The sequence below is a fragment of the Thioalkalivibrio sulfidiphilus genome, assembly GCF_000377945.1.
GTDB classification, from domain to species: domain Bacteria; phylum Pseudomonadota; class Gammaproteobacteria; order Ectothiorhodospirales; family Ectothiorhodospiraceae; genus Thioalkalivibrio_A; species Thioalkalivibrio_A sulfidiphilus_A.
The window spans coordinates 1-55,510 of the sequence record NZ_KB898937.1 but is presented as its reverse complement, the minus strand read 5'-3'; the positions used below and the strand labels follow the sequence as shown (position 1 = coordinate 55,510).

Genomic DNA, 55,510 nt, shown 5'->3' with positions numbered 1-55,510 from the left:
GATCCGGCCAGGCATCTGCGTGTTCCTCCGCTGGCGGGGAGAACAGATCGATCTGCTCGTTGTCGGGAGGTTGGGGCTGACTCATGATGGACACTATACCGCTGGAGCAAGTGTATTCATCGCCACCAGCCCGGACGGGCTGGTGCAGAGCCGTTACCGGATCGCCTGAATGAGGCTTCGCCACGTCCATGCCTGGCACCTGACGCCGGCCGAGGCGCGGGCGGTGCAGGCACGCCTCGCGCCGCTGGTCGTGCGGGAGGACCGGCTGGGCCCGCTCAAACGGGTGGCCGGCGTCGACGTGGGTTTCGAGGACGGCGGCCGGATCACCCGGGCGGTGGTCTCGGTGCTCTCCTGGCCGGATCTCGTGCCCGTGGAGGATGCGGTGGCGCGCCGGCCCACGAGCTTTCCCTACGTGCCGGGCCTGCTCTCGTTTCGAGAACTGCCGGCGGTGCTGGAGGCGCTGGAGCAATTATCCGCGCTTCCCCACCTGCTGCTGTGCGATGGCCAGGGCATCGCCCATCCCCGCCGGCTCGGCATCGCCGCCCACCTGGGCGTGCTCACGGACCTGCCTGCCATCGGCGTGGGCAAGACCCGCCTGATCGGCGAGCACGACGAGGTGCCTCCAGCGCGGGGTGCCTGGTGTGCGCTGCGGGACGGGGATGATGTGATCGGCGCGGTCCTGCGCACCCGTGCGGGCGTGAAGCCGGTGTACGTCTCCATCGGCCACCGGGTGTCGCTGGAGACCGCCATCGAGCTGGTGCTGCAGGCCGCGCCCCGTTACCGGCTGCCGGAGCCGATCCGGCGCGCGGACCAGTTGGCCTCGCGTCGATAGTTCCCTGCCGCAGAGACGCAGGGGCGCAGAAAGAACATTGGACAGGATTTCAGGATTAACAGGAGTGATCAAAGGCATTCAATCTGTTCGAATCCTGTAAATCCTGTCCAGTCCTTTGAGATCGCCTTGCCCCGGCGTCTTCGCGTAGATGGAATCATTCCTGGTCCTGATCGATCCCCGCCAGGCGCAACGCGCGCAGCCGCGAGGTCTTCTTGCGCTGGTGTTCCTGCATGCGGCGCAGGATGCCGTCCAGGGTGTGCACGGCATCCACGATGTAGGGTCCCTTGTTGAGCATGACGCATTCGGCGCGCCCGGACATGGCGGCGTCGGTCATCTCCGGGCGCGAGACCACGCCCTTCTTGGCCAGGGTCTCCAGCACCTGGGTGGCCCAGATCACCGGCACGTGGGCCGCCTCGCACAGCCACAGGAGTTCCTCCTGGATCTCCGCCATGCGTTCGCCGCCGATCTCCACGGCCAGGTCGCCCCGGGCGATCATGATGCCCAGGGGGTGGTAGCCGATGGTGCTGAGGATGATGTCGGGCAGGTGGGCCAGGGCGCGCTGGGTCTCGATCTTGGCCACGATGCCGAGCCGGGAGGCGCCCCGCTCCGAGAGGGCCTGGATCAGCGCCAGCATGTCCTCGCGGGTCTCGACGAAGGAGTAGCCCACCAGGTCGGCATGGGCCGCGACGAAGTCCAGGTCTTCCAGATCCTTGGCGGTGAGCGGCGGCAGGCCGAGATCGGCGCCGGGGAAGTTGAGCCCCTTGTCCGCCTGCAGTCGCACACCCTGGGGCCGGCAGTGGGTGATGCTGAGGTGCACGCCTTCGGCATTGATCGCCTCCACCACGCCGCCCAGCTTGCCGTCGTCGATCCACACGGCCTGACCCGTGGTCAGGCGATCCAGGGCCTGGGGCGTGGTGCAGCTCACGTGGGCCGGCGCGAGTGTATGACCCTCTGTATCCAGGCGCGCCGGTTCGCCGGGGATGGCCTCGCGGGTCAGGATCAGGCGATCACCGCGATGCAGGCGTATCTCCACCGGGCGAAGCAGGAAACCGCCGGGGCGGATGTCCCGGGCCAGTGCGTGCCAGAGACCGTCCTCCGCCATGCGCTCGGCGCTCAGGCGGGTTTCGGGGCTCAGGTAACTGCTCGCCTCGCATTGGGCCAGCAGGCCCTCGGCCGTACTCTGCGTTACCTGCAGGCTGCGTCTCTTGCCTCGGGTGTCCCGGAAACGCAGGCGGTCGCCGGGCTGCAGCCGGGCGAGTACCGCGGCGGGCAGGGCGAGGTGGGGCAGGGCGGTGTCACTCGCCGGGCCGCCGGTATCGGCCACCAGCAACAGGGTGGCCGGGGCGAGGACCCGGCCCTGGGCATCCCTGACCGGACGCAGGTGCAGTACCGGCGGCGCCGGTGCCAGCGGTCCGGTGCGCAGTTTGTGCCCGGCCAGGTCCATCTGGATGCGACAGGGCCGACCGCTGGCCTCGGAGGCCTCGCGCACATGACGGATCATGCGGCTCCAGGCCTCGGGGTCGTCATGGGCGCAGTTGATCCGTGCGACATCCATGCCCGTGGCCACCAGCCGCTGCACCAGGCCGGGTTCACGGGCGGCCTCCGTGGGCAGGGTCACCATGATGCGCACATCCCGACCGGCGGGCGGCGGCCCGAACAGGCTTCGCGCGTGTTCGGCCAGGCGCTTCGGCCCGGCCTCGAAGTCGGGCTCCGGATGATCGGCGTCGTCATCGCCGCGGGCCGTGAGCGCTTGCAGCACACGGATCACCTGGTCCAGGGCGGTCATCACATGGGACTCGCTGCGTCCCAGGGAGGACAGGCCGAGCCGGGCCAGTCCGCTCTGCAGGGGGCGCAGATCCACGGTGCGCAGGGCCAGGTAGTGGGCCAGGTTCACAGCGCTGGGTGGCGGGCCCTCGGGAAAGTCCCGGGCAAAACGGGACAGGCGTGCGGCCGCGTGCCGGGTGATCCGGGCACGTAGCGCCAGCAGGGCTTCGAGAAGTCGTCCGGCCTCCTCGGTCTGGATCGGGGTGTTCATGGCCTGAGTGGATACCACGGAGTGATGACGCTTTTGTGACAGATCGCGGCACGTTGTCATCATTTTGTTGGTTGCCAGGTCCTGGCCGTGACGTTAATGTCACGCGATGATGACCCGATCCCGAAATGCACCATGACTGCCCCCCTGGCAACCCAGCCGGTGACCCGCGCGGTCCGACACTTGGCCAGCGTCCATCTCGAGGCCGCCGCGGCCGCCTGCCGTCGGCTCGAGGATCCCGCCGACACCGAGGCCCTGCACGACTTCCGGGTCGCCCTGCGGCGCCTGCGCAGCCTGACCCGCGCCTACAAGCCCTACATCCGCGACTGCCTGCCCAAGAAGCTGCGTCGCCGGGTGAAGGACCTGGCCTCGGGCACGGGTATCGCCCGGGACACGGAGGTGCAGCTGGCCTGGCTCAACGACCAGCGCGGCCAGGCCCGTTCCCACGAGCGCCCCGGCTACATGTGGATCATCCGCCGCCTGGAGGCGCGCCTGGACGAGGAATACCAGGACATCCGCGAGCACCTGCCCGGGCGCTTCGAGCGCCTGCGCGAACGCATCGCCACCCGGCTGGCCCTGGATTACGACGACAGTTCCCCGCCTCTGGGTGAGGTGGCGGCGGACCTGCTGCTCGAGACCGGCGAGGAATTCCGCGCCCACCTGGAACAGGTGCATGGCCAGGCAGACGAGGACGAGATCCACCAGGCGCGCATCACCGCCAAGCGCCTGCGCTACCTGCTGGAGCCCCTGGCCCCGGAGCTGGACAACGGCAAGGAGCTGGTCAGGGAGCTGAAGGCCCTGCAGGACATCATGGGCGAGATCCACGACACCCAGGTGCTGGGCGCGGAGCTGTCCCAGGCGGCCGAGGAGGCCGGCGCCGCGCGCATGAAGCGGCTCATCGAACTGAGCCTGCGCCTGCCCCACGACGACCCCCAGGTGGAGGCCGCCCGGCGCAGCGATGAGCGCCCGGGCCTGGTGAGCCTCGCCCGTGACCTGCAGGAGCGGGAGCAGGACCTGATCAACCGGCTGCTGGGGCGCATGGGCGAGGGGGATCTCACCCGGTTCCTGGCGCATCTGCAGGTGGCAGCGGAGCAGCTGCGCCGCCTGGTGGCGCCGGCAGACGAGAGCGATGCCGAGGCGGATGCGGATGCCCCTCCAAACCCCGAGACCTATCCCGGCGACTGAGTGACACGTAGAGCGGATAAGCGCAGCGCATCCGCCCCGCCTGAAACTCAGATGTGCCGGATGCGGCTGCGCCGTATCCGGCCTACCTGCCCATGGGCTTGCAGTTCTCCGGCCGCGGGGCACACTGATGCCATGCCCGAAGGCGATACCCTCCACAAGCTGGCCAAGGCCCTGCAACTCCGGTTGCAGGGGCAGACCATCCGGCTGACCCACCTGCGGGGCGTGCCGCCGCGCACCCCACTGCCTGGGGGCCGTGTCGAGTCCGTGACCGCCGAGGGCAAGCACCTGCTGATCCGCTTCGCCGACGAGGAGGGCGTCGCACAGGTGCTGCGCACCCATCTTGGCCTGTGGGGCGGCTGGCACCAGTACGCGCCGGGGGAGGCCTGGCGCAAGCCCGCCCGCCAGGCCTGGGTGGTGCTTCAGACCGATGGCGCAGTGTTCGTGTGCTTCAATGCCCGGGAGGTGGAGGTGATGTCCGCCACGGGCGTGCGGCGCCAAGGGCTGATGGCCCGCCTGGGTCCCGACCTGCTCGGCGCCGAGGTGGACCTGGCGGCCCTGCCCGCCCGTGCCCGGGAGATACTGCCCGGTGAGGCGCCCCTGGTGGACGTGCTGCTGGACCAGCGCATCGCGTCCGGGATCGGCAACGTCTACAAATCCGAGCTGCTGTTCCTGCTCGGGCTCGCGCCCCTGACGCCGCTCGAGGCGGTGAGCGACGAGACCCTGGTCGCGGCCTATGCCCTGGCCCGGGATCTGCTCTCCCGCAATCTCGGCTACGGCCCGCGCACCACCCGCTTCGAGTCGGACGGACGCGGCCACCTCTGGGTCTACGGTCGCCGGGATGCGCCCTGCCTGAAGTGCGGATCTGCGATCCACTATGCCCGGCTGGGCCGGGATCAGCGCGGCACCTACTGGTGCCCGAATTGTCAGGGGAATGCGGGCATGTAACTTGCTGCGTCCCTCCATGGCGTCCGTATCCTCGCCGAGAGGCCCCATCATGGTGCATTCACACCCCAGCGCGTCCGATGACGGTGCGGGCGAGTCCCCGGACCGCCTGTTCGACCAGCTCATCGGCACCCTGGGCGAACTGTCGCGCCAGCTGGATTTCTCGGTGTTCTTCGAGCGCGCCGCCCGGGCGGCGGCGGACCTGCTGGGCGCCGACGGCGCCGCCATGATCGTGCTCGACGGCGCAGAGTACCTGCAGTACCGGTTTTTCATCGGCCTGCCGCCACAGTACGAGGCCCGATACCGCAATCACCGCTTTCCCGCGCACCTGGGCACTTCGGGTCAGGCGTTGCGCAGCGGCCGGCCGGTGTTCTGCCAGGACTATGCCGCCAGTGACCAGGCCATGCCCGAGTACGTGGCCGCGGGTCTCAAGTCCAACCTGGTGGTGCCGGTGTTCGCCGGCGATATGCCGGTGGGTGTGCTGGCCATCTCCTGGTTCAGCCATCGCGCGCCCGAATCGCTTGAACGCCGGCGCGTGGCGGTGGTGGAGGTCCTGGCCGGGCTCATCGGTACCGCCTTCCATCGCCTGCGTCTGGAGCAGGAGTTGGAGACCCGCGCCCTCTATGACGCCCTCACCGGTCTGCCCAACCGCAGCAAGCTGTTCGCGCGCCTGGAGCATGCCCTGTACCAGTCACGCCAGGCGGAGCGTCTCACGGCGGTGATGGTGATGGACCTGGACGGTTTCAAGCAGGTCAACGACCGACTCGGACACCAGGTGGGCGATCGGCTGCTGCAGGACGTGGCCCGGCGTCTGCGGGACGTGGTGCGCCGCTCCGACATGGTGGCGCGGCTGGGCGGCGACGAGTTCGTGGTGCTGGTGGAGAACTGCGCCAGCGTGGTGGAGATCGAGCACGTGGCGGCACGCCTGGTCACGGCGCTCAATTTCGGCGTCGGCATGGGCGGCAACCTGGCGCTGCGCATCACCGCCAGCGTGGGCATCACGGTCTATCCCTTCGACGATGCCGCGCCCGAGGCCCTGCTGAGTCATGCCGACGCCGCCATGTACGAGGTCAAGAAGACCGGCGGCCAGCGCTACGGTTACTTTGACGCCCGCTTGCACCGGCGCATCCACGACCGCCAGCGCATCGAGCTGGAGGTGCGCCGGGGTCTGGAGGAGGGCGAGTTCCGGCTGGTGTTCCAGCCGGTGGTGGATGCCCAGACCGGCCGGGCGGTGGGTGCCGAGGCCCTGGTGCGCTGGGCGCATCCCGAGCAGGGCCTGATGGGGCCGGGGCATTTCCTGCCCCAGATCGAGGGCACCGCGGTCAGCGCCCGCCTGGGCGCCTGGGTGCTGCGCCATGCGGTGGCGACGCTGGCGGACTGGGAGCGGCGCGGCCTGGGGCTGTGGCTGAGCGTGAACGTGGACGGCCATGAACTGGAAGGCCACGGCTTCGCCTCGCGCCTGCGGGAGATGCTGCGCGAGCATCCCGACTGCGACCCGTCACGGCTCAAGATCGAGATCGTGGAGAGCACGGTCATCAACGACTTCGACAAGGTGGGCCGGCTCATCGAGGAACTGGCGGAGCTGGGCGTGCGCTTCGTGCTGGACGACTTCGGCACCGGCTACGCCTCCATCGCCTACCTGCGCCGCCTGCACATCCAGGCCATCAAGATCGACCGGGGTTTCGTCGCCGCCATGGAGGATCCGGGCGAACGCGCCCTGGTGGGCTCCCTGATCCAGATCGCCTCCACCCTGTTCGTGGAATGCGTGGCGGAGGGCGTGGAGACTGCCGAGCAGCGCGCCACCCTGCTGGGCATGGGCTGCCGGCTGCTGCAGGGTTATTACCTGGCCAGGCCCATGCCCGCCGATGACTTCCTGGACTGGCTGGCCGGCGGGCACCGTCTGCGCCTGGTGCCGATCAGCGACGCGCCCGGTTGAAGCGCATTAGCACCAGCATGACCACCATCACCGCCAGCCACACCGCGTACCAGCCATTGAGTCCGCCGCTGATCAGCGCCATGCCCAGGGGTCCCGCCGCCAGCACGTAGTAGCCCATGGGGATCAGTGCCTTGCGGATCAGGTCCCCCTCGCGCCCGATCAGGCCCACGGTGGCCGAGGCCGCCACCACGTTGTGCACGCAGATCATGTTGCCCGCCGCGCCGCCGACGGCCTGCAGGGCCACCACCACCGCCGCGCCCCGGGCGTCCAGGCCGATGCTCTCGGCGGTGGCGAACTGGAACAGGGCGAACATCATGTTGCTGATGGTGTTGGAGCCGGCCACGAAGGCGCCGAGCGCCCCGATCAGCGGCGAGAACAGCGGCCAGAATTCCCCCGAGGCCAGGGACACCCCTTCCGCCAGCACCAGGGGCATGCTGGCATAGGGCGAGGCCTGCCCGGACTGGATGAACACCTGCACCATGGGCACGGCGAACAGCAGCGCCGCGCTGGCGGAGAGGATCGTGCGCCCCGACTGGCGCCAGGCCCGGGCATAGGCGCCCGGCTCCCGGTCCATGCGGTGCAGGGCGTAGGTCAGCAGCGAGACCACCAGCAGCACGAAGCCCGGCAAATACAGGGGCTGCGACGAGGTGCTCACGCTGGTGCCGAAGATGTTGGGCCAGGACAGGGTGAGCGCGGATGAGCGCAGCAGTTCGCTCACCGGCTCCACGGCCCGGGTGATCACCAGCAGCACCGCCACCAGCAGGTAGGGGATCCAGGCCTGGATCAGGGTCACGGGTGCGCCGTTTCGCACCGGGTCCGGCAGGTCCTGCAGCGCGCTCACCCACTCCGGCTGCCAGCGGGCACGGGGTTCGAAATCGAACACCTGCTTCGGCACCAGGAAGCCGCGTTTCGCCGCCGGCACCACGATCATGAGTCCGATCAGGCCGCCCACCAGGGAGGGAAACTCCGGCCCCAGCCAGGCGGCCACGGCGAGATACGGCAGGGTGAAGGCGGCGGCGGCGAACAGGGCGAAGGGCCAGGCGGCCAGCCCCTCGCGGAACGAGCGACTGGCGCCGAAGAAGCGGGTCAACATGCCGATCATGATCAGCGGGATGAGGAAGCCGATCAGGGTGTGCAGGAGCGCCACGTTGAAGGCGATCTCGTAGAGGTAGTCCGGGAAGAAGGGCACGTCGATGTGGCTCTCCACCATGGCCTGCCCGGACAGCCCGGTGTTCACCCCCACCAGGATGGGCGTGCCCACGGCGCCGAAGGACACCGGCGTGGACTGGATGATCAGGGCCGAGAGCACCGCCGCCATGGCGGGAAAGCCGATGGCCACCAGCAGGGGCGCGGCGATGGCCGCCGGGGTGCCGAAGCCCGAGGCCCCCTCGATCAGGGAACCGAACAGCCAGGCCACGATGATGGCCTGCACGCGCCGGTCCGGGGAGATGTCCATGAAGCCCCGGCGGATGGCGATGATGGCCCCGGACTCGCGCAAGGTGTAGAGCAGCAGGATGGCGCCGAACACGATGAACAGGATATTGAGCGCCGTCACCACCCCGTGCACCGTGGCCGCCGCCACCACGATCCAGTCCGTGCCCCAGAGCAGCAGCGCGATCAGCGCAGTGACCCCGTAGGCCAGGGGCATGGCCCGGGACGCGGGCCAGCGCAGGATCACCAGGAACAGGAACACGGTGATGACCGGGGTGAGGGCGAGGGTGAACAGGACGGGCAGGGTCATGGCAGATCCGGGGTCACGATGTCCCTTCAGGATGCCGCAGAGAGCATGACAGGTAAAACCGCGATAGAACTCAGCGAAGGCTCTTGGGCTTGGCGAGGCTGCCGAGATAGCGGGAGAACTCCATCTCCACGATCTCGCCCTTCAGCGCGCGCCCGAGCAGGGCGAGGAACGAGGCCTCCTCGTCCTCAGGGTCGTCGGGGATCACGAAGCGGGCGCCGGAGCGCAGCCGGATACGAATGCCGTTGACTAGTGTCCTGTCTGACAAATATCTTGCCATTCAGAGCCTCGCAAAAGCGCCAAGGCAAGGCGCGCACCGCAGCCAATGGCAAGCCCTTGGCAAGGTGCGCAACGCCGAATTGGCGCTTTTGCGAGGCTCCCTGCGGGCGCGGCTGTGCGGGCGTGTGGCGTTGTTACGCTTGCTTGAAATGGGGGCGGCGGCGTGCTCGATTTCCTGGAGGGGGAAGATGCGGATGAAGTACATGGAGTCAGCGGCGGTCAGTTGTTGGGATCTGTGAGCGCGGATAGATCGAGCAGACGCTCGGCGCGCATCACGTGGAGTATGAAGATGCGATCGCCGTCCTGTCGATAAAAGATCCGGCAAGGAGGCTCGATGATCTGGCGGTAACGCCATCCCTTCAGTTCCGGCGGCTTTGTGCCCAGTCTCGGGTGATCGGCCAGCAGGGCGATATGATCGAAGACCTTGCGTACGAGAGTCCTGGCCGCCTCGGGATTATCGAGGGCGATGTAGTCCGCGATCGCATCCAGGTCACTGAGGGCGGGTTCAGTCCAGATCACTTCAGCCATCGGGCCATGCGCTTCCTTGCCTGTGTCTGGGTCACGGTGCGCCCATCTTCGACCGCCATCTCGCCCCGTGCGATACCTTCCAGCAGATGCATCCTGCGCTGTAAGGCTTCGTAGCTTTGAACATCCACCAGGTATGCGCTGGGCACCCCATGTTGCGTAATGAGGATAGGCTCCTTGCTCTGCTCAAGCTCATTGAGCAGTTCGGTGGCCCTGCGTTTGAGGGTGGTGACGAGTTCGGTGCGCATGATGTGATACTAAAGTGATACTTACAGCGATTCAAGCCGGGCGGGTCACCAAAGCAAACTCACCGTACGTCGCCCCATGACCTCCCCGTCGAACACCATCTCCGCTGGCCGGGCCGCCGCCATCCCATGGCACACGTGAAGCGGCAGCAGGTGCTCCTCACGGGGATGGCAGAACCGCGCACCCGGCGCCTGTGACCAATTGACCAGGCGCTGTACACGTTCGTCGCCCGACAGGCCCGGTGCGGTGCAGGTCTCCACGAGCCAGTCGTGAAAGGCATGCTCATCGTGCTTGTCACCGAAGCCTGGATCCATCAGTGCACGCATGTTGTGGAAGGACAGCCCCGAGCCCACCACCAGCAGGTTTGAATGCAGCAGGGACGAGAGCGCCCTGCCCAGTGCGATGTGGGCGGCGGGGTCCAGGCCCTTGACCAGGGAAAGCTGGATGCAGGGGATATCCGCCTCCGGGTACATGAGCATGAGGGGGATGAACAGGCCGTGATCGAAGCCCCGTTCACCGTCCTGGCGACAATCGATGCCGTGGTCAGAAAGCAACGCGCATACGCGATCCGCCAGGACGGGATCGCCCGGAGCCGGGTACTGGATCTGGTAGGTTTCCTCCGGGAAGCCGTAGTAGTCGTAGATCAGTGCAGGATGGGCGCCAGAAGTCACGGTCGGAATATCCGCTTCCCAATGGGCGCTGATCACCAGGATGGCGTCCGGCCTGCCGAGCCGTTCCGGGATGTGGCGCAGGAACGCGGTCAGTTGCGCATGGCCGGGATCATCCATGAGTGGCAGCGGTCCACCGCCATGGGGGAGATAAAGGATAGATGCCGGCATAGTTGGGTGCGCTGTCAGTGATGTTTCAGGAGGGTTTGTAGGTCTGCTTTGACTTTAAGAAGGGCGAAAACATGTTCTCTCACGGGGGCACGGAGACACGGAGGAAAATCTTGTCTTGATTCTGTTTTCTCCCCGTGTCTCCGTGTCCCCGTGAGAGGATATAGTCTTGTCTTCAGCTGTCATCAGCGCAAGCGAGCAGCGCATGCACATCGCCCGCCATGATCTGCGCCAGATGCCGGGTGATCTTCTCCACTGGCCAGTCCCACCAGGCGATGGCCTCCAGGGATTCGATCTCCGCGTCCGTGAAACGCTGGCGGATCACCTTGGCCGGGTTGCCGCCGACGATGCTGTAGGCGGGCACGTCCTTCGTCACCACGGAGCGGGCCGAGATCACCGCGCCGTTGCCGACATGAACGCCGGGCATGATCAGCGCGTCATAGCCGATCCAGACATCGTTGCCGATCACCGTGTCACCCTTGTAGGGAAACTCATCCTCGGCGGGCGCGAATGATTCCCAGCCGTTGGCGAAGATCTGGAACGGGTAGGTGGAGATCCCGGAGAGCTTGTGATTGGCGCCGTTCATGATGAACTTCACGCCCCGTGCGATGGCGCAGAACCGCCCGATGATCAGTTTGTCGCCGACAAAGGGGAAGTGGTAAAGGACGTTGCGCTCGAAATTCTCCGAGCCGTCGGGGTCATCGTAGTAGGTGTAGTCCCCGATGATGATGTTCGGGTTGCTGACGGTGTTCTTGATGAAGCACACCTGGGGGAAGCCTTCCATGGGGTGGGTTGTCAATGGGCTGGGGCCATGCATGGGGCGCGATTTCCTCAGATGTGATGGAGCCTGATCCGCAGAGATCGGATATCCGGGGTTCAGGCGAGCGGTAAGGGTTCCTGGGATTTCGTTACCCGGTCGTGCAGTTCCTGTAATCGCCGAGTTTCCCCGCTGGGCCGGCCATTGCCGATGGTCTCGAGGTAGCGGCAGGTGGCAAAGCGTGTGGAGGCCTGCTCATAGTCGCGCAGCCAGGCTGAGAACGCGTGTTGGTCGTCACGCTCCAGACGAGGATAGTCCCAAGGCGGTCTGCTGACGCCAGCCCGCCATGGCTTGGGTGTGAGACGCGCACGAAAGCATTTCTGGGAACGGCAGAGTCGTGCAGAGGGAGGCCTTCGTAGTCATAGCTGTGAGGGACGGGCTTGTGTCTGTGGATGCGGTGCAATGCCCTGCGTAGACGCTCAGAGGCCATGGCCTGTGCGCTGATCTGATCATCACCCCATCCCCAGGCGGAGACGGGAACAGTGCGGCCGTCCCGGAGCGTCGCGCTACGTGTGTCTCTTGCCCAGACTCGTGGAACATACATGGCTTCCATTCCTCTCAAGAATCAAACATACAAAGGAGCATTCTCGGTGTCAGTGGATGTGCAATGGGAGTCATGACTCCGATGTCCCATGGGCATTGGCGTCAGAGTGGCTTCCCTTGTTATGGGGTGTATCTTTCTGCATCATTTCCTTATTACCCACCCTCGCGGAACAAAATGATGCGTACGGTCGAACTCGAGGCCCTCAAGGACGCTGCCATGACCCTCTCCGAGAGGGATCGGGCAAAATTGGCCCGAGACTTAGTGGCAAGTTTGGACGGTCCAGCGGAACATGATGCGGCCGAAGCCTGGGATATTGAAATTTGCCGTCGAATCAATGAGATAGAGTCTGGGAAAGCCGAGTTGCTTGATGTCGATGAGGTTCTTGCCCTCGCAAGAGCACGCATAAGGGACTGATTTTGGAAGTAAAAGTCAGCAGGGAAGCTGCCCGAGAGTTGGAAGAAGCCGCGGCCTGGTACGAGAAGGAAGAATCCGGGCTCGGTGAACGACTGATAGATGCCTTTGAGCACGCAACGCAGCTTCTCAAGGAGCCAAATCCACCGGTTACTCCGGTGACAGGAGAGGCGGCTGGAATGGGTGCGAAGAAGCTCATTCTCCATAGATTTCCTTTCTCTCTCATCGCCGTTCAGAACCAGCAAACGATCACGGTAGTTGCATTTGCGCACCATGCTCGTAAACCCGGCTATTGGCGAAAGCGGCTCACCCCATAACGATGAAGCTGTGCGGCGCAAACAAAGCGCAGCGTGGTTTGCGCCCGAACGAGCGACTTGTTATACGTTTTGCAGCTGCTTAAGCGGAATCCCATCCTTATTTACCCACGCTGTTAACCCGTTAGCGCTACCACCATGAATCGTGGCTGCAGCCGAACTTGGGCTTGTGAACTCGATATCCTTTGCGAAGACGTAAGCACCGTCTTTCTCAATAAGCGCGCCGTCCTCAATAAGCTTCTTACGCTGCACTAAAACGCTTGGCCATTTCTGGGCGGAGGCGCGCTCCTCCAGAACAGCCTGGGAACCTTTGAGCACAACAATCCCATTAGGCGTCAAATAGCCGGTTGCAGTTAGCCCCTTGATGTTGCAGTTAAGGAAATCCGTTCTTTGTTTTCCATGTGCTGTGGATGAGGATTTGTCCAGAAATGCCTCTACCCCAAGAACCGGAAGCACCTGTTGCATTTTTTCAAGAAATATTTCCATATCTTCACGGTCTGACTCTGGTAGCCTTGCGCCACTGCTTTGGCTGTTCATCACAATAGACCGTTCTGTAGAGCGCGCAATATCAATCAATCGACCTTCCAGATACTTAATGTGCGCCTTGGTCAGATTCTCGTCCTTGGTGACAAAGAGCGTGATGTTATTCCAGAAGTCTCTGGATAGATGAGATTTCACGCGATCCTTGATGCATTCCGCTTCGCCGATATAAATCGCGCTCTTGTTAGTCTCGGGGTCAGTGCCAGATAGGAAGTAAACACCTGATCCTTGTGACTCCTCGCGCTCCAGTACCTTATCGAATTCACTCCGAGGTCCAGAAACAGCTTTCCCGGTCCAATTTGATAGTTCGGCAGTGCGCAGCCTTTTGGGGTCGCCGTATGCAAGAAATATTTTAAGAGTTGCTGTTGGCACGCATTCTTCCTGGTAGTGGACGGTTTGGGGGCATCCACAATCCAGAATTATCGATGCCCAAAACCGTTGTCATATGTCAAGCGAGAATGACCGTATCATCGTCTTCGAGCCGGACTTTGGCGATCTTCTCGACTTACGTCGCCTTGCTATGGGCCGCTGTGTAGGCATCCAGAAGTCGGCGAATCATTTTCTGATATTGAGTATCGTGTTTGCGCGCCTCGCGTTTGAAGAATTCCACGCTTTCCCTGCTCAGGGCGATAGTCACCTTGACGGTGTCTTCCTTGAAAACAAGCTCTTCCGGTGGCGGCAGGAAGTCAGGGATGACCTTGACGGGGCCAATGGCTTCATCGGTGTATTTGGTTTTCGCGCTCATAGATCTGTTTGCCTTTGCGCCAGTAGCCTGCGCCGATGATTCGGATCAGCCCGTGGCGGTATGTGAAGCGGACAGTCAGGATGCCATCCGGGACCTTGCCGAAGCAGAAATAGCGTTTCTCCCCCTGGCTGTGTGACAGGTCCTCGGCGATCACGCGCCGAGGGTCAGAATGCGTACTGGGCTTCGGCGAACGAAACCTGATGTTTCGCCTGGTTGATCAGATCCTTCCCGGGATCCCATTCAAAGCTGTCCTTGCCCATGCTGAGAACATAGCAGAGCGCCAGTCAGTGTGCCATACATAAATATGGCGCCTAGTATGGCCTTCTTGTGGGTTAACTTCTGCGTGGTGAATTGATGAGCAGCACATGCAGGCTCCTCGGCCCATGGGCCCCCAACTGGATGGTCTGTTCCACGTCGGCGGTGCGGGAAGGGCCGGTGATCAGGTTCACCGTGCGCGGCCAGTCGGCATCCCGGGTGCGGATGCGGGCCCAGGCATCCTCGATGTGACTCACCACGTCCGCGGCATCCAGGACCACCAAGTGGTGGTCTGGCAGGAAGTTAAGCGTGGTGGGGTTTTCGGGACCGGAGAGCAGGACCAGGGTGCCGGTCTCGGCGATGGCGCAGAAGGCGCGGCTGACGCACAGCAGTTCCTCGCCGTGGCTGCGGCCGAAGCGGGGTTCAAGGCCGGTGGCGGACCAGTCGAGATCCTGCAGCGATGGGGCGACGGCGATGGGGCCCGTGACCTGTCGGCTGGCGTGGTAGGTCGCCACGGCGCCGGGGATGTAGGGCTCGCCGTGCAGGGTCTGTAGCGTGCCGGCGACGGATTCCAGGCGTTCACGGAACAGCGCGGCGAGTGGCTTGTCGGGCAGGCGCGGGCGCAGGGGTTCGTCCGGTTTGAACGCGCCGTCCAGGCGGGCGTCGAGGGCCTCTCTGGATTCGCGGGGCAAGGTGCCGCGGCCGAGGCCTGTGCGAATCCTGGCGAGGATCTTGTCTCGGGCGGCGCTCATGACTGCTTCTCCCGGCGCCGCCAGGCGTCCATGAAGGTCTCGCCCTGGGGGGCGGGCAGCACGCGGCCACCCTTGAACCAGTGACCGGCCAGGGGCACGGCCTTGAGCCGTCCGGTTCTGCCGGAAAGCCACTTGAGCGCGCGCGCCTGCCATCGGGTGATGCCGTGATAAAGCCCCGGGCGCCGGGCGAGCCAGGACCAGAGGCCCAGGGCCCAGCGGGCGCGGCGGGTGCCGATATGGTGCTGGAACTGCCGGTGGCGCAGGGTGCGCAGCAGGTCGGGCAGGGGGATGCGTACCGGGCAGACCTCGGCGCAGCGGCCGTTGAGGGTGCAGGCGTTGGGCAGGTCTTTGGCCTCGCGCAGGCCGATGGTCAGGGGGGTGAGCACCGAGCCCATGGGGCCGGGGTAGACCCAGCCGTAGGCGTGGCCGCCGATGGCGCCGTACACGGGGCAGTGGTTCATGCAGGCGCCGCAGCGGATGCAGCGCAGCATCTCGCGGAACTCGTCCCTGAGCATGGCGCTGCGACCGTTGTCCACCAGCACCACGTGATACGCCTCGGGGCCATCAAAATCGGCTTCCCGGCGCGGGCCGGTGGACAGCGTTGTGTAGCTGGTGATCTGCTGGCCGGTGGCGCTGCGGGCCAGCAGACGAAGGAGCGTGGTGGCGTCTTCCAGTGTGGGCACCACCTTCTCGATGCCGGCGGTGACAATGTGTACCCGGGGCAGGGTGTTGGTGAGATCGCCGTTGCCCTCGTTGGTGACGATGATGTTGGAGCCGGTCTCGGCGATGAGGAAGTTGGCGCCGGTGATGCCCACGTCCGCATCCAGGTACTTCTGGCGCAGTACCTGGCGGGCCTCGTTGACGATGTCGGGGATCTCGGTGAGCCGTTTCGTCAGTCCATACTTGGCGTGGTGTTCGTGGAACAGGTCAGAGATCTGGCCCTTGGTCTTGTGCACGGCCGGCGCGATGATGTGGCTGGGTGGTTCGCCGGCAAGCTGGATGATGTATTCGCCCAGATCCGTCTCCACCACCTCCATGCCCGCCGCTTCCAGGGCGGCGTTCACGCCGACCTCTTCGCCCACCATGGACTTGCCCTTGGTGACGCTCTTCGCGCCCGCCTTGCGGCAGATCTCCACCACGATGCGCTGGGCGTCCTCGGCGTTCTCCGCCCAGTGCACCTGCCCGCCCTGGCGGATGACCGCCTGCTCGTAACGTTCCAGGTAGTGGTCCAGGTGTTCCAGGGTGTGGTTCTTGATCGCCACGGACCGGTCGCGCAACTGCTCGTATTCGGGCAGGGCGTCGAAGGCCAGCCGGCGCTTGAGCACGAAACCATCTTTGGCACGGCCAAGCGCCGTGCGCAGGGTCTCGTCGTGGAGGGCCTCCACGGCGCGGGTCATGAATTCGTGACTTCGGGCGTTGTGCATGGGCTCGTTAGGGGTTAGGCGTTAGGCGATAGTCGTTTGGAGTTAGGTGGTAGTACCTCACTCCTGCCCCCTCACCCCTCACGACCTTCCGGGTCCCCAAGTCCCGGAAGGTCCGTCATCCCGGCCAGCACCTCGGCGGCGTGGCGCACCTTCACGGGGCTTCCTGTGGCCTTGAGGCGGCCGGCGATGTTGAGCAGGCAGCCGAGGTCGCCGCCCAGCACGGTGCTGGCGCCGGTGGCGGTGATGTTGTGTGACTTGTCATCCACCATGCGCCCGGAGATCTCCGGGTACTTCACGCAGAAGGTGCCGCCGAAACCGCAGCAGACCTCCGCGTCGTTCATCTCTTCGAGCTTGAGGCCATCGACGCTGGCAAGCAGTGTGCGCGGCTGCTGCTTGATGCCCAGCTGGCGCAGGCCGGAGCAGCTGTCGTGGTAGGTGACCCTCTCGGGGTAGCGGGCGGACACCGATTCGACACCGCACACGTCGGTGAGGAAGCTCATCAGCTCATGGGTCCTGTCCGCCAATGCCTGGGCGCGGGCCTTCCAGTCCGGTTCGGTGTCGAACAGGCGCGGGAAGTACTGGATCATGCCGGCGCAGGAGCCGGAGGGCAGCACGGTGTAGTCGTAGCCCTCGAAGGCCTCGATCACCTGTCGGGCGAGGGCGGCGGCGCTGGCGTTGTCGCCGCTGTTGTAGGCGGGCTGCCCGCAGCAGGTCTGGGCGTCGGGCACCGACACCTGGCAGCCGGCATCCTCCAGCAGCTTCACGGCGGCAAAGCCCACTGCGGGGCGGTACAGATCCACCAGGCAGGTGACGAACAGCGCGACGCGCGGTTTGGGGGATGGTGTCATGGGCCCATATTAGGCCTTGGGGCATACCGAATAAACATGGTTTGAAAGCATTCAACGCAAAGACGCGAAGACGCAAAGGAACGCAAAGGTTTTTTATCAAGGAGACATTTTGCGTTCCTTTGCGTCTTCGCGTCTTTGCGTTGTGCGATTTTGGCTTTACCAGTACAGCAAAGAAAAACGCCCCGCGAGGGGGCGTCAGGGTTGTGCATCGTCAGGGACTCCTCAGTGGTGTCCGTGGTGGTGATGGTGTTGTTGTTTATTGTTGTGGTTATGGGGTTCGCCACGGTTATGGTGGCATTGCTGCGGAGACTTCCCGGCACGGCTAACGTTCAGGTCTCTGTCGGCGGCATCACGCGAAGGAAACAGCGATCTTGTTAGTATGGTGCGCATGATCCGAATCGAGACCCCGACACCATGACGCGCTTCATGCAGCTCCCCGAGACCCGCACCGCCGAGGGCGAGATCCGCCGGGTGGGCGTGGAGATGGAGATGGCGCAGATCTCGCTGCCGGACATGGCCCGTGAGGTGCAGCGGGCCTTCGGCGGGCGCATCGAGTCCGACAGCCCCTTCGTGTTGCATGTGCGCGGGACCCGTCATGGTGACTTCCAGCTGGAGTTGGACAGCAACCTGCTCAAGGAGCGGGAGTACCTGAAATTCCTGCGCCGCCTGGGGGTGGAGGTGGACCCGGAGGCGGGGCTCGACCAGGTGCTCTCGGACCTGGCCGGCTTGGTGGTGCCCCACGAACTGGTGGCCCCGCCGGTGCCCTGGACGGCGCTGCCGGAACTGGACGAACTGCGCGAGGCCCTGCGCCACAAGGGTGCCCTGGGCACCCATGCCTCCCTGCTCTACGCCTTCGGCCTGCAGCTCAACGTGGAGGCGGCCTGCCTGGAGCCCGGCTATCTGCGCGACATCCTGCGCGCCTTCCTGCTGCTCCATGAATGGCTCATGGAGCGGGGCGAGGTGGACCTCTCCCGGCGCTTCACCCCCTACGTGAATCCTTTCCCCGGCCGCTACGCCCGGCGCATCCTGGCGCATGACTATGCCCCGGACATGGCCGGGCTGATCGACGACTACCTGCGCGACAATCCCACCCGCAACAGGCCCCTGGACATGCTGCCGCTGTTCGCCCACGTGGACAGGGCGCGGGTGATGGCCGCGCCGGTGGAGCGTCACCTGGTCAAGCCCCGCCCGGCCTTCCACTACCGCCTGCCCAACTGCCAGATCGACGAGCCGGACTGGAGCCTGGCCCTGCCCTGGAACGACTGGGTGGCGGTGGAGCGCCTGGCCGACGATCACGAACGTCTCGCGGCCCTGTCCGAGGAGGTCCTGGCCTCGCCGGGCCATGCCCTGGGGCGCATCGGCGACCGCTGGCGCTCGGCCCTCGTCGAGCTGTTCCAGGACTGACATGTCCCAGCGTCCCCTGATCGGCGTCACCGGCCCGGACCGGGGCGGCCTGGCCGCCTGGTACGCCACCTGGTTGGCGGTGCGCCGCGCCGGCGGTCGGGCGGTGCGCATCACCCCGCGCCGGCCGAGGGCGGAACTCAGGCTCGACGGCCTGATCATCGGCGGCGGCGCCGACGTGGACCCGGTGCTCTACGGGGCCCACCGCCACACCCTGCTGGAGGACTACGAGGCCGCCGAACCGCGCTTGGGTCAGCGCCTGCTGGGCCTGCTGGTCTATCCGCTGCTGTGGGCCCTGCGCCGCACCCTGCTCACCCATGCGCCGGAAGGGGATGCGGACCGGGATCGTCTGGAGCAGGCCCTGATCCGCGACGCCCTGGACCGGGACCTGCCCCTGCTGGGCATCTGCCGGGGCATGCAGCTCATGAACGTGGTCTGCGGCGGCTCCCTGCACCAGGGGCTGGAGGGTTTCCACGAGGAGCATCCGCAGATCCGCAGCGTGCTGCCGAGAAAGACCGTGGCCCTGGCGCCGGATTCCATGCTGCGGCAGATCCTGGGCTGCGAACGCTGCCCCGTGAATGCCCTGCACGACCAGGGCGTGGACCGGCTGGGCGAAGGCCTGCGGGTGGTGGCCCGGGAGGCCAATGGGGTGATCCAGGCGGTGGAGCACACCGGGCGGCGCTTCGCCATCGGCGTGCAGTGGCACCCGGAGTACCTGCCCCAGAAGCGCAGTCAGCAGGGGCTGTTCAGGGCGCTGGTGAACGCGGCGCATCAGAAGTGCGAAGTGTGAATTGGGAAGTGCGAAGTGTTGTTTATCCTTCCAACTTCCCAATTCACACTTCGCACTTCCCAATTCACACTTCGCACTTAAGCTTCGTAGCCCTCCTCGCTCTCCAGCCACGCCTGCTCCTCCGGGCTGCTCTCCCGGCCGAGGATGGCGTTGCGGTGGGGGAAGCGGCCGAAGCGGGCGACGATGTCCCGGTGATGGGTGGCCCACTTGAGGTTGTATTCCAGGCCCGGCTGGGAGAACAGGGTCACGGAGCGGTCCTGGTCGTCCAGGTCCTCGCTGTGCATGAAGGGCAGGTAGAGGAAGGCGCGCTGCTCCGGGGGCAACTGCTGGTCCAGGCCCCGGGCGATGGCGGCATCGGCCACGCGGCGTGCGGCGGCCTCGGTGGAGAAGGCATCGGGGTGACCCCTGAACATGTTCAGCGGCAGCTGGTCCAGCAGGATCGCCAGGGCCAGGGCGCCTTCTGCGGTCTCGCCCCAGTGGTCCAGCGCTCCCGCGCGGCCCCGCTGCCAGAGGGCCTCGAAGCGCTCGCGGATCTCAGTATCCAGTTCCGGGGTGGACCGGAACCAGCGGGGCTTGACCCGGCTTGAGAACCAGAATTCGAGGATCGCCGCCGCATCCGGCGGCAGGGCTGCCTCAGGCCCTAGCATCCGCCGGTTCCCAGCCGGGGCAGGGGATGCCGGTGCCGCCCAGGCCGCAGTAGCCGCCCGGGTTCTTGGCCAGGTACTGCTGGTGGTAGTCCTCGGCGTAGTAGAAGGGCGGCGCGTCCAGGATCTCGGTAGTGATGGGCCTGAACCCGCGCGCGGCGAGCGCCGCGCCGTAGGCGGCCCTGGAGGCCTCGGCCTCGGCCCGTTGGGCGGGATCTGAAAGGTAGATGCCGGAGCGGTACTGGGTGCCCACGTCATTGCCCTGGCGCATGCCCTGGGTGGGGTCGTGGGATTCCCAGAACACCTTCAAGAGCTCGGCGAAGCGGATCTTCGCCGGATCGTAGACCACCCGCACCACCTCGTTGTGGCCGGTGCGCCCGGTGCACACCTCCCGGTAAGTGGGATTCGGGGTGTAGCCGGCGGCATAGCCCACCGCCGTGGTGTAGACGCCGGGCAGCTTCCAGAAGGTCTTTTCCGCGCCCCAGAAACAGCCTAGGCCGAACACGGCCTCGGCCATGCCCTCGGGCCAGGGGGGTGTCAGCGGCGTGCCCAGCACGGCATGGCGCTCCGGCACCGGCATCGCCTCGGCACGACCCGGCAGGGCCTCCTCCGGGCTGGGCATTTCAACGGATTTGAGGAATCCGAACATGGTGTTGGTCCTCGTTTGGGCTCAAGGGCATGACAAGCTGCCGCAGAGACGCGGAGACGCTAAGAACGGATTCAAGGAACGACAGGATTCACAGGATTTTGAAGGATGTACAGGATGAAAGCTTGAGATCGAAAACGCAGCTTTACTCGGTTTTAATCAATCCTGAAAAATCCTGTTCATCCTGTCCATTGCCTTTGCCCTGCGGCTCCGCACCTCTGCGGCGATTCCTGATCTTACTCTGCTGGTTCCACCCGCAGCAGCCGGCCGTTGGTGTGGTCGGTGAGCAGGTACAGGTAGCCGTCCGGGCCCTGGCGCACGTCGCGGATGCGCTGGCCCATCTCCCGGAACATGGGTTCCTCTTCCACCACCCGGTCGCCGTCCATGACCAGACGCGTCACGTGGGTGTGGGCCAGGGCGCCGACGAAGACGTTGCCGCGCCAGTTGGGAAACACGTCGCCGGTGTAGAAGGCCATGCCGGACGGGGCGATGGACGGGGTCCAGTGGTGCACCGGCTGTTCCATGCCCTCCTTCTCGGTGATGCCTTCACCGATGGTGGCGCCGGAGTATTCCACGCCGTGGGTGATCACCGGCCAGCCGTAGTTCACGCCAGAGCGGATCAGGTTGAGCTCGTCGCCGCCCCGGGGGCCGTGCTCGTGCTGCCACACGGCACCGGTCTCGGGATGCAGGGCCATGCCCTGGGCGTTGCGGTTGCCGTAGGTGTAGATCTCCGGGCGGGCGTCACTTCGGCCCACGAAGGGGTTGTCCTCGGGGATGCGGCCGTCGTCGTGCAGACGGATGGTGCTACCGGCGTGGTCGTTCAGATCCTGGGCACGGGGCATGTCGCCCCGGTCGCCCACGGTGATGTACAGGTAACCGGCCCGGTCGAACAGCAGCCGGGAACCGAAGTGGCGGCCGTTATCGGAGGCGGGCTCGGCGGTGAACAGCACCTCCACGTCGTGCAGGGCGTCGTTCTCGAAGCGGCCCCGGGCGACCCGGGTGGTGATGCCGCCCTGGTGGTTAGCGGCGTAGGAGAGATACAGCAGGCGGTTGTTCTCGAAGTCCGGGTGCAGGGCGATGTCCAGCAGACCGCCCTGGCCAAAGGCGCGGATCTCGGGCAGGCCGGACACGGGTTCGGGGAGCAGCTGGCCGTCGCGGAAGATGCGCAGGCGCCCGGGGCGCTCGGTGATGAGCATATCGCCGTTGGGCAGGAAGGCCAGGGACCAGGGGTGTTCCAGGCCGTCGGTCAGGGGCACCACCTTGACCACGTGTTCCCGGGTGTCCAGGTTGGGGTTTGCGCAGGCGCCCATGGGCAGGATGAGCAGCAGGGCCAGCAGGCTGCGCCAGGTGATGAATCGGGTCATGACGAATCCTCTCATTACCTTGAATGGTAGGGCCTTTGTTTGCCGGGGCGCCCTCAAGTTCCCCGCGCCGGCCGGGCGCCTGGGTAGTCAGCGCCCGGTCGGGTCCTCGTCCAGACGCGCGCCGGGTTCGGCCAGGCTCAGTTCGGAGAGATCCACCCGCAGCGGGGGGACTTCCCGGGGATCGCCGATGGTCGCGCCGGGCTCGGCCAGGGTGATGCCGGAGAGATCCACCTGCAGCGGCGGAACTTCCCGGGGGTCGGCCAGCAGCGAGCCGGGCGGCGCGATGCTGGCCTCCAGGGGCGCGGGGCCGGCGGCACGGGAGGGTTCCGGGGCCGGCGGCGCGGCGGGTGGGGTGTCGGTGCTCTCCGCCGCCTCCCAGAGGCGCACCTCGGAGAGCCAGCCGGCCTTGTGCAGGGCCGCCTGGTATTTACGGGCGGTGGCCTCGTCGAGCCCCTTCTTGATCACCACCGGTGCCTCTTTGACCAAGGCCTCGGCCCGATCCAACGGCAGCTTGAACAGCTGCGCCAGGTTGGCCTCGGCCTGGGCGGGGTCGGCGCCGCTGGCCAGGGTGCCGGTGAGGATGACGCGATACTGGGCTTGGGACATGCGGGTCTCTTTATCGGGCAGCGCAACAGGCAAGATCGCCTGCACTAACCATAAACCATCCCGGCCGGGATGTGGGGCACCGCGCGTCCCCTGGATGGTGGCCCCTGTCCCCGTATCGGGAACAAAGCCCGCCGTGCCATGATCGGAGCTGTATGGCCCGATCCCGCCCCAATCCCTGGTTTACCGGCCTGCTGGCCCTGCTGGTGGCGGCCGTGATGGCCATCAGCCTGTACCCCGCCTTGACCACCGAGGGCCCCTCGGGCCTGCGTTTCGTGGGCGAGTCCGCCGGACGCAAGGCGGACCGGCATCTCTATTTCTACGGCGGCTACGAGACCGTGCCTGCCTGGGAACGGGCCTACCACCGCCTGCTGTTCGGCGAACGCAGCGCGGTGGAGCAGAAGTCCATCGACATCTATGCCGAGACCCTGGAGTGGTTCGAGCGCAACCCGCACCGGGTCAAGCCCTGGAACGAGCAGAACACCCGCGCCCGCTGGCTCATCGCCCTGGCCGAGACGGGTCAGCGGGAGGCCTTCATCGAAGGGCTGCAGAGCCTGGGCAGCGGCCCCGAGGAGGATGTGCTCATCGCCACCCTGGCCCATGCCTATGGGGTGGAGGGGGAGTACCTGACCCCTTCGGAGCTGCGCTACGGGGCGCGCATGGTGCCGGGCGGTTGGGGCAGGGATCACCTGCGCATGCGCCTGGCCGAGCAGGCTGGTGACCTGGAGACGGCCGAGGCCTTCCGTCTTGCCCTGAACCAGCGCGGCGCCGAGATGCGCGAGCGGCTGCGCTGGCTGGGTATCACGGTGACGGTGACCCTGGCGCTCGGCCTGATCCTGCTGGCCCGGGCGCGGGTCTTCACCCACCCTCCGGCCTGGCGCGCGGCGGTGCTGGACGATCCCTGGCCCGCCGCCCAGGGCTTCGCCGTGATGGTGCGCGCCGCCCTGTACGCCATCCTGGTGGTGGGCATCGGGCTGTTCCAGCAGCACTACTTCCGCCCCGGCATCCTGTCCCTGTGGATCACCCTGGTGGCGGGTCTGCCCATGCTCTGGCTCATGCGCCGGCACCTGCTCAAGCCCCGGGGCATGGGCTTCGTGCAGGGCTTCGGTCTCAGCCTGCGGGGCGTGGGTCTGAAGGCCTTCGCGGCGGTGACCGTGATGCTGCTGGCGGTGCACTGGGCCGGCAACATGCTCATCTCGGCGCTGGGCTGGGGTCTGGGGCTGGAGAGCCACTGGTCACAGGGCATCCACGAACTGGCCATGTTCGGCTCCTGGCGCAACACCCTGCTGGCCGCCACCAACGCCATCCTGTGGGCGGCGATCATCGAGGAGATCGCCTTCCGGGGCCTGGTCTACGTGACCCTGCGCAGTGTCATGCGCCCCTGGGTGGCGATCCTGCTCTCCGCCGCCCTGTTCAGCCTGCTGCACCTCTACAGCTTCACGGCCATGCTGGCGGTGTTCTGGAGCGGCGTGCTGCTGGCCTGGAGCTTCGAGCGCTTCCGCAGCCTGCTGCCGGCCATGGTGGTGCATGGCCTCGGCAATGCCGTGGCGGTGTCCACGCTGGTGTTGTTTTACCGCTGAGCCAGGCGCGCTGCACGGTGGCAAGAAAGGGCGGCATGAATCCCAGTCTGATTGTAAAGTAATCCCGGATGCTCATTTCCGGAGACCCCATGCGGTTCGTCGCTTCAGCGGGATGGCTAAGGATCGGCCTGATGTGGCTGGGCCTGGTGGTTGCGTCGTCCGCGGCTGATGCCCGGGAGGTGCGGGTGGGCGTCTATGACAACGCGCCCAAGCTGATGCTGGAGGCCGACGGCACGATCACCGGCATCCTGGGGGATCTGCTCCGGGAGATGGCGCAGGAGGAAGACTGGCGGCTGGTCCCGGTGTCCTGCGAGTGGTCCCGGTGCCTGGAACTGCTCAGCCGGGGCGAGCTCGACCTGCTGCCCGACGTGGCCTACAGCGAGGAGCGGGCCGCGCGCATGGATTTTCACCGGGTGCCCGCCCTGTACAGCTGGTCCCAGGTCTACCAGGGGCCGGGTGCGCGCATCGATTCCATGCTGGACCTGGAGGGGCGTTCCCTGGCGGTACTGGAAGGTTCCATCCAGCAGGGCTTTCTCATGGACCTGCTGGACAACTTCGGCGTGCGCGTCTCCTGGCTGCCGGTGCAGACCCTGCAGGAGGGATTCGACCGGGTAATTGCCGGAGAGGCCGACGCGGTGGTGGCCAACCATCGCTTCGGCGACCAGCGGGCCCTGGAGATGGGCCTGCGGGTCACGCCCATCATGTTCCAGCCCGTGCAGCTGTTCTATGCAGCCCCCAGGGGACGCAACGCCGACCTGCTGGCACGCATCGACGCCCACCTGACCCGCTGGAAGGACACCCCGGGTTCGGTGTACTTCGACATCCTGCGCAGCTGGGGCTTCGAGCACACCGAGACACGCATCCCGGAGCATCTGTGGTGGGGGCTGGCGGGCCTGCTGGCGGCCCTGGGGCTGGCCTTGCTGTTCAGTCTGTTCCTGCGCCTGCAGGTCAATGAGCGCACCCGCCAGTTGCGCGCCAGCGAGGAGCGCCTGTCCACCATCCTCAACAGCGTCGAGGCGTGCATCTACATCAAGGACACGGAGCTGCGTTACCAGTACGCCAACCGCAAGCTCTGCGAGCTGTTCAGTGCCTCGCCGGAACGCATCATCGGCCGCCGGGACGCGGATTTCTTCGATGCCGAAACGGCCGCCAGACTTGAGCAGAATGATCGCCTGGTGCTGGAGCGCGGCGAGCGCTTCGCCGAGGAAGAGCACAATCGCACCCGCGACGGCCGGCACGTGAACACCTTCCTGACGGTCAAGCTCCCCCTGCGTCATGCCGACGGCAGCATCCACGCCCTGTGCGGCATCTCCACCGACATCAGTGAACAGAAGAAGATCCTGGAGGAGGTGCACCAGCTGGCCTTCTTCGATCCGCTCACCGGTCTGCCCAACCGCCGCCTGCTCATCGATCAGTTGCGCCACGCCCTGGCCAATTGCGACCGCACCGGTCACGAGGGCGCGTTGCTGTTCATCGACCTGGACAACTTCAAGAATCTCAACGACACCCTGGGTCACGACATGGGCGACCTGCTGCTGCAGCAGATCGCCGAGCGGCTGCGCGAGCATGTGCGGGAGAACGATTCCCTGGCGCGCCTGGGTGGCGACGAATTCGTGGTGATGCTTGAAGGGCTGCAGCCCGAGGGCGGCGAGGCGGTGCACCAGGTGCGCCACGTGGGCGAGAAATTGCTGGGGGTGCTGAGCGAACCCTTCAGCCTGGACCGGGTGGTCTACCGCATCACCGCCAGCATCGGCGTCGCCATGTTCAGCGACAGCGATGACACGGTGGAAGAACTGCTCAAGCGCGCGGATCTGGCCATGTACGAGGCCAAGTCCGCCGGGCGCAACGGCCTGCGGTTCTTCAATCCCTCCATGCAGGCGGCGGTCAGCGCCCGGGCGGCGCTGGAGGCGGATCTGCGCGAGGCCCTGCAGACGGAGCAGTTCTTCCTCGATCTGCAGCCCCAGGTGGATGCGGCCGGGACGGTGGTGGGCGCCGAGGCCCTGCTGCGCTGGCGGCATCCCGAGCGGGGTCTGGTTTCGCCGGGCGAGTTCATTCCAGTGGCCGAGGCCACCGGAATGATCCTGCCCCTGGGCGACTGGGTGCTGCGGCAGGCCTGTGACCGACTGGCGGCCTGGTCCCGCGATCCCGAGATGGCCGGGCTGGTGTTGGCCATCAATGTCAGCGTGCGTCAGTTCCGGCACCCGGATTTCGTCTCCCGGGTGCAGGACGTGCTGGAAGACAGTGGCGCGGATCCGCGCCGGCTGGAGATGGAGCTCACCGAGAGTCAGCTGGTGGACAACGTCGAGGACATGATCGGCATCATGATGCGCTTGCGAGCCCGGGGCGTGCGTTTCTCCCTGGACGACTTCGGCACCGGCTACTCATCCCTGTCCTATCTCAAGCGCCTGCCCCTGGATCAGCTCAAGATCGACCAGTCCTTCGTGCGTGACCTGCTGGTGGACAGCAACGACGAGGCTATCGTGCGCACCGTCGTGGCCCTGGGCGAGAGCCTGGACCTGAGGGTCATCGCCGAGGGCGTGGAGCGCGAGGCCCAGCGGGACAAGCTGCTGGCCCTGGGCTGCCGCTATTTCCAGGGCTACCTCTATGGTCGCCCGGGGCCGGCGGGCGCGTTGTCCCGATGCGTCGCCCGGGAGGCCTGATCCTGGGAAGTTTCAGCGGTCGTTGAGCCAGCCCGCCCACTGACTGTGGGTGGAGACGTCCACCCCGTCCTGACTGGCACGCTCCTGCAGGAAACGCTGCAGGTCCTCCAGCAGCAGGCTGTCCATGAGTTCCGGTTCGTTGGGCAGGCTGGCGTGCAGGGTCTGGTAGATGAGCTTGAGCTCGTTGACCGGATATTCCTTGAGGCTGCGCATGGGGCTGGCTCCTGAAGCATGGGGTGCCTGCCATTATGGACCCGGGGACATCGCCCCACAAAATGCCCAATCAACTTTAGGAGTTTCTGTTAACTTGCTGTAAATGAAAGGTCTTGTGTTATGCTCGGACCATGCGTCCCAGCCCCGAGGTGAAACCCATGTCCGAACTGCACCTGCTGATCCCCAAGCTGAACCGCCCCGTCTGGCCCGCCGGCATGGAGAATTTCGAGGCGGCGCCGGTCGATACCTGCGAGATCCCCCTGCTCGGCTGGGTGGCCGCCGGCCTGCCCGTTGACCTGTGCAGCGACGACGAGCGGGTCTCGGTGCCCGCCCATATGGTCCGGCGCAACACCTATGCCCTGCGGGTGCGCGGCCACTCCATGATCGACGACAACATCCAGGACGGCGACATCATCGTGGTGGAGCGCCGCCAGAGCGCCGAGAACGGCCAGACCGTGGTGGCCATGATCAACGGCGAGCAGGTGACCCTGAAGAAGTTCTACGTGGAGCGCGACGGCATCCGCCTGCAGCCTGCCAACCCGGACATGGATCCCATCATCCTCAGGAACGAGGAGATCGAGATCCTGGGCATCGTCACGGGTGTGATCAGGGACATGCGCTAGAGACACGTTGCCAGAGGCAAGAGGCAAGAAAAGGGCCAATGTTCAAGCGGGCGGCGCGTGTGCTGTTCATCGGGGGTTCCGGGGATTGGCGCACGGACCTTGCGGTCCGGCTGATGGGTGAGATCGGCGCCGGGTGGATGGAAGGGCGCGGCGTGGATCTGGACCGGCTCGACGCCGAACAGCTTGCCTGGGCCGACCTGGTGATTCCCCTCGACGTGGACACCCGGCAGCGCTGTCCGGCGCTGCCACCCACGGCACGGCTCAAGGTCTGGGACCTGCCCGAACTTCCCCCCGAGGAGACCGAAGCGGAGATCCGCCGACGCCTGACCAGCATGCTAGGCGGGTTGCGCATGCTGTCCAGGGTGGATGGGAAATAAGGATCTGACAGGATTTACATGATGAACATGATTTCAAAAAGAAAGCGGCCTCCTGGCCGCTTTCTTGGTTTCCAATCCCGTTAATCATGTGAATCCTGTCCGAGATTCCCTGGTCTACAGCTCCTTGGCGCGGTTCTTCAGTTGTAGCAGCGCGCCGTCCATGCCCAGGCGCAGCTGGCGGTTGGCGTGGACCAGCAGGGGGAACATGCGCCGCAGCAGGGGGCCCAGCTGCTCGTTGACCTTTGCGGTGTCGCCGGTGCGCAGCAGGATCAGGGCCTCTTCCACGGACAGTGCCACGCGGCGCCCCTCGGGGGCGGCGCGGCTCTCCGCCGGCGGGCCTTCCTCGAACACCACCGTGTTGCCGCCGGAGGCCATGGCCTTGGCCACCCGTGCCTCGGCCAGCTTGATCACCTCGTCGAACTGCAGGTTCTCGTACAGGGCCGGCGTCACCAGGCCCGCACTCACGGTCATGGCGAAGCGGGTGTTGCCCAGGCGGTAGCCGGCCTTCTGGTTGAGATCGTGGATCTTGCTGGCGACCTCGCGAGCCACCTGTTCATTGGCGCCGGGCATGAGCACGGCGAACTTGGACAGGCCCACCCGGGCGACCGTGTCCTCCCGGCGCACGCTGCCGGTGATGATCTTGGAGATATTCACCAGCACCTTGTCCGCCACCTGGCGGCCGCGCTTGCGGAACAGCTCGTCGTACTGGTCCACGTCGATGCGCAGCACCGACAGCTCATTGCCGTGGCGGATGGCAAAGGACAGCAGCACCGGGCCGTGTTCGCGGAAGTAGTTGGCATTGGCCAGGCCGGTCAGCGGGTCGATGGTGCTGCGCTGCTCCAGGGCCTGGGTGGCCTGCTGCAGGCGGCGCTGGGTGTGCTCGAACTTGGCGTGGGCCTTGGCGCGTGCGCGCAGCTGCAGGGAGTCGAAGGGCTTGGTGATGAAGTCCGTGGCGCCCAGGGCCATGGCCTGGCGGCGCATCTTCTCGTCGTCCTCGTGCCCGGTGATGATAATCACCGGCAGCTCGCTGATGCGGCTGTGGATGGACTCGCGGATCTGGCGCAGCAGCATGAAGCCGTTCATGCGCGGCATCATCAGGTCGGAGAACACCACCTGGATGCTGGGATCGTCGCGCACCAGCTCCCAGCCGGTGTCGCCGTCGTCGGCCTCCACCACCTCGAAGTCGTTGCTGAGCAGCCGGCGGATCGCCTTGCGCATGGTGGTGGAGTCCTCGACCACCAGGATGCGGGGCTTGGCGATGGTGTAGCTGTCGGCGCTTTCCGCGCTCTCCGTGCTGTCTGCGATGGTCGCGTGCATGGCTCCTCCCGATGTTTTTCAGGAGGTTAGCACCCAATTCGCAAGAAGTAATGAGGTCTGGGACACAAACGGTGCCCCCGCCGGGATGAATGGCGGATTTGTCTGTAGGAGGGTAGGGCGGAATCGCCCGAGGCCCCGGTGTAGACGTAGGAGGCCCGACCCCGGGCCGAATACCCATGCTTGGGTAGTTCGGCCCGCGCGGGTCGGGGCAAGGCGCAGCCTCAGCTCGCCGCGCGCGACGCCCGCTTGCGCTCGTGCTCCAGCAGCATCTTCTTGCGCACCCGGATGGACTTGGGCGTGACTTCCACCAGCTCGTCGTCCTCGATGAACTCCAGGGCCTGCTCCAGGGTCATGCGGATGGGCGGTGTGAGGATGATGTTCTCGTCGGAGCCGGCGGCGCGGATGTTGGTCAGCTGCTTGGCCTTGAGCGGGTTCACCACCAGGTCGTTGTCGCGGCTGTGCAGGCCGATCACCATGCCCTCGTAGACCTCGTCGCCGTGGCCGATGAACAGGCGGCCGCGTTCCTGGAGATTGAACAGGGCATAGCCCAGGGCCTTGCCGGCGCCGTTGGCGATCAGCACGCCGTTGTTGCGCGCGCCTACGGAGCCCGGACGGTAGGGGCCGTAGCTGTCGAACACGTGGTGCAGGATGCCGGTGCCGGAGGTGGCGGTGAGGAACTCGGTCTGGAAGCCGATCAGGCCGCGGGACGGCACCTTGTAGTCCAGGCGCACCCGGCCCTTGCCGTCGGGGATCATGTCCAGCAGCTCGCCGCGGCGTCCGCCCAGCTTCTCCATGATGGCGCCCTGGTGCTGCTCCTCCACGTCCACGGTCACCATCTCATAGGGCTCTTCCCGGACCCCGTCACGCTCGCGCACGATCACCTCGGGGCGGGACACGCCCAGCTCGAAGCCCTCGCGGCGCATGTTCTCGATCAGGATGGACAGGTGCAGCTCGCCACGGCCGGAGACGCGGAACTTGTCCGGGTCGTCGGTCTCCTCCACGCGCAGGGCCACGTTGTGCTTGAGCTCCTCGAACAGCCGGTCGCGGATGTTGCGGGAGGTGACGTACTTGCCCTCCTTGCCGGCGAACGGGGAGGTGTTCACCTGGAAGGTCATGCTCACGGTGGGCTCGTCCACGGTGAGCGCCTTGAGCGCCTCCACGGCGGCTGGATCGCACAGGGTGTCGGAGATGTAGAGCTCGTCCATGCCGGTGAAGGCGATGATGTCGCCGGCCCGGGCCTCGGGCACCTCGACGCGCTCCAGACCCTTGAAGCCCAGGATCTGCAGGATGCGCCCGGAACGCACGTTGCCTTCCCGGTCGATGGCCTTCACGGCGGTGTTGGTCTTGACCTTGCCGCGGGTGATGCGGCCGATGCCGATCAGGCCCTGGAAGCTGTTGTAATCGAGCGAGGAGACCTGCATCTGGAACGGGCCCTCGGCATCCACGGCCGGCGGGCTCACCTTGTCGATGATGGTCTGGAACAGGGGCGTCATGTCTCCCTCGGTCACGTCCTTGCTCAGCCCGGCAAAGCCCTTCAGTGCCGAGCAGTACACCACGGGGAAATCCAGCTGCTCCTCGGTGGCGCCCAGACGGTCGAACAGATCGAAGATCTGGTCCACCACCCAGTCGGGTCGGGCGCCGGGGCGGTCGATCTTGTTCACCACCACGATGGGCTTGAAGCCCATGGCGAAGGCCTTGGAGGTCACGAAGCGGGTCTGGGGCATGGGCCCGTCCACCGCATCCACCAGCAGCAGCACCGAATCCACCATGGACAGCACACGCTCCACCTCGCCGCCGAAGTCGGCGTGTCCGGGGGTGTCCACGATGTTGATGCGGTAGCCGTTCCAGGTCAGGGCCGTATTCTTCGCCAGGATCGTGATGCCACGTTCCTGCTCCAGGGCGTTGGAGTCCATCATGCGTTCGGTGATGTGGGCCCGCTCACCGAAGGTGCCGGACTGCTGAAGCAGCTTATCCACCAGCGTGGTCTTGCCGTGGTCAACGTGGGCGATGATGGCGATATTGCGAAGCTTGTCGGTCATACTGGGAAGGCCCTGCCTGGGCGGGTAACGAGAAAAAGGTGCAAAATTATATCCGAACGCCAGGAGAAGCGTCGGATTTCTTTTATGCTGGCGCGCCTTTGGGGCCGGAAACCGGCCAAAAACCAACCCGGGGTCCGCAAATAAACGCGAATGGACGCAAATTGTGGCGATTGAGTGTTTAATTTCTGTGAATTCCGCGTTTTTCGCAGATAACGGATCAGCTTTCAACATCGAGTTTTGAATGTCCTCTGTCAATCCCGAATCCCCCTACACTCGCATGGGCGGCGAACCCGCCGTCCGCGCCCTGGTAGACCGTTTTTACGAGCTCATGGACACCCTCCTCGAGGCCTGGGAGATCCGCAAGCTCCACCCGGAAGACCTCGCCGGCTCCCGGGAAAAATTGTTCAAGTTCCTCTCCGGCTGGCTGGGCGGCCCGCCGCTCTACATCCAGGAATACGGCCACCCCATGCTGCGCCGCCGCCACCTGCCGTTTCCGATCGACGAACAGGCCCGGGACCAGTGGATGCTGTGCATGAACCAGGCCCTGGATGAGCTGGTGGAGGAAGAGGCGCTGCGCGAGGGGGTGCGCCATGCCTTCTGGCAGCTGGCGGATCACATGCGGAATCGGTGAGGGGGGCTTGAAAGGATTGCCGCGGAGGCGCGGAGGCGCGGAGTCGGCAAAGTCGTGTGATAAAGGGGCGGAGGGATGAAAGCTTCATCAGGAGCAGATGCACTATGCGAGGCACAGACAGATGATGAGACATTCAACGTCGGCACGGGAATGAAACCCCATGCATTACTCCATAGGCTGGGACGTGGGTGGCTGGAACTGCGACCACAACCCGGCAAGCCGGGATGCCCTGGTGATCCTGGATGCCGACCGCAAGCGCCTCGGCGTCCCCTGGCGGGGCAATCTGCGCGGCACCATCAATGGGGCGGCAGACACACGCGGCTGGATCGGGGCCCTGTTCGCCCTGTGCGGCCTGCCCGCGCCGGCGGATCACAGCCGGGTCGTGCTGGCCATCGACACGCCGCTGGGATTCTCCGAGGCCTTCAAGGCGCTGGTGACCCGGTTCGAGGCCGCGCCTGCACCTGGTGCATCACACAGCAATCCGTACCTGTTCCGTGCCGCTGAATTTTACCTGTTCGCGCGGGGTGTCAGGCCGCTGTCACCGGTCAAGGACATGATCGGCAGCCAGGCCACCAAGGGCATGCATGTGCTGGGCCGGTTCGCGTCCCGGATCGAGCGCTGCGGGGTGTGGAGCGACGGGGCGGGCCTCACCGCCATCGAGGCCTATCCGTCGCCCTGCAGGTCATCGCTGCGGGTGCAGGCGCTGCTGGATGACTACGCCCCGAGAGACGTGAACGATCCCTCGTCGCGGGCCTGGCCGGCGGACCTGGATCATGAGGACAAGCGGGATGCCCTGGTCTGTGCCCTGATCGGTCATCTGTTCGCCCATCAGCCCGAAACCCTGGCCCCGCCGCCGGGGCACATTCCAGCCTCGGAGGGCTGGATCTGGCTGCCTCAGGATGCGTTGCGCCCCCCTGGTTCTGCTTGAGCAACTGCGGAACAGTCGAAGATGACTCTTGTGTCAGGGACGGGTACCAATATCCGTCCTGCTGATGACGATATTCCCTTCGCGTTCTTTGCGACTTTGCGACTTTGCGTTGAGGCGTTTCAGGATTCATCCCCGGCCAGGATCGTCTTCGCCCGGGCCAGCAGTTCCACTCCGCCGTCGGGCAGTGAGCGCAGCGCCCGCGTCCAGTGGGGAAACAGGTTCGTTTCCTCGCGGCCTTCGTGCTTGGCCAGGGCGCCGGAGATGAGTGCGAAGAAAGGCGCCACTTCCCAGCCGGCGTCCACGCCCTCGTCGAACTGGCTTTCCAGCAGGGCCGTCTGTTCCAGGATCTCCTCGTGTTCGCGCAGCATCACCGAGGTGGGGTCCTGGCCAGACGGGTGCCGGGGCAGGTCGAGCAGCGGCACGAACAGTTCGTTCTCCACCTGGATGTGTCGGCGCAGGCCGGTGACGTAGGCGCGAAAGTCCGGCTCCGCGCCGGCGAGGTCCTCGGCGTTGACCTTGTGCAGGGCGCTGGCGAACAGGCGGTCGATGCGCAGGTGGTCGCGGGTGAGCAGGTCCACCAGGTCCACCGGTTCCACGTCTTCCCGGCGGCGCACGCTGAGCCGCCACAGGGGCGGGCCGGCGGCATCGGTCTGCCAGTAGATGCCGTGGCGCAGTTGCAGGCTCACCGCCTCCATGAGCATCTCCGGTGCCTGGTCGAGCAGCACCTCGAACACCTGGCCGGGACACAGTTCCTTGAGGGTGTAGTAGGCGCGGGTGTGGGCATGGCTGCCCAGGCCGCGCAGGTCCAGGGTGAAATCAGCCATGGCTCAGCGCCACGTCGCGACGCGATGCCATGGCACGACCCAGGCCTCGGATTTCGTCCGCGTTCAGCAGCCGCCGGGCCAGGGGCAGGACGCGTTCTTCTTCCAGGGCCAGATGGCGGCGGGTGCTGGCGATCCACTCGACGGCGCGGGGCATGGCGTCGTTGTCGCCTCTGATGACCGCCTCGAGCCGGGGGCGCAGTGTTGCCCAGCCCCGCTCGAGTCCCGGGTGCTCGGCGCTGAGCTGTTCCAGCCACAGGGGCAGGCGGGTGTCCCATTCAGCCCGGCCCCGGCAGCCGAGCAGCAGGGGGAACAGGTCGGTATCCTCGTCGGCGTGGTGTTGGGGCGCGGCCCGGTCGAAGTAGTCCAGGATGCGTTCCGCCGCGTGACGGGCGTCCGGGTCCGCGCCACGCCGGCTCAGGTGCTCCGGCAGGCGTTCGAGGGTCTCCAGGCGTTCTAGGATGCGCTCGTGGCAGGCGTGCAGCATGCCGAGCGGATCGTCGAAGCCCGGGGCGGGCGGTTTGAAAAACGATTTCATCGCTGAAGTGTGGTACGGATTGATCCGATTGTCTTTGATTATCATCAATGTATTTAATATACATCTTATGTGCTCTGGTGGTAGGCAACACCGGAGTCGGCCATGCACCCCCGCAATCGTCTGTTCATCCTCGCCGCCCTGATCTACAGCCTGCTGGGCGGGCTGGTGGGCCTGCTGTGGCTGGCCCATCCCGGCCTGATCCCGGGCAACGTGCCGCGCATCCACGGACATCTGATACCGCCGTGGCCCTCAATCGCTGGGTGGACCGTTACGACATACAGTGCATGCGTTGTGCCGATTGATCAGGTGCTGTAAAGCGAACCGCGAAGGGCGCGAAGGTCTGCGCGAAGATCGCAAAGGTTTTTTATTCACCATGAATTACTTCGCGCTCTTGGTGCCCCTTTTGCGCCCTTTGCGTTCCTGCTTTTGACTTTTGAATTTTGAATCTTGAATGTTGAATTTTGATTCCTGCCTGCCCACACTTGAATGGCGCCACGGGGCGCGACACAACAACGACACAACAAGGAAACCTCCATGTCCCAGGTACAGGAATCACCCATGCAGGAAGCGCCGGCCGAGCAGCTCAAGAGCGGCCCGGTGATGATCATCTACGTGCTCTATTTCGTGGGCTTCTTCATCGGACTGACCGCCCTGGTGGGCGTGATCATGGCGCACATGAAGCGCGGCGAGGCGGATGCCGCCGCGAAGAGCCATTACCAGTACCAGATCCGCACCTTCTGGTTCGGCCTGATCTACATGATCGTGGGCGTGCTCACCGCCATGCTGATCATCGGCTACCTGATCCTGCTGTGGTGGTTCGTGTGGACCCTGGTCCGCTGCGTCAAGGGCGTGCTGCGTGCCCTGGACAACAAGCCGATGGAGAATCCGGAGACCCTGTTGTGGTGATAGCGGGCCCGTACTGACGGGTGCGGGTTCGACACAAGGGGGCTGCTGGTAAGCAGCCCCCTTGTTGTTTTACCTTCGACCTCTGTCTCGGCAGGTATCCATTCTCAACCGAGAAGCGCATTGACCATGGAAGCAGAAGTCAGGGAAATACGTGAACACATGGGGCGGTTTCCGCCTTTCGACACCCTGAGTGATGAGCTGCTGGACGAAGTGGCCGCCTCGGTGGAGATCGCCTATTACAAGGCAGGGTCGAGCATCTTCGCCCATGGCGATGCCATCCATGCCTTGCCCTACATCCGCAGTGGTGCGGTGGAGGTCTACCGGCACAGCGGCGAACTGTACAACCGTCTCGGCGAGGGGGACATCTTCGGACAGTTCGGTCTACTGCGTAACCGGCGGGTGCGCTTCCCGGTCAAGGCCATCGAAGATACCTTGCTCTACCTGATCCCGGAAGCGGTGTTCGATCGCCTCTGCAACGAGGACGATCAATTCGCCGATTTCGTAGAGCTTTCCGGGTCTCGGCTGCAGAGCACCGTGGAGCAGACGGCACGCAGCAATGACTTGATGGTGACACGGGTACGCCGTCTGATCTCACGCTTGCCGGTGATGATCCAGGAATCCGCCACCGTCCAGGAGGCGGCATGTCTGATGACAGAGGAGGATGTTTCGTCCGTGCTGCTCATCGCACCCGCGATGAGTGATGATACAGAACGGGCATTTTCCGATGCGGAAGGACGTCACTGGCAGTTGGTCGGCATGGTGACCGACAAGGATCTGAGGGAACGCATCGTCGCCCGGGGCGCGCCGCCGGATACGCCGCTCAGCGCCATCAGCCACGGGCAGCTGATCGCCATCCAGTCCGACGAGTCGGTCTACGAGGCCATGCTCGCCATGTTGCGCCACAACATCCAGCGACTGCCCGTATTGCACCGGCGGCGCCCCGTGGGCGTGGTGCACCTGGCGGACATCGTGCGTTACGAGACCAACAGCAGTGCCTACCTGGTCAGCAATATTTTCAATCGGACCTCGGTGAAGGGGCTGGCGCGCCTGGTGCCGGATATCCGCGCGGCGTTCGTGCGCCTGGTGGACGAGGGCGCCACATCACAGATGATCGGCAACGCCATGTCCACCATCGGCCGCAGCCTGATGCGCCGCCTGGTGGAGCTGGCCGAGGAAGAGCTGGGTCCGCCACCGGTGCCCTACTGTTTCATGGTGCACGGCTCTCTGGCACGCAATGACCAGTCGGTCACCACGGATCAGGACAATGCCCTGGTGCTGCATGACGACTTCGACTCGAAGCGCCATGACGGTTACTTTAAGGCCCTGGCGGAAAGGGTCAGCGACGGGCTGGATGCCTGCGCCTACCCCTATTGCAAGGGCGGCATCATGGCCACCAATGATCTCTGGCGTCAGCCCCTGTCGCAGTGGAAGCGCTACTTCGAGGAATGGATCGCGCAACCCGATCCGCAGCGATTGCTGCACAGCTCCATCTTCTTTGATCTGGATGCCGTGTACGGCGAGGAGCGCTTCGTGGAGGTCTTGCAGGAGCTGATCTCGACCCGGGCCCGGCAGAGCCCGAAGTTCCTTGCCGCCCTGGCGCGCAACGCCTTGAGCCGCACGCCGCCACTGGGCCTGTTCCGTACCTTCGTGCTGGAGCAGGACGGCAAACAGAACAACATCATCAACATCAAACGTCGCGGTGTGGCGCCCATGAACGATGTGATCCGGGTCCATGCCCTGGCCGCCGGCTCGCGCAGGCAGAATGCCTTCGAACGACTGGATGATATCGATCAGGCCGGCCTGTTGCCCGCGGGACAAACGGACAAGCTGCGCTATGCCCTGGAGTTCATGTCCATCATGCGTCTGCGACACCAGGCCTATGAGGTCAAGCACGACCAGCCTGCCGACAACGCCATTGATCCTGAGCGGGTATCTCCCCTGGAGCGGCACAATCTGAAGGAGGCCTTCCAGGTGCTGAGCAATGCGCAGAAGTTCCTGCGCTTTCGTTACCCCAGCCCGACCCGCTGACGCCATGTCCGGCGAGACAGGCAATGGGCAGGACCTGCCCACCTGGCAGGAATACTTCTCTCGGCAGAGCCAGGCCTGCCGGGATCCTGCGCTGCGCCGTTTCTATGCCGCCGGGCTGCCGTCCGAGGAGACACCCATTGGCGAGGTGCCCCTGGCGGCCCTGGACCTGGAGACCACAGGCATGGACGCCGAGCGGGATGTGATCGTGAGTATCGGCATCGTGCCCTTCGATCTGCGCCGCATCCGTCCCGCACAGGGGCATTACTGGGTCGTTAAGCCACCACTTCCCCTCTCGGAGGCCTCCATCAAGTTTCATCGCATCACCCATTCGGAGGTTGCCGCTGCGCCGGATTTGGACGCCGTGCTCGATGAAGTCCTGGCAGCGCTTGCGGGCCGCGTGGTGGTGGTGCATTACCGGGCGATCGAGCGGCCGTTCATGGACGCCGCCGTGTTGCGGCGCCGAGGAGAGCGCTGTTTGTTCCCCGTCATCGACACCATGTCCCTGGAGGCCCGGCAGCAGCGCGGTGGGCTCATGCAACGCCTCAAGGGCTTTTTCGGGGTCCGTCCGCCCTCCATACGCCTGGCCGATAGTCGCGCCCGTTATGGGCTACCCGCCTATTCATCCCACCATGCCAAGGTGGATGCCATCGCCACGGCGGAACTTCTCCTGGCCCAGGTCGCCAAGCACTACGGCCCGGACACGCCTGTATCGACGCTTTGGGTTTAACCCATACAGTGCTCCAAGGTGAGTGCGGGCTAGGAGCTTGTGGGATGAAAGAAAGGCGGCCAAGGCCGCCTTTTGGGAAAGCCCTAGAGCCCGAGTCAGGCAGGCCTGGGTTCCGACATCAATCCCTTGACGATGGCGAAACATCCCACCAACAGGACCAGGGTGAAAGGCAGCCCCACGGAGACCGCCATCGCCTGCAAGGCGGCCAGGCCACCGCCCAACAGCAGGGCGATGGCGATGGCCCCCTCGATCACACCCCAGAACACGCGCTGGGGTTTGGGTGCGTCGATCTTGCCGCCGGCGGTGATAGTGTCGATCACCAGCGAACCGGAGTCCGAGGAGGTGATGAAGAATACCAGCACCAGGATGATGGCGACAAAAGAGGTGATCTCGGCCAGAGGCAGTTGACTTAGCATCATGAACAGCTGCAGCGGCAGGTCCGCGGAGGCGGCGGCCTCAAAGCCTTCCTGGAGCTGACGGATGGCGGTCCCGCCGAAGGTCGTCATCCAGAACACGGACACGGCGGAGGGGATCAGCAGTACCGAGATCAGGAACTCCCGCACCGTTCGGCCGCGGCTGACGCGGGCAATGAACATGCCCACGAAGGGTGACCAGCTGATCCACCAGGCCCAGTAGAAGGTGGTCCACCCCTGGCTGAAATTGGCGTCGTCACGGGCAAAGGGATTGGACAGGAACGGCAGTTGCGCCAGGTAGCTGCCCAGGTTGCTGATGAAGCCGGTGGCGATCAGCAGGGTGGGTCCGAAGATCACCACGAACATCAGCAGCAGGAAGGCCAGCACCATGTTGAACTCAGAGAGGCGCTTCACGCCCTTGTCCACGCCGGCCACGATGGAGATCACCGCCACGGCGGTGATGCCGGTGATCAGCAGTACCAAGGTGACGTTGCCGCCGCCGATGCCGAACAGGTGTTCCAGTCCGGCCGATGCCTGCTGTGCGCCGATACCTAGGGAGGTGGCCAGGCCGAACAAGGTGGCGAACACCGCGAGGATATCGATGACGTGCCCCGGCCAGCCCCAGACCCGCTCACCCAGGAGGGGGTAAAAGATCGAGCGGACGGTCAAGGGCAGCCCCTTGTTGTAGGCGAAGATGGCCAGAGCCAGTGCCACGATGGCATAGATGGCCCAGGGATGCAGGCCCCAGTGGAAGATGGTCGCGGCCATACTGAGCCTCGCGGCCGCTTCTGGATCGCCCGCGGCGGCCCCGAGGGGTGCCCAGTCGGTACGGATACCGTCTTCACCGACGCTGGTTCCGCCCAGGGCAGTGCCGTAATGGGACAGGGGCTCGGACACGCCAAAGAACATCAGGCCAATACCCATGCCTGCGGCGAACAGCATGGAGAACCACGACAACCGCGAGAAGTCCGGTGTCGCTTTGTCACCGCCGATACGAATCCGCCCCAGGGGTGAGATGATCAGAAACAGGCACAGCAGCACAAAGACGTTGGCCGACAACAGCATGAACCAGGTCATGTTGCTGTTGATCCAGTCCCTTATGCCCACGAAGACGGAGGTGGCCTGCTCGGGCAGGGCCAGGGTGAGCACCACGAAGGCAATGATCACCAGGGATGAGATGGCGAACACCGCGCCGTGGATGTCGATGTTCACGCCCAGCGGGCTGGCCTGGTAATTGTCCTGGCCGATCTGGTAATCGGTGTCGATCAGGTTGGCGGCACCCTCCGGTGCGGGCACGCCGACGGACTGGTTCGGATTCTCCGGGGATTTGTCAGTTTTGTTTTCCACGAGAGCTCCCTTGGCTTGGAAATATTCGGGCTAGGCGTCCGGGCGGACGAGAAAGACGGACGCCCGGGTGTGTGAAGCCACCTTGCTGCCGTTGGCGGGCATGATGGCATCCAGGTGTCCGGGCAGGTGGGTGGCCATGACCACCAAGTCAGCACCGATGTCCGTAACGGCTCTGACCAGGATGTCGTCCAGGTCGGTCACCGGGTCGTGGCTGTTGTAGACGCGGGCGTCGGGGACATGTCCGTTGTCCGGGGCATGCCCGTCTGCAAAGGCCTTGAGCTTTTGCTGGTACTCCTCGGGGGTTCGCGCCACGGTGCTGGGCTGGGAAGTGGTGACGCCGACGTAGCACAGTGCGGCTTGGTAATGTCGTGCCAGGTCGGCAGCGACGGTGAGTGATTTCTCCAGCGCATCCAGATGCGCAAGATCCACCGGTACCATGATCTTATTGAACATGAACGGGGCTCCTCTTCCGGTTCAGAGATGGTGGGTGTTTGCGCGAAGCGGAGTGCGGGAGGGCAAGGACCTTGTCGTGTCTTTACCCTTGCCTCCCACCTCGCGCAGGAGATCAGAAGTCGTAGCGCACGCCCGCGGCAAACACCTGTCCGCCGTTGGCGGCCCAGGCGGTTTCATTGCGGCCACCGCGCTTTTCGGTGATGGCGGCGGTCTCTTCCTCGTAGTAGTACTCGGCGAAGAATTTCAGCTGGTCGTTGAACTGGTGGTCCACCCCGAGATGCACGATGTCCTCACCGTAGTTGTCCACGTTGGCCAGCATGAGCTTGAAGGTGTTCTTGCCCAGGGTGTAACCGGCGTAGAGGTTCACGGCGCTGTCGCCATCTGCACCGTAGCCGCTGTCGATGTCGCTGTCATGGACCTCGTACTTGGCGCCGATGTAGAGGTCGCCGATGGTGTGCATGAGCGATACACCCCAGATGCGTGAATTGAAATCTCCCCCCCAATCGTCGAGGCCCGCGGCGAGGGTGGTGTCGCCGAAGCTGTAGCTGGCGGTGAGCTGGTAGCGGTCATCACCGTTGGCGCCATTGCTGTCGCTCCAGGCAGCGGCTACCGAGAAGCCGCCGAAGCTCGGGCTGTAGTAGGCGATGGTATCGCCCAGGCGGAAGCTGGTGAAGGTGGCAAAGCCGCTGTAGTAGGTGCTGAACATGTCCACCGGGTAGGCGATGGTGTTGTAGTAGGGCATCCACATCTGCCCGTAGGCGAAGGTGCCGAAATCACCGCGCAGGCCGATCTGGGCGACACGGATGTCCTGGTCCTGATCCCAGGGGTCCTGTACCGCCTTGTTGGCCAGGTCCAGGGGCAGCTCCAGCTGACCGAACAGTTCCACGTTGTCGCTCAGCGCGTAGTCGGCGTTGAAGCCGATCCGTGAGTAGGCATCGCGCACGCCGGTGTAGGAATCCAGCACCGAGGTGTCGTCGGGCTGTACGGATTCCGCGTGTACCCGGGCGGAACCGTAGAAGTCGAAGTTGATGTCATTGGCGTTGGCGGCCATGGGCACGGCGAGGGCCAGGGCCACGGCGCCGGCAATCAGGGCATTGTTATGCTTCACAGGCATCTCCTCATTGACAGAAAAAAGAACGAAACCAAACCATTGGTGACCCTGCACGGGTTCAATACGGGTCTTGTTTTCAGGGTCGCCATGGGGCGGATATGCGTTTATCCAGGGCCTTTGGGGCGGCCCTGTAGGCGGGTTCGTCGCGGCGGGCGCGAACAATCCCGGTGGGGTCCGAGCGTTTTGAGTGACTTGGAAAACCAGAGGTCTGAATGAGCGTCTCGTGCAGAGGCACTGACGCATTTATGAATGGTTATTGGATCGAGGATACAACGACGCGCTTGTGAGGGTCAAAAATCCACGGCTGTCATCGCCTGTTGCGGGCTAGAGGCTTACAGGGGGATTTCGTTTTGCGGCGGCATCTGCAAGTGAAACCCCCGCTCGCGCAGGCTGGCGAGCACGGCCTTAGGGTCTTCCTGGGCCAGGGTTCGCTCCGGGGTGAGCTCGAATTCCAGGGCGAATTCCGGCGTGCCGAACACCTGCTTGAGCGGCGCGGGGATGACCTCGAAGTCGTCCTTCCTGGCCAGGTAGATGTAGGTGTCCGGCTTGCGGCGGCTTTTGTAGACGTAGACCTGCATGATGCTGCGTGCTTCCTGAGAGTCGTGTGGCTTACCAGTCCAGCGGCGGCTGTTCCTCGGTCGGCGGCGGGGTGTCGCTGTCGGGCGGGGCGAAGATGATGTCCGGTTCGCCCTCGGATGTCAGCTCCGGCTCAGGTTCGGGGATGCGTGGCCGGGCGCCCGCCACGTCCCAGACCTCGATGGATTGCAGGTCACGGATCCGGTATTCGAAGCTGATGGTGCCCTGGGCGGTGCGCTGGGACAGGAACAGGGTCGGGCCGGTCACGCTGGTGAGCAGGCCCTCGCGGGTGGCGCCGGGGCTGATGGTCAGGCGCATGTGTTCGCCCACCAGCCGGCTCAGTTCCTCCCGATGGGCCTCGCGCCAGGCCCGGGTGACTGCCGGGGCCTGCTCAACGCGGAAACTGCCGGCGGGGGACAGGGGCTGGATGTCCACGGGGGCGTAGGGGTTGTCTTCCACCATCACCAGGGGCTGGCCGGTCTCGGCCTCGATGCGCCGCACCAACTCCTCGTTGGGGACTTCCACCTCCCAGAAGCGCTGTACCGGCATGGGGATGTCCACATCAATCCCCAGCTTCGCCAGTTGACGTTCCACGGTGCGGTCGGCGCCGCCGTAGAGGGCGACGGCAGTGACCATCAGGCCAAGGATGCTTAGGATGAAACCAATACGGGCCTTGCGCCAGTAGAGCATCACGAAGGCCAGGGAGACCACGGGGATCAGGGTGATGACGCCCCAGGCGAATTCCCGGTGAAAGCCGGCGCGCACCACCAGCAAATAGCCGAGCAGAACGCCACCGAGCCCCACCAGCAGTGCCGTGTCCATGATGCCCATGTGCGTCCTCCCCGTGTCGCGACAGGCTTGAGTATACCCGCGAAGGAGGGCGGATCACTCCTCCAGGTAGGTATATCCCGACAGACCGTGCTCCAGTTCCGCCAGGATGCGCCGGCCCCGGTCTTGGTCGAGCCCCGCGGCGGCCACCTTCTCGCGGTAGGCGACGGCCAGGGACTCGGGATCGAAGTGCACGTAGCGCAGCAGTTCGTCCACGGTATCGCCCCGTTCCGGATGCTCCAGCCGGTAGCCGCCGTCGGCCTCCAGGGCCACGTTGATGGAGTCGGTGTCCCCGAACAGGTTGTGCAGGTCGCCCAGGATCTCCTGGTAGGCGCCTACCAGGAAGATGCCCAGCAGGTAGGGCTCACCCTCGCGCAGCGAGTGCAGGGGCAGGGTGGTATCGGTACCTCCGGCCTCCACGTAGCGGTCCACGTGGCCGTCGGAGTCGCAGGTCAGGTCCTGGAGCACGGCACGGCGCACGGGCGGTTCATCCAGCCGGTGCAGGGGCATGATGGGGAAGATCTGGTCGATGGCCCAGACGTCCGGGATGGACTGAAAGACCGAGAAGTTACAGAAGTACTTGTCGGCGAGTTTCTCGTGGATCTCGTGGCGGATGTCCGCCGGCAGGCGCAGTGAGGCGTCGCTCACCAGCCGCCGGCAGGTGGCGAAGTACAGGGTCTCGGCCCGGGCCCGCTGGGCCAGGTCCAGCACCCCGTGGGTATACATGGCCTGGGCCTCGGACAGCCAGTGGGCCATGTCGTGGTAGACCTCGGTGGGGGCGATGCCCTCGGCGTTCTCGTAGAGCTGCCACATGTCCTGCAGGATCAGGGGCTCGTCCTCGGCGGGCGGCGAGAGGTCGCCCTGCTCGGGGGCGCGCTCGGTGTCGATGACGTTGGTCACCAGCACCGCGTGGTGGGCGGTGAGCGCGCGGCCGGACTCGGTGAAGATCTGCGGGTGGGGCAGGTCGTACTCTCGGCAGGTGTTCATGATGCCGCGCACGATGTTGTTGGCGTACTCCTGCAGGCTGTAGTTCATGGAGCAGTCGTTGCGCGAGCGGCTGCCCTCGTAATCCACCCCCAGGCCGCCGCCGGCGTCCACCACCTGGATGTCCGCGCCCAGGCGGCGCAGCTCGGCGTAGAAGCGCCCGGCCTCGCCCATGCCCGCCTGGATGTCGCGGATGTTGGCGATCTGGGAGCCCATGTGAAAGTGCAGCAGCTGCATGCAGTCCAGCATGTCCGCGTCCCGCAGGCGCTCCAGGAGCTTGAGGGACTGGCTGGCGGAGAGCCCGAACTTGGCCTTTTCGCCGCCGGTGTTCTGCCACTTGCCCTTGCCGATGGAGGCCAGGCGCACGCGCATGCCCAGCATGGGGCGCACACCCAGGTCCCGGGCCGCCTCCATGACCCCGTCCAGCTCCGAGGGCTTCTCGATGACGATGTAGACCCGGTGGCCCAGCAGACGGCCGATCAGGGCCAGGCGCAGGTATTCCCGGTCCTTGTAGCCGTTGCACACGATCACGCCGCCGGGGCGCGACAGCGCCAGCACCGCCATCAGCTCCGGCTTGCTGCCCGCCTCCAGGCCCACACGATCGCCGCCGGCCTCGAGGATCTGTTCCACCACGGAGCGCTGCTGGTTGACCTTGATGGGGTAGACGGCGGTGTAGTTGCCGGTGAAGCCGGTCTCGGCCCGGGCGTTGTCGAAGGCCTGGCGCAGGCGGTGCACCCGGTCGGTAAGGATGTCCTGGAAGCGGATCAGCACCGGCAGGCTGGACTGGCCGGATTCCCGCAGGGACTGGGCCAGCTCGTAGAGGTCCACCCCCGGGTGCTCGGGCCGCTCCGGCACCCGCAGGCACACCCGGCCCCGGTCGTTGATATGGAAGTAGCCGCCGTTCCAGTTGCCGATGTTGTAGAGGGCGCGGGCTTGGTCCAGGGTCCAGGCGGTCATGGGCATTCCTGTGGATTGGGAGGGATGTCCGACGGATGGTCCGACATGGACATGTAGTTTGCTTGCTTTATCATACTGCCTCCACCCATCCCGTTGGGAGCCCGACCCCATGTCACTGGACAACACCTGGTTCACCGAGATCCATCAGGACACGGCCTTCTCGCTGCGCATGAAGGAAAAGCTGCACGAGGAACAGACGCCGTTCCAGAAGATCGAGATCTACGAGACCGTGGGCTTCGGCACCCTGATGGTGATCGATGGCTGCGTGATGCTCACCGACCGGGACAACTTCATCTACCACGAGATGATGTCTCACCCGGTGCTGTATTCCCATTCCGATCCCAGGAACGTGCTCATCATCGGCGGCGGCGACTGCGGCACCCTGCGCGAGGTGCTCAAGCACCCCGAGGTGAAGTCCGCTACCCAGGTGGACATCGACGAGCGGGTCACGCGCCTGTCCGAAAAATATTTCCCGGAGCTGTGCGATTCCAACGACGACCCGCGGGCGAAGCTCCTGTTCGACGATGGCATCAAGTACGTGCAGGACGCAGCACCCGGCTCGCTTGACGTGATCATCATCGACAGCACAGATCCGGTGGGCCCGGCGGAAGGCCTGTTCTCCACCGCCTTCTACAGGGACTGCATCAAGGCGCTCGGCCCTGGCGGCCTGCTGGTGCAGCAGAGCGAGTCACCCCTGCTGCACACCGATTCCATCATCAAGCCCATGCACGACAGCCTGCGCAACGCCGGTTTCCTGGACACCCTCGCCCTGCACTTCCCCCAGTGCAGCTACCCCTCCGGCTGGTGGACCGCCACCATGGCCTGCAAGGACATGCCCGTGACATTCCTGCGGGAAGAACAGGCGGAAAAGAAGCCCTTCGAGACCCACTACTACAACGCCGCCATCCAGCGCGCCGCCATCGCCTGCCCGGAGTTCTTCCGCAAGAAGCTGTACGGCTGAGTTAAAGGCTGAAGGGATTGCCGCAGAGACGCGGAGGCGCGGAGAAAATCTTTTGTGACAGGATTTACATGATTAACGGGATTTGAAAAAGCCGGCCTGACCGGTGTTGGTATTACATCATGTAAATCATGTTAATCCTGTCAGATCCTTTCAGTTCTCCGCGCCTCTGCGTCTCTGCGGCAGACGTTCAAATCCTCACTTCCCCCGCCCCGGCTTGAGGCGATCCAGCCGCAGCCGCTGACGGTCGTCGAACAGCCGTTTCGAGCCCAGCCACACCGCGCCCAGGGTGCCGAAGCCGGTGCCGGCGGTGATCAGGAACATGATCAGGATCTGGTATTTCACCGCCTCCATCGGCGGGGTGCCGGCCAGGATCTGGCCGGTCATCATGCCGGGCAGGCTGACGATGCCCGCCGCGGCCATGGCGTTGATGATGGGCATCAGGCCGCTGCGCGCCGCGTCGCGGCGGATCTGGCCGATGGACTCGCCCCAGCCGTGCCCCATCATGAGACGCGCCTCGATGACCCGGCGCTGCTGCCAGGCGGTCTGGGTGAGGCGGTCCAATCCTAAGGCGATGCCGGTCATGGTGTTGCCGAGCAGCATGCCCAGCAGCGGGATGGCGTACTGGGGCTCCCACCAGGGGCTCGGGCCGATCATGGTGGTGAGCGCCAGCACCGTGACCGCAAAGGCGGAGACGAACATGGCCGAGGTGCCGATGCCGTACCCCCACCAGCCGGAGAAGCGCCGGCCCTGACGGGACATCACCTCGTAGCCGGCCACGGACAGCATGATCAGCGCGAGGCCCGCCACCCAGTAGAGCTGGGCGTTCTCGAACAGGGTCTTGAGCACCAGGCCGATGAGCAGCAGCTGGATGACGGTGCGTGCGCCGGAGATCAGTAGGCTGCGGGACAGGCCCATGCCGATGCGCGCGGTGAGCGCGGCCAGGGCCACCACCAGGGCAGCGGCGAGGGACAGGTCCCAGGGCGAGAGGGCGATCACGTTCATGGCGTCTCCTCCCGCATGCGTCCCGCCTCCATGACCAGTGAGCGACCGCCCAGGCGCTGGCGCTGGATCGGGTCGTGGCTCACCCACAGGGCGCAGGCGCCGTGGTCGGAGACGTACTCGCGCACCATGCGCTCCACCTTGCGGCTGTTGGCCGGGTCCAGGTTGGCGGTGGGTTCGTCCAGCAACAGCACCCGGGGCCTGTTCTCCAGCAGGCGGACCAGGGCCAGGCGCTGGCGCTCGCCGCTGGAGAGCCGCTCCACCTCCCAGTTGCGCACCTCCGGCTCGAAGCCCAGGGCCTTGAGTCTGCTGTCGTCGCCGTCCTGTCTGAAATGCAGGCCCACCCGTTCCTCCCACCACAGGGGTTCCGCCGGCAGGTAGGCCACCTGGCGGCGCCAGTCGGTGGGTGCGATGCGGGCGCGTTCGATACCGTCCAGGATCACCTCGCCTTCATTGGGATCGAGATCGGCCAGGGCGCGCAGCAGCAGGGTCTTGCCGGCGCCGGATTCGCCGGAGAGCCGGCAGATCTCGCCGGCCAGCAAGCGGAAGTCCACCGGGCCCACGTGGGCGGCGCGCAGGCCGCGGACCTCGAGCACGGTCTGGGAAGCGGGCAGGTTGTCCAAGTTCGGTCTCGTTGATTGCCAGTGCGCGCATCATACCGCACACGGGGCAGTTTCCTTTTCTCTTGTACTCAAGCCCTGTTCGCCTGCGCAAAAAAAACGGGCGCCGAAGCGCCCGTCAAAGATCACCAACTTGTGTGAGAGTTGGCCGGGGGAGTTACTTGTTGGTGAACTCCGGGTAGGCCTCGAGGCCGCACTCGGACTGGTCCACACCCTCGTATTCCTCTTCCGCGCTGATGCGGATACCCATCAGGGCCTTGAGGATGCCCCAGACGATCAGGCTGGCGATGAAGACGAAGGCGAAGATGGCCACGATACCGATCAGCTGGGTCACGAAGCTGGCATCTGGGTTAGACAGCAGCACCGCGAACACGCCCCAGATACCGGCCGTGCCGTGCACGGAGATGGCACCGACGGGATCGTCGATCTTCAGCTTGTCGAGACCGATGATGGAGAACACCACGATCACGCCACCGATGGCGCCGATGATGGTGGCCAGCAGCGGGCTGGGCATCAGGGGCTCTGCGGTGATGGAAACCAGGCCGGCCAGGGCGCCGTTCAGGCCCATGGTCAGATCGGTCTTGCCGTACATCAGGCGGGTGGTGATCAGGGCGGCCATCACGCCACCGGCAGCGGCCAGGTTGGTGTTGGTGAACACCTGGGCCACGGCGTTGGCGGACTCGATGTCGGAGACCTTGAGCTCGGAACCGCCGTTGAAGCCGAACCAGCCCATCCACAGGATGAAGGTACCCAGGGTGGCCAGGGGCAGGTTGGCGCCGGGGATGGCGTTCACCTCGCCGTTGGGGCCGTACTTGCCCTTACGAGCGCCGAGCAGCAGCACACCGGCCAGGGCCGCGACCGCACCGGTCATGTGCACGATGCCGGAACCGGCGTAGTCGAGATAGCCGATCTCGTCCAGCCAGCCTTCACCCCAGCTCCAGTAGCCCTGCATGGGGTAGATGATACCGGTCATGAACACCGCGAAGGCCAGGAAGGCCCACAGCTTCATGCGCTCGGCCACGGCGCCGGAGACGATGGACATGGCAGTGGCCACGAACACCACCTGGAAGAAGAAGTCCGACATGCCGGAGTAGTAGATCTCGCCGTCGCTGGCGAGCACTTCTTCAACGGTGTTGTCACCGCCGATGAAGAAGCTCAGGCCGGGGATGACGGAGTTGAGGCCATCGCCGTACATGATGTTGTAACCGATGAACATGTACATGATGCAGGCCAGGGAATACAGGGAGATGTTCTTGATCAGGATCTCCACCGTGCTCTTGGTGCGGACCAGGCCGGCCTCCAGCATGGAGAAACCTGCGGCCATCCACATGACCAGCGCGCCTGATACCAGGAAGTAGAAGGTATCCAGTGCGTAGGCGACTTCAATGACTTGACTTTCCACTTGTGCGTCCTCCGCTAACGGTTGTCAGCTTGGTGTTATTTACAGAGCGTCGGTGCCGGACTCGCCGGTACGGATGCGGATGGCCTGTTCCAGCGGGAAGACGAAGATCTTGCCGTCACCGATCTTGCCGGTGTTGGCCGACTTGGTGATGGCCTCGATGACCTGGTCCACCATGCCGTCGTCCACGGCCACTTCGAGCTTCACCTTGGGCAGGAAATCCACCACGTACTCGGCGCCCCGATACAGTTCCGTATGACCCTTCTGCCGGCCGAAGCCCTTGACCTCCGTGACGGTGATGCCCTGAACCCCAATCTCGGAGAGGGACTCACGCACATCGTCGAGCTTGAACGGCTTGATGATTGCTGTGACTAGTTTCATTGCTTTTGCTCCTGAGCGTTGCTCAACCAACGGGGTTCTTCCCCCTCGGGGTGTGACAAAGCAAGGGGTGTGCCACCGGTCACAAAAGCCTCAGAGAGCGAGGGCTGGCGCGGGTTCTGCGATGGGGCAGTTGTTCTGCTTAGAGCCGGCCCCCAGTCCGAACGAACCAAATTGGTGCGTGCGCACCTTTGTCGTGCAAGGAGATGACGCAATAACGTCGAGTACTCAACAAGGATGGAATGCCACGATCGCTAACGTCGTGCAGATGTGATCGCATACGGTGCGAGTCTGCGCTGGGTGCACGCGGGGCTTGGTTCGCCAATCGGGCGTGTGTGTACGACAAAAAGAAGGCGGCCCAGATGGGCCGCCTTCACAGCAGACAGATCGGTTATCTGGATCAGAAGCTGATGCTGTAACCCACCACAAACAGCGGATCGATGTCGCTCTCGTCAGTCTGAGCATAGGTCAGGGAGATGTCTCCCATGTCGGTGGACTTGGTCAGGCCCAGGGTCCAGAAGGTCCACTTGTCGCTGCCGCCAGTGAACTTCTGTTCGGTGTAACCAATCTCGGCATCGAAGGTGACGCTGGGCAAGATTTCCAAGCCACCGCCAATGGCATACACGGTGCTGCCTTCGTAATCACTGTCGTCGGCGTGGACCGCATAGTTCACGCTTGCGTAGACGGGACCGAAGCCAACAGAGGCGTAGATGTCGCCATAATCGAAATCATCCAAGGCCGGATAGTAGTAGTACACATAGCCGATATCGAATTCCAGGTCGCCGGCTTCGAAGGCGTAGCCCAAGTAGAGGTCGACCTCCTGCCCTTCACCATCACCCAGAGTGGACATCCAGGTGCCCAGGTAGAAACCGGATTCGTGCTCGTAATCTACACCGCCCTGTACCACGGCATTGCCACCGGAGGCCGAGACACCCCACAGGATGTAGTCACTGAACGCGCCAGCGTTGAAAGTGAGTTCCGCCTTTGCGGTGCTGAAACCGGCGGCGCCGACCATCAGGGCACCAGCGACAGCGGAGTTGATCATAGATTTCTTCAGGTTGGGATGCATGGCCCTTCTCCTAAGTCTCGAAAAAAGATCGTGGATGTGATCGGGATTCAATCACTGGTTCTCTAAAAGCATTGATCGTGCCAATCGGTAGGTTGGCGGGATTTGTTGTATTTATGTGACTCTGGTGTGGTGTTTTTGCCTGTCTGATGCCACACCTGTGTGCATCTATCGGTCCAAATTGCACTTTTATGGTGCATATTTGGATTGCGGATCTTTGCACAGGGATGTATTGCCGGTGCTACATCCGACCTTCTCCTCTATGATCCAGTAACAGATATCTCAAGACAGAGGAGCCCCACCATGCGCGACACCCAAGGCCTGGACGATCTGGTCCGCAAACTCGCCGAGCTCATGCCGGAACCGGCGAAACAGTTTCAACAGGAGATGGAGAAGAACCTGCGCGCGGGGCTGGCCAGCGCCCTGCAGCGCATGGACCTGGTGACCCGGGAGGAATACGAGGTGCAGACCACCCTGCTGGCCCGCAGCCGCGAGCGGCTGGCGGAACTGGAGGCCCGGGTGGCCGCCCTGGAGGCGGCGCTGGCACCGGGGCACGGATCGGGTCAGTCGTGGCAGAAAGAGGCCGAATGAGACCAACGGATCGAAAAATGGAATAAACGGAGGGGCAGGGTCATCCTATTGACGCCCCAAAAGGGCTGGCCTATAAAAGCTGGGCACTGAGAATTAGACTTAGTCTAAAGAAATCAGTGCATTACCAAGTACTCATGTACTCGGCGTCACGGCCCACCAACCGTGGCGACACCACACAACCTGTACAAGCCAATAAACAACAAGGCTGGAGGGATATCTAAATGAAGAAAACGGATCAAGGTACCTGGGAATGGCTGCGGAGCTACACCCGCGACCACGGCGCGAGCCCCCAGGACATGGAAATCTTCGACGAGGTTTCGTCCCGTCGTCAGTTCTTCGGTCAGGTGGGCAAGGGCGGAGCCGCCCTGGCGCTGCTGGGCTTTGGCGCCGGCACCGAGGCCGCCATGCAGGGTCTGTTCGGCCGGGGCATGATTCCCGCCGCCTGGGCCAGCGAGCCGGTTGAGATCACCGACGAGCAGGCCAAGTTCATGCTGGCCGACTCCGGCAAGGAAGGTCTGATCGTCTACAACCAGCGTCCCATGAATGCTGAAACCCCGGTTGCTAATCTCAAGGACGCGGTCACCCCGATCAAGTATCACTTCATCCGCAACAACGACCTGATCTCCGAGCGCGCCATGCGCAAGAACCCCCAGGGTTACAAGTTGGAGATCGAGGGTGAGGTCAACAAGAAGGTCTCCTTCACCCTGGACCAGCTGCAGCGCATGAAGACCGTCACCTATCGCGCACCCATCGAGTGCGGTGGCAATGGCCGCGGTCGCTTTGATCCGCCGGTGCGCGGCAACCAGTGGATGTACGGCGCCATCGGCAACTCCGAGTGGACCGGTGTGCCCTTGGCCGACCTGCTGAAGGAAGCCGGCCTGAAGAGCAGTGCCATCTACACCGGCCACTACGGCGAGGAGCCGGTGCTGGGTGACCGCCCGCCCTTCTCCCGCGGCATCCCCATCGACAAGGCCATGGAGAAGCACACCATCGTGGCCTTCAAGATGAACGGCCAGGACATCCCCGCCGCCCACGGCTACCCCGTACGCCTGGTGGTGCCGGGCTGGTACGGCAGCGCCTCTCACAAGTGGCTGAACAAGATCGTCATTCGCGACCGCGAGCATGACGGCCGTGGCATGACCGGTTACTCCTACCGCATGCCCAAATACCCGGTGGCCCCGGGCTCCCGTCCGCCGGAAGAGGATATGGTGGTGGGCGGTCCGTGGCCGGTGAAGTCCCTGATCACCGGGCCGCTGGCCGACAGCGAGTTCAAGGTGGGCCAGACCGCCAAGGTCACCGGTCATGCCTGGGCGGGCGAAAATGAGGTCAAGGAGATGTGGGTGTCCACCGACTTCGGCCTGAACTGGACCAAGGCCAAGCTGGGCAAGCCCCACAACAAGTACTCCTGGCAGCAGTGGGAGATGGATCTCAAGCTCCCCAACCGGGGCTACTACGAGATCTGGGCCCGGGCCGTGGATGACAAGGGCAACACTCAACCCATCATTCAGCCCTGGAACCCCCGTGCCTACGAAGGCAACGCAGTGCACCGCGTGCCTATCATGGTCCAACCGGCCTGAGCGAAGTCCCTCCCTTAGGCCTTGTGCGGCGGCCCGATCTTCGGGCCGCCGTTTTCACGATCAACAAGCAATGAGGAAGTCATCAGATGTTCAAGCGACGCCATCTCCCCCTGTGGCTAACCCCCCCGGCACTTCTGGCCACTTGGCTGGTGGCCTTCAGCGTGCCTGCGGGGAACATGATCACCCCGGCCCATGCCGATGAAATGACACCGAAGCAGCTGTTCAACATCCACTGTGCCGCCTGCCATTCCATCGAGCTGCCCCAGACCCAGCGTCTGGGCCGCAACGACTGGAACTGGGTCATGGATGACATGGTCAAGTACGGCATGACCTGGCTCACCCCGGAGCAGCGCGAGAAGATCGTGGATCATCTGGTGGAAAACTACGGACCGGACGCCCCGCGCTGATCGGCGCAGGTATTCGGGAGGACACACTGACAGGCACCTTCGGGTGCCTGTTTTTTTGTCGTGTGCGAGTAAGGAGAGCCGCCGCGGCGATTCAGGGACTGGTCGTGCCGCGATAACCCTGCAGCAGATAGACGTCGAAATGGTGTCCCCAGTCCGGGTGTACCGGGATGCGGATGCGGGCCACGCGCTGGTGACTTTCAAAGTGTGCCGCGATGGCCGGCGACAGGTCGCCGGGTGAGTGCAGGAACAGGAAGTCCTCGCCCTCACGGCCTTCCAGGCTGGTGGTCATGTCGTAATGGTCGCGGATCAGGCCGCCGGGGTTCCACTTCACCACGGTCTGCATGCGCGGCTGCACGTAATACATGAGCTGTGCCGTGAGCATGCGATCGCCGGTCATCAGCGTGGCTTCCGGGTGCAGGTCCTGCACGTGGGCGATGGCCTGGCCCAGTTCGGACCAGCCACGTACCCGCTTGTAGGGGTCGTTGCGCGCGGTCAGTTCCACGCCCGCTGCCCTGAGCACCGTGTCGTAGTGATAGATCACGCCGGAGAGCAGCAAGTGAATCGCCAGGGTGGCACCCAGCAGGATGCGGCCCAGCCGGCCACGCCCCAGCAGCCAGACTACCACCAGTATGAGTGCCGTGAGATAGATGGGCGCCGACCAGTTGGCATGGACCCGGGAGGCCAGGCTGATGAAGGCCACGATCAGCAGCCAGGGCAGCACGAAGGCGAGCAGAAGGCGGGTCCTTTCATCCCGCCACAGGGCAGGCAGCCGGCGCAGCAGCAGGAACAGCAACACGGCGAACAGGATCGGGCCGAACACCCCGAACTGAGAGCCGATGAAGTCCCCGAGCCCCTGCAGGGACCAGCGGGCCCGGTCCACCTGGGAGATCTCCTGGGTGTGCTGGTAGCTGACGAAGCCGGTGGCGGCGTTCCACAGCAGGTTGGGCAGGTAGATAAGGAAGGCCAGCGCCGCCGCAGCCCAGGGTCGTGGCGAGGTGATCCAGTGCCGGTGCCGTGGTGTGGCGAGCACGAACACCAGGCCCGAGAGGGCGAAGATCACCATATTGTACTTGCTGAGCATCCCCAGGCCCAGGGCCAGGCCGGTGAGCAGCCACCAGCGCCAGTGTCCCTCGTCCAGGGCGCGCACCAGGGCGTAGATCCCGAGTGCCCAGAAGAACAGCAGCGGCGCGTCGGTGCTGATGATCATGGTGGACAGGGAGATGGCGGGCATCAGGCCGTAGAGGGCCGCCACCCAGAAGGCCGCCCGGGCGTCGAACAGGCGCCGGGTCAGGGCGAACAGGATGAGTGCCGTGGCCGCATGCAGCAGGGGCGAGGCGAGCTTGATGCAGAACAGGCCGTCACCGCAGGGGGCGGTGGTGAGCGTGATCAGCCAGGCGATCACCGGCGGCTTGGAGTAATAGCCCCAGTCGGGGGCCTGGGCCCAGGTCCAGTACTGGGCCTCGTCGCCGTAGAGGTCGTAGGGGAAGTTCGCCAGCAGGACCAGGCGATAGAGAGTGTAGAGGGCCGTGACCGCAATCGCCGCCAACCAGTAGCGGCGCGCGTCCTGTGCCGACAGGGCCTCAGCCACGCCCGTGATGCCAGTCGGACTCGCCGGCCTGATCGTGCACGCTGGAGCGCACCACGTAGGAGCGCTGCTGTCCCGATTCGAAGTAGGTGCGGGCGGTAAGTTCACTGAGTACGCCGGTGGTGAGCAACTGTACCGAGACCAGTACGCACATCACACCCACGAACAGCAGTGGGCGGGTACCGATGTCCGCGTCCCAGAACACCTTGAGCATGAACAGGTAGCCCAGGATCAATGCGCCCAGGCCGCCGAAGACCAGGCCGATGGAACCGAAGAAGTGGCCGGGGCGTGCCTTGAAGCGCATGAAGAAGTACACCGCCAGCAGGTCCAGGAGCACCCGGAAGGTGCGCGAGATGCCGTACTTGGAGGTGCCCCGGGTGCGGGCGTGGTGCTGGACCACGTGTTCGCGGATGCGCTTCGGCGAGGTCTGGGTGGCGAACCAGGCGGGGATGAAGCGGTGCATCTCGCCGTACAGACGCACGCCCTTGAGGATGTGGGTGCGGAATACCTTCAGGCTGCAGCCATAGTCGTGCAGATTTACGCCGGTGATGGAGCGGATCAGCTTGTTGGCGATGCGCGAGGGGATCTTACGCCGCCACAGGTCGTCCTGGCGGTTCTTGCGCCAGCCGGCCACCATGTCCAGGTCCTCGTCCACCAGGCGCTGCACCATGCCGGGGATGTCGGCGGGGTCGTTCTGCAGATCGCCGTCCATGAGGGCGATCACGCTGCCCCGGGCGACGTCGATGCCCGCCTGCATGGCGGCGGTCTGGCCGAAGTTGCGCTGCAGGGTGAGGATGCGCACGTGATGGCCGAAGCGTTCCCGCTGGGCGCGCATGCGCTCGTTGGTGCTGTCGGCGCTGCCGTCGTCCACCAGGACCAGTTCCCAGGGATAGCTGTAGTCGGCCAGCACCTCGTGCACCCGTTCCACGAAGGGGGCGACGTTGTCTTCCTCGTTGTACATGGGCACCACCAGCGACAGGGTGAGGGGCTCGGTGGTGTCCGGGAGGGAGGTGTCGATCATGGAATTCGGTCTCGTGAGCAGGATGCGCCCGGTATTCTAGCCCGAATGTTTCATGAATTTCGCACGCCCTCGCTTGTCTCTTGTCCGCACAGGGGATTTTTCTCAGTCGGCCGTATAGCCCGATACGGCGCTCCCTCGGAAAATCCCCTGTGCGGCCAATATCCTGCGCGATCATCGCACGAATTCATGAAACATTCGGG

Annotated in this window: 58 protein-coding genes (1 of these 58 cut by a window edge); 22 read left to right on the top strand and 36 right to left on the bottom strand. The window is 64.8% G+C overall.

Annotation, left to right across the window (positions count from 1 at the left end):
* Window positions 1-85: the start of an SNF2-related protein gene (locus tag D580_RS0108490; RefSeq protein WP_051081789.1), read on the bottom strand. 3,182 nt of this gene lie to the left of the window's left edge; the window shows 85 of its 3,267 coding nt (coding positions 1-85); the start codon lies at window positions 83-85; its stop codon lies beyond the left edge, outside the window.
* Window positions 86-169: 84 nt separating this feature from the next.
* Here D580_RS0108490 and nfi point away from each other — a divergent pair, with 84 nt between their 5' ends.
* Window positions 170-832, top strand: a complete 663-nt coding sequence (nfi, locus tag D580_RS0108485; protein WP_018953981.1) for a deoxyribonuclease V — start codon at window positions 170-172, stop codon at window positions 830-832.
* A gap of 154 nt (window positions 833-986) precedes the next feature.
* Here the strand turns inward: nfi and D580_RS16200 are convergent, their stop codons facing one another.
* Window positions 987-2,867 (bottom strand): pyruvate kinase, encoded by a 1,881-nt coding sequence (locus tag D580_RS16200; RefSeq protein WP_018953980.1) that lies wholly within the window; start codon window positions 2,865-2,867, stop codon window positions 987-989.
* A gap of 132 nt (window positions 2,868-2,999) precedes the next feature.
* Between D580_RS16200 and D580_RS0108475 the strand changes: the two genes are divergently transcribed.
* The 3 genes from D580_RS0108475 (at window position 3,000) to D580_RS0108465 (ending at window position 6,927) form a co-directional block, all read left to right on the top strand.
* On the top strand, window positions 3,000-4,049 hold the full coding sequence (locus D580_RS0108475; RefSeq protein ID WP_018953979.1) for a CHAD domain-containing protein: 1,050 nt from the start codon (window positions 3,000-3,002) through the stop codon (window positions 4,047-4,049).
* A gap of 132 nt (window positions 4,050-4,181) precedes the next feature.
* Window positions 4,182-4,994: a DNA-formamidopyrimidine glycosylase family protein gene (locus D580_RS0108470; protein WP_018953978.1), complete on the top strand. Its 813-nt coding sequence runs from the start codon at window positions 4,182-4,184 to the stop codon at window positions 4,992-4,994.
* 49 nt (window positions 4,995-5,043) lie between these two features.
* Window positions 5,044-6,927 carry an EAL domain-containing protein gene (locus D580_RS0108465; RefSeq protein ID WP_018953977.1) on the top strand — a complete coding sequence of 628 codons (1,884 nt, stop codon included), beginning with the start codon at window positions 5,044-5,046 and terminating at the stop codon, window positions 6,925-6,927.
* Here the strand turns inward: D580_RS0108465 and D580_RS0108460 are convergent.
* From D580_RS0108460 to D580_RS0108435, 6 genes are all read right to left on the bottom strand, one after another.
* Complete coding sequence (locus D580_RS0108460; protein WP_018953976.1) at window positions 6,908-8,668, bottom strand: L-lactate permease; 1,761 nt, start codon at window positions 8,666-8,668, stop codon at window positions 6,908-6,910. The two genes, D580_RS0108465 and D580_RS0108460, sit on opposite strands and share 20 nt — an antisense overlap.
* Window positions 8,669-8,738: 70 nt before the next feature.
* Window positions 8,739-8,945, bottom strand: a complete 207-nt coding sequence (locus tag D580_RS15350; RefSeq protein WP_018953975.1) for a hypothetical protein — start codon at window positions 8,943-8,945, stop codon at window positions 8,739-8,741.
* Between the two features lie 218 nt (window positions 8,946-9,163).
* Complete coding sequence (locus tag D580_RS0108450) at window positions 9,164-9,472, bottom strand: type II toxin-antitoxin system RelE/ParE family toxin (RefSeq protein WP_018953974.1); 309 nt, start codon at window positions 9,470-9,472, stop codon at window positions 9,164-9,166.
* On the bottom strand, window positions 9,460-9,717 hold the full coding sequence (locus D580_RS0108445; RefSeq protein WP_018953973.1) for a type II toxin-antitoxin system Phd/YefM family antitoxin: 258 nt from the start codon (window positions 9,715-9,717) through the stop codon (window positions 9,460-9,462). The genes D580_RS0108450 and D580_RS0108445 overlap by 13 nt, the downstream gene beginning before the upstream one ends.
* Window positions 9,718-9,762: 45 nt before the next feature.
* Window positions 9,763-10,503, bottom strand: a complete 741-nt coding sequence (locus D580_RS0108440) for an extradiol ring-cleavage dioxygenase (protein ID WP_018953972.1) — start codon at window positions 10,501-10,503, stop codon at window positions 9,763-9,765.
* Window positions 10,504-10,726: 223 nt separating this feature from the next.
* On the bottom strand, window positions 10,727-11,368 hold the full coding sequence (locus D580_RS0108435) for a Vat family streptogramin A O-acetyltransferase (protein WP_026289831.1): 642 nt from the start codon (window positions 11,366-11,368) through the stop codon (window positions 10,727-10,729).
* A gap of 760 nt (window positions 11,369-12,128) precedes the next feature.
* Here D580_RS0108435 and D580_RS0108430 point away from each other — a divergent pair.
* Entirely contained in the window at window positions 12,129-12,326 is a 198-nt protein-coding gene (locus D580_RS0108430; RefSeq protein ID WP_231363525.1) for an addiction module protein, read from the top strand.
* A gap of 2 nt (window positions 12,327-12,328) precedes the next feature.
* A complete protein-coding gene (locus D580_RS16190; protein WP_196799731.1) occupies window positions 12,329-12,640 on the top strand; it encodes a type II toxin-antitoxin system RelE/ParE family toxin in 312 nt (103 codons plus the stop codon).
* A 60-nt stretch (window positions 12,641-12,700) separates the two neighbouring features.
* Here the strand turns inward: D580_RS16190 and D580_RS0108425 are convergent, their stop codons facing one another.
* The 6 genes from D580_RS0108425 to D580_RS0108400 form a co-directional block, all read right to left on the bottom strand.
* Window positions 12,701-13,549, bottom strand: a complete 849-nt coding sequence (locus tag D580_RS0108425; protein WP_026289830.1) for a GIY-YIG nuclease family protein — start codon at window positions 13,547-13,549, stop codon at window positions 12,701-12,703.
* Window positions 13,550-13,682: 133 nt separating this feature from the next.
* Window positions 13,683-13,922 (bottom strand): CopG family transcriptional regulator, encoded by a 240-nt coding sequence (locus tag D580_RS0108420; protein WP_018953968.1) that lies wholly within the window; start codon window positions 13,920-13,922, stop codon window positions 13,683-13,685.
* A complete protein-coding gene (locus tag D580_RS16855; RefSeq protein WP_231363524.1) occupies window positions 13,894-14,076 on the bottom strand; it encodes a BrnT family toxin in 183 nt (60 codons plus the stop codon). Before D580_RS16855 ends, D580_RS0108420 begins: the two co-directional genes overlap by 29 nt.
* 178 nt (window positions 14,077-14,254) lie before the next feature.
* Window positions 14,255-14,929 (bottom strand): LutC/YkgG family protein, encoded by a 675-nt coding sequence (locus D580_RS0108410; protein WP_018953966.1) that lies wholly within the window; start codon window positions 14,927-14,929, stop codon window positions 14,255-14,257.
* Window positions 14,926-16,353 (bottom strand): LutB/LldF family L-lactate oxidation iron-sulfur protein, encoded by a 1,428-nt coding sequence (locus D580_RS0108405; RefSeq protein ID WP_018953965.1) that lies wholly within the window; start codon window positions 16,351-16,353, stop codon window positions 14,926-14,928. Before D580_RS0108405 ends, D580_RS0108410 begins: the two co-directional genes overlap by 4 nt.
* Window positions 16,354-16,424: 71 nt before the next feature.
* Entirely contained in the window at window positions 16,425-17,201 is a 777-nt protein-coding gene (locus D580_RS0108400) for a (Fe-S)-binding protein (protein ID WP_018953964.1), read from the bottom strand.
* 414 nt (window positions 17,202-17,615) lie between these two features.
* On the opposite strand from D580_RS0108400, the gene D580_RS0108395 reads away from it, so the two are divergent.
* Both D580_RS0108395 and D580_RS0108390 read left to right on the top strand, forming a co-directional pair.
* A complete protein-coding gene (locus tag D580_RS0108395) occupies window positions 17,616-18,605 on the top strand; it encodes an amidoligase family protein (RefSeq protein ID WP_018953963.1) in 990 nt (329 codons plus the stop codon).
* A gap of 1 nt (window position 18,606) precedes the next feature.
* Window positions 18,607-19,392 carry a gamma-glutamyl-gamma-aminobutyrate hydrolase family protein gene (locus tag D580_RS0108390; RefSeq protein WP_018953962.1) on the top strand — a complete coding sequence of 262 codons (786 nt, stop codon included), beginning with the start codon at window positions 18,607-18,609 and terminating at the stop codon, window positions 19,390-19,392.
* Window positions 19,393-19,469: 77 nt separating this feature from the next.
* On the opposite strand, the gene D580_RS0108385 is transcribed toward D580_RS0108390, so the two are convergent.
* From D580_RS0108385 to D580_RS0108370, 4 genes are all read right to left on the bottom strand, one after another.
* A complete protein-coding gene (locus D580_RS0108385; RefSeq protein WP_018953961.1) occupies window positions 19,470-20,039 on the bottom strand; it encodes a DUF924 family protein in 570 nt (189 codons plus the stop codon).
* Entirely contained in the window at window positions 20,026-20,685 is a 660-nt protein-coding gene (msrA, locus tag D580_RS0108380) for a peptide-methionine (S)-S-oxide reductase MsrA (RefSeq protein WP_026289829.1), read from the bottom strand. Before msrA ends, D580_RS0108385 begins: the two co-directional genes overlap by 14 nt.
* A gap of 233 nt (window positions 20,686-20,918) precedes the next feature.
* The gene (locus D580_RS0108375; protein ID WP_018953959.1) at window positions 20,919-22,046 is read right to left on the bottom strand and encodes a PQQ-dependent sugar dehydrogenase; all 1,128 of its coding nucleotides are present in this window, start codon (window positions 22,044-22,046) and stop codon (window positions 20,919-20,921) included.
* Window positions 22,047-22,133: 87 nt separating this feature from the next.
* A complete protein-coding gene (locus D580_RS0108370) occupies window positions 22,134-22,652 on the bottom strand; it encodes a hypothetical protein (RefSeq protein ID WP_018953958.1) in 519 nt (172 codons plus the stop codon).
* A 152-nt stretch (window positions 22,653-22,804) separates the two neighbouring features.
* Here D580_RS0108370 and D580_RS0108365 point away from each other — a divergent pair, with 152 nt between their 5' ends.
* Window positions 22,805-24,229 carry a CPBP family intramembrane glutamic endopeptidase gene (locus D580_RS0108365; protein WP_018953957.1) on the top strand — a complete coding sequence of 475 codons (1,425 nt, stop codon included), beginning with the start codon at window positions 22,805-22,807 and terminating at the stop codon, window positions 24,227-24,229.
* Between the two features lie 89 nt (window positions 24,230-24,318).
* Window positions 24,319-26,889 carry an EAL domain-containing protein gene (locus D580_RS0108360; RefSeq protein ID WP_231363523.1) on the top strand — a complete coding sequence of 857 codons (2,571 nt, stop codon included), beginning with the start codon at window positions 24,319-24,321 and terminating at the stop codon, window positions 26,887-26,889.
* 12 nt (window positions 26,890-26,901) lie between these two features.
* Here D580_RS0108360 and D580_RS0108355 read toward each other — a convergent pair whose 3' ends face one another.
* Window positions 26,902-27,102 carry a hypothetical protein gene (locus D580_RS0108355; RefSeq protein ID WP_018953955.1) on the bottom strand — a complete coding sequence of 67 codons (201 nt, stop codon included), beginning with the start codon at window positions 27,100-27,102 and terminating at the stop codon, window positions 26,902-26,904.
* Between the two features lie 158 nt (window positions 27,103-27,260).
* Here D580_RS0108355 and lexA point away from each other — a divergent pair, with 158 nt between their 5' ends.
* Window positions 27,261-27,725, top strand: coding sequence for a transcriptional repressor LexA (gene lexA, locus D580_RS0108350; protein ID WP_026289827.1), 465 nt, complete (start codon window positions 27,261-27,263; stop codon window positions 27,723-27,725).
* Window positions 27,726-27,763: 38 nt separating this feature from the next.
* Window positions 27,764-28,102 (top strand): hypothetical protein, encoded by a 339-nt coding sequence (locus D580_RS0108345; RefSeq protein ID WP_018953953.1) that lies wholly within the window; start codon window positions 27,764-27,766, stop codon window positions 28,100-28,102.
* 114 nt (window positions 28,103-28,216) lie between these two features.
* Here D580_RS0108345 and D580_RS0108340 read toward each other — a convergent pair whose 3' ends face one another.
* Complete coding sequence (locus tag D580_RS0108340; protein WP_018953952.1) at window positions 28,217-29,419, bottom strand: response regulator; 1,203 nt, start codon at window positions 29,417-29,419, stop codon at window positions 28,217-28,219.
* Window positions 29,420-29,640: 221 nt separating this feature from the next.
* A complete protein-coding gene (gene typA, locus D580_RS0108335; RefSeq protein WP_018953951.1) occupies window positions 29,641-31,458 on the bottom strand; it encodes a translational GTPase TypA in 1,818 nt (605 codons plus the stop codon).
* Window positions 31,459-31,699: 241 nt separating this feature from the next.
* Between typA and D580_RS0108330 the strand changes: the two genes are divergently transcribed.
* Both D580_RS0108330 and D580_RS0108325 read left to right on the top strand, forming a co-directional pair.
* Complete coding sequence (locus D580_RS0108330; protein ID WP_026289826.1) at window positions 31,700-32,089, top strand: group II truncated hemoglobin; 390 nt, start codon at window positions 31,700-31,702, stop codon at window positions 32,087-32,089.
* Window positions 32,090-32,249: 160 nt separating this feature from the next.
* On the top strand, window positions 32,250-33,017 hold the full coding sequence (locus tag D580_RS0108325) for a hypothetical protein (RefSeq protein ID WP_018953949.1): 768 nt from the start codon (window positions 32,250-32,252) through the stop codon (window positions 33,015-33,017).
* 119 nt (window positions 33,018-33,136) lie between these two features.
* Here D580_RS0108325 and D580_RS0108320 read toward each other — a convergent pair whose 3' ends face one another.
* Together D580_RS0108320 and D580_RS0108315 are read right to left on the bottom strand one after the other, a co-directional pair.
* On the bottom strand, window positions 33,137-33,841 hold the full coding sequence (locus D580_RS0108320; protein WP_018953948.1) for a hemerythrin domain-containing protein: 705 nt from the start codon (window positions 33,839-33,841) through the stop codon (window positions 33,137-33,139).
* Window positions 33,834-34,376: a hemerythrin domain-containing protein gene (locus tag D580_RS0108315; protein WP_018953947.1), complete on the bottom strand. Its 543-nt coding sequence runs from the start codon at window positions 34,374-34,376 to the stop codon at window positions 33,834-33,836. Before D580_RS0108315 ends, D580_RS0108320 begins: the two co-directional genes overlap by 8 nt.
* Window positions 34,377-34,478: 102 nt before the next feature.
* Here D580_RS0108315 and D580_RS0108310 point away from each other — a divergent pair, with 102 nt between their 5' ends.
* From D580_RS0108310 to D580_RS0108295, 4 genes are all read left to right on the top strand, one after another.
* Window positions 34,479-34,691 (top strand): hypothetical protein, encoded by a 213-nt coding sequence (locus tag D580_RS0108310; protein WP_018953946.1) that lies wholly within the window; start codon window positions 34,479-34,481, stop codon window positions 34,689-34,691.
* Between the two features lie 243 nt (window positions 34,692-34,934).
* Window positions 34,935-35,282: a DUF4870 family protein gene (locus tag D580_RS0108305; RefSeq protein ID WP_026289825.1), complete on the top strand. Its 348-nt coding sequence runs from the start codon at window positions 34,935-34,937 to the stop codon at window positions 35,280-35,282.
* 126 nt (window positions 35,283-35,408) lie between these two features.
* On the top strand, window positions 35,409-37,310 hold the full coding sequence (locus D580_RS0108300) for a DUF294 nucleotidyltransferase-like domain-containing protein (protein ID WP_026289824.1): 1,902 nt from the start codon (window positions 35,409-35,411) through the stop codon (window positions 37,308-37,310).
* 4 nt (window positions 37,311-37,314) lie between these two features.
* Window positions 37,315-38,037: a 3'-5' exonuclease gene (locus D580_RS0108295; RefSeq protein WP_018953943.1), complete on the top strand. Its 723-nt coding sequence runs from the start codon at window positions 37,315-37,317 to the stop codon at window positions 38,035-38,037.
* A 95-nt stretch (window positions 38,038-38,132) separates the two neighbouring features.
* Here D580_RS0108295 and D580_RS0108290 read toward each other — a convergent pair whose 3' ends face one another.
* The 6 genes from D580_RS0108290 to speA form a co-directional block, all read right to left on the bottom strand.
* Window positions 38,133-39,797: a BCCT family transporter gene (locus tag D580_RS0108290; protein WP_018953942.1), complete on the bottom strand. Its 1,665-nt coding sequence runs from the start codon at window positions 39,795-39,797 to the stop codon at window positions 38,133-38,135.
* 30 nt (window positions 39,798-39,827) lie between these two features.
* A complete protein-coding gene (locus D580_RS0108285) occupies window positions 39,828-40,250 on the bottom strand; it encodes a universal stress protein (protein WP_018953941.1) in 423 nt (140 codons plus the stop codon).
* Window positions 40,251-40,362: 112 nt separating this feature from the next.
* Window positions 40,363-41,364, bottom strand: coding sequence for a porin (locus tag D580_RS0108280; RefSeq protein ID WP_038043420.1), 1,002 nt, complete (start codon window positions 41,362-41,364; stop codon window positions 40,363-40,365).
* Between the two features lie 329 nt (window positions 41,365-41,693).
* A complete protein-coding gene (locus tag D580_RS0108275) occupies window positions 41,694-41,939 on the bottom strand; it encodes a YcgL domain-containing protein (protein ID WP_018953939.1) in 246 nt (81 codons plus the stop codon).
* A 31-nt stretch (window positions 41,940-41,970) separates the two neighbouring features.
* Window positions 41,971-42,768 (bottom strand): hypothetical protein, encoded by a 798-nt coding sequence (locus D580_RS0108270; protein ID WP_018953938.1) that lies wholly within the window; start codon window positions 42,766-42,768, stop codon window positions 41,971-41,973.
* Window positions 42,769-42,822: 54 nt separating this feature from the next.
* Entirely contained in the window at window positions 42,823-44,712 is a 1,890-nt protein-coding gene (gene speA / locus D580_RS0108265; RefSeq protein ID WP_026289823.1) for a biosynthetic arginine decarboxylase, read from the bottom strand.
* Between the two features lie 103 nt (window positions 44,713-44,815).
* On the opposite strand from speA, the gene speE reads away from it, so the two are divergent.
* A complete protein-coding gene (gene speE, locus D580_RS0108260) occupies window positions 44,816-45,667 on the top strand; it encodes a polyamine aminopropyltransferase (protein ID WP_018953936.1) in 852 nt (283 codons plus the stop codon).
* A gap of 195 nt (window positions 45,668-45,862) precedes the next feature.
* On the opposite strand, the gene D580_RS0108255 is transcribed toward speE, so the two are convergent.
* From D580_RS0108255 to D580_RS0108235, 5 genes are all read right to left on the bottom strand, one after another.
* Window positions 45,863-46,669, bottom strand: coding sequence for an ABC transporter permease (locus tag D580_RS0108255; protein WP_018953935.1), 807 nt, complete (start codon window positions 46,667-46,669; stop codon window positions 45,863-45,865).
* Entirely contained in the window at window positions 46,666-47,289 is a 624-nt protein-coding gene (locus D580_RS0108250) for an ABC transporter ATP-binding protein (protein ID WP_018953934.1), read from the bottom strand. The genes D580_RS0108255 and D580_RS0108250 overlap by 4 nt, the downstream gene beginning before the upstream one ends.
* A 154-nt stretch (window positions 47,290-47,443) precedes the next feature.
* Entirely contained in the window at window positions 47,444-48,688 is a 1,245-nt protein-coding gene (locus D580_RS0108245; protein WP_018953933.1) for an ammonium transporter, read from the bottom strand.
* Window positions 48,689-48,727: 39 nt separating this feature from the next.
* The gene (gene glnK, locus D580_RS0108240) at window positions 48,728-49,066 is read right to left on the bottom strand and encodes a P-II family nitrogen regulator (RefSeq protein ID WP_012639650.1); all 339 of its coding nucleotides are present in this window, start codon (window positions 49,064-49,066) and stop codon (window positions 48,728-48,730) included.
* Between the two features lie 397 nt (window positions 49,067-49,463).
* On the bottom strand, window positions 49,464-50,132 hold the full coding sequence (locus D580_RS0108235; protein WP_018953932.1) for a TorF family putative porin: 669 nt from the start codon (window positions 50,130-50,132) through the stop codon (window positions 49,464-49,466).
* Window positions 50,133-50,432: 300 nt separating this feature from the next.
* Between D580_RS0108235 and D580_RS0108230 the strand changes: the two genes are divergently transcribed.
* The 3 genes from D580_RS0108230 to D580_RS0108220 all read left to right on the top strand — a co-directional run bounded on the left by D580_RS0108230 (window position 50,433) and on the right by D580_RS0108220 (window position 52,704).
* A complete protein-coding gene (locus D580_RS0108230) occupies window positions 50,433-50,720 on the top strand; it encodes an accessory factor UbiK family protein (RefSeq protein ID WP_018953931.1) in 288 nt (95 codons plus the stop codon).
* Between the two features lie 221 nt (window positions 50,721-50,941).
* Window positions 50,942-52,297 (top strand): sulfite oxidase, encoded by a 1,356-nt coding sequence (locus tag D580_RS0108225; protein ID WP_018953930.1) that lies wholly within the window; start codon window positions 50,942-50,944, stop codon window positions 52,295-52,297.
* 86 nt (window positions 52,298-52,383) lie between these two features.
* Window positions 52,384-52,704, top strand: a complete 321-nt coding sequence (locus D580_RS0108220; protein WP_018953929.1) for a c-type cytochrome — start codon at window positions 52,384-52,386, stop codon at window positions 52,702-52,704.
* 91 nt (window positions 52,705-52,795) lie between these two features.
* Here D580_RS0108220 and D580_RS0108215 read toward each other — a convergent pair whose 3' ends face one another.
* Both D580_RS0108215 and D580_RS0108210 read right to left on the bottom strand, forming a co-directional pair.
* Window positions 52,796-54,292, bottom strand: a complete 1,497-nt coding sequence (locus D580_RS0108215; protein WP_018953928.1) for a glycosyltransferase family 39 protein — start codon at window positions 54,290-54,292, stop codon at window positions 52,796-52,798.
* Window positions 54,285-55,310: a glycosyltransferase family 2 protein gene (locus D580_RS0108210; RefSeq protein WP_018953927.1), complete on the bottom strand. Its 1,026-nt coding sequence runs from the start codon at window positions 55,308-55,310 to the stop codon at window positions 54,285-54,287. The genes D580_RS0108215 and D580_RS0108210 overlap by 8 nt, the downstream gene beginning before the upstream one ends.
* Window positions 55,311-55,510 lie beyond the last annotated feature (200 nt).

Coding starts and splice junctions, on each gene's coding strand:
- D580_RS0108465 (WP_018953977.1), top strand. CDS start 5,044: ATGGTGCATTCACACCCCAGCGCGTCCGATGACGGTGCGGGCGAGTCC.
- D580_RS0108435 (WP_026289831.1), bottom strand. CDS start 11,368: ATGCATGGCCCCAGCCCATTGACAACCCACCCCATGGAAGGCTTCCCC.
- D580_RS0108460 (WP_018953976.1), bottom strand. CDS start 8,668: ATGACCCTGCCCGTCCTGTTCACCCTCGCCCTCACCCCGGTCATCACC.
- D580_RS0108235 (WP_018953932.1), bottom strand. CDS start 50,132: ATGCATCCCAACCTGAAGAAATCTATGATCAACTCCGCTGTCGCTGGT.
- speA (WP_026289823.1), bottom strand. CDS start 44,712: ATGCCCATGACCGCCTGGACCCTGGACCAAGCCCGCGCCCTCTACAAC.
- D580_RS0108325 (WP_018953949.1), top strand. CDS start 32,250: ATGCATTACTCCATAGGCTGGGACGTGGGTGGCTGGAACTGCGACCAC.
- D580_RS0108225 (WP_018953930.1), top strand. CDS start 50,942: ATGAAGAAAACGGATCAAGGTACCTGGGAATGGCTGCGGAGCTACACC.
- D580_RS0108430 (WP_231363525.1), top strand. CDS start 12,129: ATGACCCTCTCCGAGAGGGATCGGGCAAAATTGGCCCGAGACTTAGTG.
- speE (WP_018953936.1), top strand. CDS start 44,816: ATGTCACTGGACAACACCTGGTTCACCGAGATCCATCAGGACACGGCC.
- D580_RS0108410 (WP_018953966.1), bottom strand. CDS start 14,929: ATGAGCGCCGCCCGAGACAAGATCCTCGCCAGGATTCGCACAGGCCTC.
- D580_RS0108475 (WP_018953979.1), top strand. CDS start 3,000: ATGACTGCCCCCCTGGCAACCCAGCCGGTGACCCGCGCGGTCCGACAC.
- D580_RS0108355 (WP_018953955.1), bottom strand. CDS start 27,102: ATGCGCAGCCTCAAGGAATATCCGGTCAACGAGCTCAAGCTCATCTAC.
- nfi (WP_018953981.1), top strand. CDS start 170: ATGAGGCTTCGCCACGTCCATGCCTGGCACCTGACGCCGGCCGAGGCG.
- D580_RS0108285 (WP_018953941.1), bottom strand. CDS start 40,250: ATGTTCAATAAGATCATGGTACCGGTGGATCTTGCGCATCTGGATGCG.
- lexA (WP_026289827.1), top strand. CDS start 27,261: ATGTCCGAACTGCACCTGCTGATCCCCAAGCTGAACCGCCCCGTCTGG.
- D580_RS0108230 (WP_018953931.1), top strand. CDS start 50,433: ATGCGCGACACCCAAGGCCTGGACGATCTGGTCCGCAAACTCGCCGAG.
- D580_RS0108385 (WP_018953961.1), bottom strand. CDS start 20,039: ATGCTAGGGCCTGAGGCAGCCCTGCCGCCGGATGCGGCGGCGATCCTC.
- D580_RS0108420 (WP_018953968.1), bottom strand. CDS start 13,922: ATGAGCGCGAAAACCAAATACACCGATGAAGCCATTGGCCCCGTCAAG.
- D580_RS0108270 (WP_018953938.1), bottom strand. CDS start 42,768: ATGGGCATCATGGACACGGCACTGCTGGTGGGGCTCGGTGGCGTTCTG.
- D580_RS0108210 (WP_018953927.1), bottom strand. CDS start 55,310: ATGATCGACACCTCCCTCCCGGACACCACCGAGCCCCTCACCCTGTCG.
- D580_RS0108280 (WP_038043420.1), bottom strand. CDS start 41,364: ATGCCTGTGAAGCATAACAATGCCCTGATTGCCGGCGCCGTGGCCCTG.
- D580_RS0108400 (WP_018953964.1), bottom strand. CDS start 17,201: ATGACACCATCCCCCAAACCGCGCGTCGCGCTGTTCGTCACCTGCCTG.
- D580_RS0108330 (WP_026289826.1), top strand. CDS start 31,700: ATGTCCTCTGTCAATCCCGAATCCCCCTACACTCGCATGGGCGGCGAA.
- D580_RS0108365 (WP_018953957.1), top strand. CDS start 22,805: ATGGCCCGATCCCGCCCCAATCCCTGGTTTACCGGCCTGCTGGCCCTG.
- D580_RS0108255 (WP_018953935.1), bottom strand. CDS start 46,669: ATGAACGTGATCGCCCTCTCGCCCTGGGACCTGTCCCTCGCCGCTGCC.
- D580_RS0108395 (WP_018953963.1), top strand. CDS start 17,616: ATGACGCGCTTCATGCAGCTCCCCGAGACCCGCACCGCCGAGGGCGAG.
- D580_RS0108405 (WP_018953965.1), bottom strand. CDS start 16,353: ATGCACAACGCCCGAAGTCACGAATTCATGACCCGCGCCGTGGAGGCC.
- D580_RS16200 (WP_018953980.1), bottom strand. CDS start 2,867: ATGAACACCCCGATCCAGACCGAGGAGGCCGGACGACTTCTCGAAGCC.
- typA (WP_018953951.1), bottom strand. CDS start 31,458: ATGACCGACAAGCTTCGCAATATCGCCATCATCGCCCACGTTGACCAC.
- D580_RS0108315 (WP_018953947.1), bottom strand. CDS start 34,376: ATGAAATCGTTTTTCAAACCGCCCGCCCCGGGCTTCGACGATCCGCTC.
- D580_RS0108370 (WP_018953958.1), bottom strand. CDS start 22,652: ATGTCCCAAGCCCAGTATCGCGTCATCCTCACCGGCACCCTGGCCAGC.
- D580_RS0108360 (WP_231363523.1), top strand. CDS start 24,319: ATGCGGTTCGTCGCTTCAGCGGGATGGCTAAGGATCGGCCTGATGTGG.
- D580_RS0108295 (WP_018953943.1), top strand. CDS start 37,315: ATGTCCGGCGAGACAGGCAATGGGCAGGACCTGCCCACCTGGCAGGAA.
- D580_RS0108340 (WP_018953952.1), bottom strand. CDS start 29,419: ATGCACGCGACCATCGCAGACAGCACGGAGAGCGCGGAAAGCGCCGAC.
- D580_RS0108275 (WP_018953939.1), bottom strand. CDS start 41,939: ATGCAGGTCTACGTCTACAAAAGCCGCCGCAAGCCGGACACCTACATC.
- glnK (WP_012639650.1), bottom strand. CDS start 49,066: ATGAAACTAGTCACAGCAATCATCAAGCCGTTCAAGCTCGACGATGTG.
- D580_RS0108445 (WP_018953973.1), bottom strand. CDS start 9,717: ATGCGCACCGAACTCGTCACCACCCTCAAACGCAGGGCCACCGAACTG.
- D580_RS0108220 (WP_018953929.1), top strand. CDS start 52,384: ATGTTCAAGCGACGCCATCTCCCCCTGTGGCTAACCCCCCCGGCACTT.
- D580_RS0108310 (WP_018953946.1), top strand. CDS start 34,479: ATGCACCCCCGCAATCGTCTGTTCATCCTCGCCGCCCTGATCTACAGC.
- D580_RS0108300 (WP_026289824.1), top strand. CDS start 35,409: ATGGAAGCAGAAGTCAGGGAAATACGTGAACACATGGGGCGGTTTCCG.
- D580_RS0108440 (WP_018953972.1), bottom strand. CDS start 10,503: ATGGATGATCCCGGCCATGCGCAACTGACCGCGTTCCTGCGCCACATC.
- D580_RS0108305 (WP_026289825.1), top strand. CDS start 34,935: ATGCAGGAAGCGCCGGCCGAGCAGCTCAAGAGCGGCCCGGTGATGATC.
- D580_RS0108375 (WP_018953959.1), bottom strand. CDS start 22,046: ATGACCCGATTCATCACCTGGCGCAGCCTGCTGGCCCTGCTGCTCATC.
- D580_RS0108345 (WP_018953953.1), top strand. CDS start 27,764: ATGTTCAAGCGGGCGGCGCGTGTGCTGTTCATCGGGGGTTCCGGGGAT.
- D580_RS15350 (WP_018953975.1), bottom strand. CDS start 8,945: ATGGCAAGATATTTGTCAGACAGGACACTAGTCAACGGCATTCGTATC.
- D580_RS0108470 (WP_018953978.1), top strand. CDS start 4,182: ATGCCCGAAGGCGATACCCTCCACAAGCTGGCCAAGGCCCTGCAACTC.
- D580_RS0108390 (WP_018953962.1), top strand. CDS start 18,607: ATGTCCCAGCGTCCCCTGATCGGCGTCACCGGCCCGGACCGGGGCGGC.
- D580_RS0108450 (WP_018953974.1), bottom strand. CDS start 9,472: ATGGCTGAAGTGATCTGGACTGAACCCGCCCTCAGTGACCTGGATGCG.
- msrA (WP_026289829.1), bottom strand. CDS start 20,685: ATGTTCGGATTCCTCAAATCCGTTGAAATGCCCAGCCCGGAGGAGGCC.
- D580_RS0108320 (WP_018953948.1), bottom strand. CDS start 33,841: ATGGCTGATTTCACCCTGGACCTGCGCGGCCTGGGCAGCCATGCCCAC.